This is a genomic window from Providencia sp. PROV197 (genome assembly GCF_028479625.1).
Classification (GTDB): domain Bacteria; phylum Pseudomonadota; class Gammaproteobacteria; order Enterobacterales; family Enterobacteriaceae; genus Providencia; species Providencia vermicola.
In genome coordinates, this window is sequence record NZ_JAMPNZ010000033.1 from 1 (window position 1) to 52,882 (window position 52,882).

The following is a 52,882-nucleotide window of genomic DNA, read 5'->3' on the forward strand; positions in this document are numbered from 1 at the left end:
TCGAAACCCCGTGATGAAAATCACGGGGTTTTTGTTTTATATGTTTATTTAAAAATCCTATCTTAAATAGCTTTATATTAGTAATTCCATAATCTTTATCGAACTGTTTCACGATTAAATAAACTGGTCATAAAAATATTCGCTATTAATTTAAAGTAGTGAAAATAGTTCGTGCATTTAATTATGTTAGCGATTTATACCGATCTTTCTAGACCGCCGCAGTTATCGCTATAGTGAATGTAACGACAAGGTATAAAGTAGTGAGTAACAACTCACATCGTTATGGAAACAGTGGGATGACACCAGAGGACAAGGTGTTATAACTAAGCTATTAATTCAGTGAGTGTAATTTCAGATATAAAATACGCGAGTAGCAGCTTGGGACTTTATTTTTTTGGATGACAGTGGGAACGGCTTACTGAATACCGTTTGTTAAGTTTATCATTTAAATGAATACAGTTGAGGAGTACAAAGTAGTGAGCAACGCATAGAATTATGGAAGTATACCCACATCGCATAAGACTGCGAATAATCACTCACCACTTGGTGTATTAGAACAATATAGCGAAACGTAAAAGTTATATACGTCTCTAGTGATGAAGTTTATACGATATCAATGCCAAAAATGCGTTTTAGAGCTTTTTTGCCACTTGTCGTAAACGTAACCTCACGGTAGCCTGCTGTTTTTACTATCCATTCGTTTTGCTCAAAAGCGTGTAATAATGCAGCACCTGCGCTTCCACCTAAGTGCATACGTCTTTCACTCCAATCTAGGCAAGCACACGCCATTTTGCGTTTAGTGTGCATTGGAATATTGATATTGAGGTTGTGAAATTGCTCAATACCAATCATTGATAATTTATTTTCTTTAGATGTAAACCAGCCATTTTTATCCATAAAATCATAAATCTGAACTGCTATTTCCCCCGCTAAGTGGTCATAGCAAGTACGCGCTTTTCTTAAATGAATAGGGGTCGAGATTGGAGCCTGATATTCTAGCTTCATCGAAACCCCCATTAATATTTCCAGCAATTCAGCAATGTCCGATCCTGCAAGCCGGTAATAACGGTGTCTGCCTTGAGACAAACAACTAATTAAGTGGTTATTCAAAAGTTTCGTTAGGTGAGCACTGGTTGTTGAAGGTGCAATGTTTGCTGCAGCGCTTAACTCTGTCGCTGTCCAAGCTCTACCATCCATTAAAGCGCAGAGAATGCTGACCCTTGACGGGTCAGCAATAGCGGAGGCAACTTTTGAAATGGATTTTTCTAAATGCTCATTTTCATCAATGGGTTGGTTAATTTTGTTTTTTATCATTAGGGATATCCCATTTTTTAGTTACTTCTGAGGCTAATTCATTGTTGTCAGTTATAAGTATTAGCCTGTTATGATGATCACTATATTGAATTAGGATATTAATTTGGTGGTTTGCTAGGCACTGTGCTATGTCACCAAGCTCCCCTGGCCGTTCTTGCTTTAGCTTACGAATTACAGGCTGTGAAATGCTTTCTACTTGTATGCCAGCTTTAGCTAGTGCCTTTTTAGCTTCTTCAGGCTGTGTGATTAAAAAATGCGCATGGCTTTTTCCTTCGACAGAAAATACCCCGCCACCTTCTAAACCAACACCATGTTGGCCTAAAGTTGTCGCGAGTAATGCTAATGTACCCACTTGGTTTTCAATAATGACATGAATATCATACATTGTAGTTATCCTCTTTATCGAAGGAATAATCCCTTATGGTCTGTGAAACTCGAATGCGATAATGAGAAAAAACGGATTTTTTCCCTTCATTTTGCGCACTTTGGTGCATAAAATGACGTTTCCATTCCATCACAGCGGCTTCATTTTCCCACCAAGACAGCGATAAAATTTTTCCTTCAGTGGTGATACTTTGAAAACGCTCAACCGAAATAAAACCTTCAATGTTTACTAGTTCAGATTTTAATTCAGCAGCAAGTTCAAAATAACGCGTTTTTTGCTCAGGGATTGGAATAGCTTCAAAGATCACCGCAATCATAGAATTCTCCTTAATGTAGAAAGCGTAAATATAAACTTTTCATTAATTAATACTTCGATGATGGACGAAGTATTAATAGCAATAGAGGGGATGATATTGAGAATAAGGATTACTTAAGAGATTGGTATAAAGTATAACCAGCGACGGATCCTGCTACATCATAGGCAAAGTCGTGCCAGCTCCAACCCGTTCCTTCGGGGCGGCTATCATAGAGTTCTTTCGCAGCACCAAGTGAAATAGAAAATAACAGACCAAATTGAGCGGCATGACGATGTGACATATTTTGTCTGTCTGCATAAGCATTACCTGCCGCAGCCATCGCCGCGGAGAATGCAAAATGCTGCGCTTTGTCTTTACCTTTCCAGTTATCATTAGACCAATGGAAACCACTGCATGCTGTTGTTGATAACATTAGCGAGCAAATGATTAATGTTCTTATGATACTAGGGATCATTACCAGTCACCTAAATTGAAAAGCGCCACTTTAAAGTGACGCTTTGTTGAAAATTTATAAAATACGACTGATGAGCCGATCTACACGTATGCGTCGTAGCCTACGAATTAGCTTCTTCACTTTAACAGGGTAGGTTTGAATGCTATCTAATTCCCTATAGTGATTAACGACTTTTGTATGAGTGCGGATACATTCTAATTCATGATGGCGTTGATCTTGAAGTTGTTGCTTAGGATCGTGAATTAAGACTGCATTTTCCAGATCTAAGCCCCATGCTCGCGGATTTAAGTTATTACCCGTAATCAATTGCCATTGATTATCGACCCACATACCTTTTAAATGATAAGTATTGTCACCGTCTTTCCAAAGCCTTACTGTCAGCTGTTTGCTATCAATAAAGCGCTGTAAGCGACTAACAAAGCGGCGTAAGTTGATTTCATATAGATAAGGAAGTGCCCCAATAATTTTGAAAGGCTCTTCAGGTGGAATATAGAAATCGTTAGCCGTTTTATCGCCAATAATAATTTCTACATGTTTACCATCACGTAGTAATCGGCTGATGATCCGTACTAATACAGCAGGAAGGTTAAAATACGGCGTACAAATAGTTAGCTTATCGCTGGTTGAGCCCATTAGGTGGGTGATCACTCGGTTGAGATCGTTTTTCTTACCTAAGCCAACAAAAGGTGTTACGGATAATTCATCATTTGATGCATTACCGACAAATTGGTAAGAAGACCCGCGCAGCCCTAAGCGGAATTGTTTTATTAGGTGCTTAAATTCAGCGGTTTTAGGGCGCGTTTCTGTATTTAGACGATGAATGGCATCAGCGGGTAATAAAGAGTCATCAATAAATTTTCGCATTGATGCGGTTAGCTGACTGTTTTTAATAAGGTGATATCGGTCATAACGATATTTTTCATGTCGTTGTAAATACACATCATTGATACTTGCACCGCTATACAATAGGGTATCATCAAAAAGAAAGCCTTTTAGATGTAAGACACCTAAAGCTTCCCGAGTATTGACTGGAATACCATAGATAGGGATGTCGACATTTGGATAATGTTGTGAGACATCGTAATACCAATCTGCATTGGTGGAATTTGCGGTTGCACCAATGCGCCCTCGTTGAGCCCGATGCCAATCGACGAGAATCTTGATATCTAATGATGTATTAGCTTGTTTTGCCGCATACAGCGCATGAAGAATGTCTTTACCTGCGTCATCTTTCTCTAAATACAAAGCCGTAATGTAGATAGTATTTTCAGCGAGAGAAATTTGTTTAAGCAGTTCATCACGAAAATCTTCTGTCTTATATAGCGTTTTGACATCATCAACATCTTGAGAGAGTTTAGGTAAACTTACCAAATATTGTTGATGCTTTGCTTGTTTTAATTTTGACAACATCACAGTGTGAATTTTCTCTTATTAGTCCAATAGCAAATCGCTTTGCGCACATTTTTAAGCGAATGATCTAGGGATGATAGCATATTTAGTCAAACCATTTAGAATAAATTGCATATCTGTTTAATTTCCATACAGGTTATGCGACACATCCCTGCGTTGTTAAAGATGAAGAGTGAGGTTTACAACACCATCTTCAAATAGTACTTCAACCTCAAACCCCAATTTTTTGGCCAAGCTGATCATATTACGATTCTCAGGCATGGTGATTGCGGTTAATTTTTTGATGCCATGACCGCGGGTATAGTTAAGCAGTTTTTGCATCAACTGATAGCCCAGTGTTTGCCCTTTCATATCGGAGCGTACTAATACTGCGAATTCAGCCTCTTGATTATCAGGATCTGCCATTGCACGAACAACACCAATAATTTCAGGGGTGGAACTTTGGCTTTTTACTGCGACAAAGGCCATTTCACGGTCGTAGTCTATTTGGGTCATATTGGCGAGATCGTCATGGGTAAACTCGCTGATTTCACTAAAATACCGATAATAGAGATCTTCTTTTGTGACCTGCTCGATAAAAGACTTCAATAGTGGTTCATCTTCGGGAAGTATTGGGCGTAATAAGCAGCTTAAATCATCTTTTAAATGAATGGTTTCTTCTAATTCACTTGGGTAAGGGCGAATAGCAAGCCTAGAGGTTGTTGCGCTATCACTTGGGCTGAGTGTCATGGAGACATCCAGCAGGGTAAATTCATCGCCAGAGGCGAGTAATGGGTGAATGTCTAAACGTGTAATATTAGGGCAATCGATGATTAAATTTGAGACTCTGACTAATAAGCTTGAGAGCCCTGGGATATTTAACGGTTCTAATGCACTGCGCGATTTAATTTTATAACCTTTGATTGCGTTAATAACAAGATAACGCGCGAGTGCCATATTTAGTGGGGGTAACGCGACAGCAGCTTGGCTTTCTTGTTGCCACTCAATTCCCCCTTCGCCTAGCATTATCAATGGCCCAAATACGGGGTCTAATTCTACAGCAATACGTAATTCTTGGGCGCCAGCACGGTTTGCCATGCTTTGTACTAATAAACCTTCGATGCGAGCGTTTGGAAAATTGGTGGAGACACGTTCAATAATCGCTTTTGCGGCATCTTCAACCTCTTTCGAGTTTCTCAGATATAGCATAACACCTTGAACTTCTGATTTATGCACAATATCGGGAGAACGCAGTTTTAAAGCAACGGGGTAACCAATTTTCTCAGCAATTTCAATCGCTTCATCACTTGAGTGGGCAATCCAAGTGGGTAAGCTATGTAGCCCATAAGCTTTTAAAATAGGTTGAACTTCATGCGTATCTAAATGTAAGTTGTTATTTTTTAATGCTTGTTGAATATATTCATGCGCTTGCTGTGTATTGGCAGTGATGCCCACAGGCAGTGCTGGTGTTTCTTTTAATTGTTTTTGGTTGCGTCGGTATTCCACCATATGCATGTAAGCAGTTATGGCACCTTCAGGAGTGCGGTAAGTTGGGATCCCTGCTTCACTAAACAAACGCCGGGATTCTTGGGATGAATATTCACCACACCAATTGGTTAATATCGTCAGCCATTTTCCTCGAGGGTGCTGCTTGATGGTTTTAATGATTTTTTCTGCCATGGACTTGCTTTCAGTGATCGCGCTGGGGGTATGGATCAATAAAAGAGCATCATGATCATGGCTATCGAGCATTTTGTTTAATACGTTAATGTAGCGATCTACTGTGGAATCATCACCCAAGTCAATCGGATTTTGTGTAGAGAGGTCAAGTGGAAGTAGGGCACTGAGTTCATTTTCGGTTTCAATACTGAGTTTGGCCAGCTTACCATTACGCTGTAAAAGTTCATCCAGTGCCATGGCTGCAGGCGCGGCACCATTGCTCATGATTGATAAACGTTCACCCCGTAGTGGGGTCATATAGCTTAGTGTTTCAACTGCAGAAAACATTTCATGGGTATCTTGCACCCGTAATAGCCCCGCGCGTTGGATAGCGGCATCATAGGCGGCATCCAAGCTGGGTTTTTCCCCTAAAAGCTCTTGGGCTTTGCGTGTTCGACCACTTTTTATGACGAGAATAGGCTTGTTACGTGATGCACTGCGTGATGACGATAAAAAGCGTCGTGCATCACTGATGTTTTCAAGGTAAAGCAAAATTGCACTGGTTTTGCTATCGCGGGCTAAGTAATCCAGTAAGTCATCAATATCAATATCGATACTATCACCCAGAGCGATAAAATAGGAAAAACCGATATCACGATGCCTTGCCCAATCAAGTACAGTATTAGAAACTGCCGCAGATTGGGAAATAAAAGCTAGTTTGCCTTTGAGTATTGGAATAGGAGAAAAACTGGCATTTAAACCTTGCCATGGCGCTAAAAAGCCTAAGCTATTAGGGCCTAAAAGCCGAATTTGGTATTGCTGAGCCACCTTTTTTAATTCATTAAATTGAATGGAAGGGGATGATAAGATAATGACAACTTTGCAGCCAGCTTCACCAAGTTGCTGTAAACAAGTAATATTTCTCGAATGATGTGTACAAATTACCGCAAGGTCAGGTTTGAGTGGAAGCTTGTCAATAGAGGGATAGGCCAGTACCCCCAAGACGGAGCTACGATTTGGATTAACTGGGAGAATCGGCCCTTTAAAGCCGCTGGTGAGAAGGTTTTTCATCATCACCGAACCTGCACGGCTCGGGTTTTCAGAGGCGCCAATGACCACAATTGATTTTGGCCTGAATAAAGATTCTAACTGACTCACTAAACCCATAAAGATAACCCTTCGCTTGGTGAACGGTATAATCGTTCAAGAGATAAAAAGAGGCTGAGTAATACTTATGAATACTATGCCCTATCTTTTATATTGCGCTAGTTTATCTGGTGAATTTAATTAATTTATACAAGCACCTTCACGTTTTATGATGACGTTTATCCGAAAGTTGCTATTTCTTGGAACTGCTTACGAAAAAAATCGTGAAAACAGTCCCTAAAAATAGTTAGGGAACCGCTGCGTTTAACACCATTTGTGCCACAGGGTGATGGGGTTTCCCTTCAAGGTATTTTTGGCGAAACAGGCTAAAATGACTAAATAACTGCTGTGAGGCTTGGATATCACCAGCAAGCTCTAATATGGTTGCGGCAACTTCTGCAGTGCAATGCTGTTCTTCACGGGATGGTGTGCGTAGCAGGTAGTCTGTCCGAGCTTTTGTATTGATGGATAGCATTGGAATGTTATTGAGGTACGGGCTCTTGCGGAACATTTTGCGCGCTTCAGGCCAGGTTCCATCTAATAGAATAAATAAAGCTGGCTTATCAGAGATGTTCGGTTCATTCACGACAACACGGTTTTCTTGTGCATAGCTTTCAGGGAATATGAGATAAGGCTGGCGGGTATCATCCTGTAAGGCTGCTAAAAGTAGTGCATCTGGAGCTGTTCTTGACCACTGAAAAGCAAGGGTGTCAGGCAGAACATCCGCGATCAGTTTTCCCGTGTTGCTAGGTTTAAATACTTCACCATCAAACATGATTAAGCAAAATTGGCTTTTCGCTTGAGCGGACGCCGTTTTTTGACACAGGCATTGCGGAATGGGTAGCAAGCAATATTGGCAGCGTTTTACGCGACAGCCCCTTGCTTTAAAAGGTTTTGTCGATAAGGCGAGGCGTTGCTGGCGGAGGTGATAAACGGCATTAGGTGTCATGTTCGATTACTGTTTTACAGGCCATAAAATAAGCCGCATATTGTACGCAAAACGATTTCTATGCGATAGAGGTATATTCAATAACTTTTCGGTGAGATAATAGCGCGAATCGGTAGCGTAGCCTTGCAACATCATGTAATCTTCGCGCCATAGCTTAGTAGGGGATAGTGATGAACGACTCGAATGATTTTAGTGGTAAAAACGGCAAAGTAAAAGTGATGTATGTCCGCAGCGAAGAGCAGGACAACAAAGGTAACGATAAACGCCGTGGCGGTCGTGACGGTGGTCGCGATGATAGACGTGGTGGTAGCGATAAACGCGGTGGTGATCGACGTGATGGTGGCCGTCAAGAAAGAGGGGGGCGTTCAAATCGCCCTGAAGGTGGCCGCCAAGAACGCCGTTCAGATAACCGCGAGAGTACACCGCGTGAGCGTTCTCCGTGGCGCACTGTTTCTAAACCAGATAGCGAAGAATTTGAAAATGACCATGGTGGGATTGTTGGCAAAAGCCAAATCGACCCTGAGCAACTGCGCAAGCAACGCCAAGAAGAGACCCGAATTTACGGCGAAAATGCGTGCCAAGCGATGTTTAAAAATCGACCAGATGCCATTGTTCGCGCATGGTTCTTGCAATCTGTCACCCCACGTTTTCGTGATGCCCTGAAATGGATGGCAGCAAACCGTAAAGCTTACCATGTTGTTGATGATGAAGAGTTATCGAAAGCCTCTGGAACAGAACACCATGGCGGCGTGTGCTTTATTATCAAAAAACGAGGCGGCATGAGCGCAGATGCATATTTAGCACAAGCCGCAGAAAAAGATTGTGTATTAGCGCTGGAAGATGTTGGTAACCCACATAATTTAGGCGGGATCATGCGTAGTTGCGCCCACTTTGGTGTGCAAGGTGTGATTTTACAAGATGCGGGCATGTTGGAATCTGGTGCGGCAATTCGTACCGCAGAGGGCGGTGCTGAGCACATTAAAGCTATTGATGCTGACGGTTTAACGTCCACATTAGAGAAATTCCGCAAAGCGGGTTACACCATTGTGACCACGTCAAGCCATAAAGGCAGCCAAGATTTAGCAAAAGCAAAATTGCCAGCCAAAATGGTGCTTGTTTTAGGCCAAGAAAGTGATGGTTTGAGCGATAGTACGTGGGATCAAGGGGATATGAGCCTGTTTATCGGCGGAACGGGCAAAGTTGAAAGCCTGAATGTCTCTGTTGCTACAGGGGTGATGTTGGCACAATGGTGGCAGCAAAACCAAGTTAAATAATTGTCTTATCGATATGATTCCTAAGGCCATACGTTTTCACGTATGGCTTTTTTCTATCTACTATTTGGTTAGTGAGTAAATAAATCTGCAAACTCAGCAAGTTTCGGCACGAGAAATTCATTTTCTGGATAATTACATGAATAAGCTTCTAATAAGTGATTAGTGAACTGAATGAGATCTAAACGCGTTAATGGTGTGGATTTAGTTACTATCATATATGCCGCAGATATTTCGTTTAAACTGATGCAGTATTCGTAATAACCTTCTGTAAGAGCCTGCTTAATTTCATCGGGGACTGTATTAAAATTCAAGTCATCAGCCTCTAACTTTAACTGCATATAGGCTTGAACATCGTCCAAAATATCGAATGGATAAACCTCTTGGTATTGGTTGACATAGCAAATAAGTTTTCTGCGGAATTGCTCCGCCTGAATATCACTTATTGTATTAATCAATGCTAATACCTGACTGTTTTCAATCCATGATTTCATGAGCGTTTACCTAAGCAGATTAATGGTTGAACTAGTGTATTTGATGGGAAAAAATGAAGCAAAATTAACCCTACACGGAAATGTAGGGTTAATTTGAAGTTAGTGAGCGCCACCACCGTCTTTCGACCCAGCGCCAAATGGTGGTTTAGCGAACCAGACGATCACCATCAGTAAAATAAAGATCCCTGCGGATAACCAGAAAATTTCATTAGCTGATAAGATTAAGCCTTGATCTGTAATGGTTTTCGCTAAGTAAGCTGCACTTTGCTGCTCATTCATGCCAATCTGAGCCAATTCACTGTACATATGCTGCGCATTTGGATTGTATGGATTGACAAATTCTGCAAGATTTTCATGGTGCATGGATTCTCTTTGTGTCCACATTGTCGTGGTAATCGAGGTACCAATTGCCCCCGCTAGCGTTCGGGTAAAGTTAGATAAGCTAGATGCCGATGCCATTTTTTCAGGGGGTAACCCCGATAAGGTAATGGTGGTTAATGGCATAAAGAAGCAGGCAATCGCGAGGCCTTGAACAAATTGCGGCCAGGCAGCTGCTGCAAAGCCCATACCTGGTTCAAAGGTATAAGCACGCCAGTAGTAACAGACAGCATAGATAATAAAGCTGAATGTCACTAAATAACGCATATCAATGCGGTTACCAAATTTACCGATAATTGGCGTGATCAGTAGCGGCAATAACCCAACGGGTGCAGAGGCTAAGCCCGCCCATGTTGCAGTATAACCATAGACCTCTTGCAACAACTGCGGGAGCAAGACGATGGTACCAAAGTACAGCATATAGGCGAGGCTGAGTGATAAGCAGCCGATGGTAAAATTACGTTCCTTAAATAGAGAGAGGTCAATGACAGGGTGGTCGTCAGTTAACTCCCAGACAATTAAGAAGGCTATCGCCACAACGGCGATCACCGTCAAGACAATGATTTCGGTTGAGTTAAACCAATCCAGCTCTTTCCCTTGGTCGAGCATGATTTGCAGTGCACCAATCCCGACAACCAGTAAGACTAAACCAATAGTATCAATGCGTTGGATGGAAACTTTTGTTTCACGGCCTTTTAAAGTGCGCATGATGGCAAAGATAATCGCCACACTGAATGGGACGTTGATAAAGAATATCCATCCCCAATGGTAGTTGTCACTAATATAGCCCCCAAGAATGGGCCCGCAAATTGGAGCCACAACAATGGTCATTGACCAAAGTGCCAGTGCCATGCTGCGCTTGGCAGGGGGGTAGTTGTTCAGAAGTAGGCTTTGGGATAGAGGGATCAGTGGCCCTGCGACTAAACCTTGAAGTACACGGAATAAAATTAGCATTTCTAAGCTGCCAGAAATGCCGCATAACCAAGATGTTAAGGCAAAGAGACCCGTTGACCATAGAAATAGTCGAACTTCACCAATACGCCGTGCTAGCCAGCCAGTAACGGGAATAGAGATTGCATTTGCTACACCAAACGAGGTAATCACCCACGTTCCTTGGGAGTTAGATGCTCCTAAATTACCCGCAATCGTTGGGATAGCAACGTTAGCAATGGTTGAGTCAAGTACTTGCATAAAGGTCGCCAAGGAAAGGGCGATAGTCATCCAAGCCAGTTTTGAACCAGTGAGCGGTGCTGTCATGTCAGTTGCGCCCCCAATTATTTGTTCCCAGCGTTATTATTAATTATCTCAGTAACTATTTTGTCCGCAGGAGACATATCCACCGCTAATGCAGATGTATGGTAAGCTGGCGCATCGCGCATGCCTTTTGACAGTACTTTGCCATCTTTATTGAGAGTATCAATCGTCACTTCAGTGGATAAACCGATACGCAATGGGCGTTCTTCAAGTTGCGCAGGGTCTAACGCGATACGTACGGGCAGGCGCTGTACTACTTTTATCCAGTTTCCACTGGCGTTTTGTGCAGGTAATAATGAAAATGCACTTCCCGTTCCCATGTCTAAACCGACCACGGTACCGTTAAAGACCACGTCCTTGCCGTAGAAGTCGGCTGTTACTTTCGCTGGTTGGCCGATACGCATATCTGCAAGTTGCGTTTCTTTAAAGTTTGCATCAATCCACATGCCACTCGATGGAACGATAGCCATTAATGGTGTTGATGGGGTGATTTGTGAGCCAATTTGCACACTACGGCGAGAGACATAACCGTCTACTGGGCTAACAATTTTGGTGCGTTGTAAGGCTAGCCATGCATTACGAACTTGAGTCGCAGCCTGTTCTACTGCGGGTTGTTTTTCAATGGGCGAGTTAAGCACGATCGCTTGGTTAGCATTATATTGTTCAACTGCCATGTCCAATGCGGCTTTTGCGCTGACGACTGATTCACGGGCGTGTTGTAGCTCTTCTTTACCAATTAAATTACTACTACCTAGCACTTCACGGCGTTTTAGGTCGTTTTGTAAACGTCCTAATTCAGAACGTTTAACATCAATATTAGCTTGCAGCTGGCGGCTATTAATAATGTGCTGGCGGGTTTGGCGTACACTATTTGCCAGTTCGGTTTTGGCTTTATCCAGTGCAAGTTCAGCATCTCGAGGGTCAAGTTCAACTAGCACAGTGCCGCTTTGTACGAAGTCAGTATTATCAACGTTAACGGTCATGACGCTCCCTGATACTTGGGATTGAATTTGCACTTGGTTACCAGCAACGTAAGCGTTATCCGTTGACTCATAATGGCGAAGGACTAAATACCAGTAAACGCCCCAACCCACGCCAATAGCGATAAAAATAAACGTTAAAAACATTAAGGCATTTTTGCGCTGTCTTTTTTTATTTCGTTGGGGAGCTTGCGTTTGTTGCATTTCCTCAGGGGAACTCATACTGGTATTACTCCATTTTTGATGGATAAGGATCACGGTTGTTTCCAGTAGCTAGTAATAACCACTGGAAACTGAGACTACAAATGATTTTGTTGCTTGATGGGAATATCGTAAAGCACAAGGTTGAAAGGATAATGAAATATTGTAGGCTGAAAAGTTTTTTTTTGCTTTTAAGCCTTCGAATGCCTCAAATACATTAACCTTACAAAAATAATGGTTAATCTTTTATAGTATCCAGTTTTGTCAGTAATTTACGCATTAGTTTATCAAGCTGTTGTTTTTCATCAGCTTCTAAAACTGACCAGATATCGATTAACGCTCGATGTTGTGGCGGTAACAAACCACTTAAAAACTCTGAGCCTTTTTCGGTGAGGTGCAAATGTAGACAACGTCTATCATTGTGACTTTCTTTACGTTCAATCCAACCATTCTTTTCGAGTTCATCAGCGATGCGTGTCGCATTGGTGCGAGATGAACCAAGCGCTGCACTGAGCTCAGAAGGTTGGATACTGCGTGAATCTTTTGTATCTAAGATCATTAAGGCCATGAAAAGTGTTTCATTAATTCCTTGAGCTCGTAGCATATTATTACGAGATTCAAGTAATTTTCCATGAACATGCATACATAAGCGTGTTAAGAGTATCTCTTGATACGGGATCGGTTTTTCGTGTGTATCTTGTTGCGCGACACGAGCATTTAAAAGCTCTTCTGTCGGTGTAAATGAACTTTCCATTATTTGGATACCTTATTAGTTTCAGTTGGTAAGATTACAACTGTCATCAACCATCTAAATGGTATATTAAAAGATAGAATTAGCAATTATACTTAATTAATATCGATGATTTTATTTTGATAATGATACATGATTCATAAATATTATGAATGTAATTTATGGATTTCAGTATAGCGCAAAGTGCATTTCTAGCCTATTTAAGTTTATTTGGCTATAATTTAACCAAAATAAATGCAATTTATACGTCAAACAAAACCATATAAAACAATATATAATCACATCGTATTAACTCAATACCATTTTTTTTATTACCCAATAATTACAAGTTAGATAGATATTGTGATCATCTAAGTGTAAGTACCTATTTTTTAATTTTGTATAATTATTATTACCAGTAATTACTTATTGAATTAACAATAATTATACCTTACTGAAGAGCTATAGTATTTGTTTAACAGTGTCATTTGTTAACTTTTGCCATGGTAATAATAACAACATATAACTATTATCTTGAATTATTGATGGTAATTTATTGATTATGCATAAATATGAGTAAGAAAAGTGATGATTCCACTCTGAATATATTATGTATTTTTAAGTATTAACGTGCGGCTGATAACATTTAAAACAAAATGTTAACAGCCGCAGAAAAGGAAAACGCATTATTCATCTGAAGCCGCGATAGTTGGATCAAATCGGATACCAATGACCCAAATAATTAAGCTTAAGGCCGTTAAACTAACGCCTGCAATTGCGACTCCTTCCCAGCCTGCGCGCTCATAGGCATAACCTGATAATAACGAGCCGAGTGCGCCACCAATAAAATAACTGGTCATATACCCTGCAGTGAGGCGGTTACGCGCTTCAGGCATAATTCGATATAAGGTGCTTTGGCTGGTAACGTGGACAGCTTGAACGGCAAGGTCAAGAACTAAAATGCCAATAATAAAGGCGATCAAGGAGTGTTTTGCTAAGCCAATGGGTAACCAGGAGAGCAGTAATAAAACGAGTCCAATTGTGGTGATTATCTTGCCTTTACCTTTATCCACAAGGTGCCCTGCTTGAGATGCCATCAATGCGCCCGCTGCACCAACAAGGCCAAACAAACCGATAGTTCCTTCAGAGTAGTTAAATGGGGGGCTCGCTAATAAAAATGCCATTGCTGTCCACAGTAAACCAAAATTGGCAAAAGAAAGTGCACCCAGTGAGGCTCGGACAGCTAAAACAGGTGTACTAAAAAATAAGCGACCAATAGAGCAAAGTAATTGAAAGTAGTTAAGATTGGCTTTTTGATGATAGCGAGGTAATTTAATCGCTAATACAATTAATAAGATAATTAATAAAACAAATGCGACCCAATAAATCGCTCGCCAGCCTCCTACCATTGCCACTGCGCCAGATACCGTTCTCGCCAGTAAAATCCCCAGCAGTAAGCCACTCATAATAATCCCAACGGCTTTCCCCCGTTTATTGGGGTGTGCAATGGAGGCTGCCATTGGAATAAGTACTTGAGCAACAACAGAAAATAGTCCTGTGAGTGCCGTTCCTAATAGGATTTGCCAAATATTGGTTGAAAGAGCAGTAATGAGTAAGCCTGAAGCGGAAAGAAACGTCATAAATAATATTAGGCGTTTTCGTTCAAATAAGTCCCCTAGAGGAACTAAAAACAGTAAACCGACTGCGTAGCCAAGCTGTGCGGCTGTGACAATAAACCCTGCCATATTAGTTGTCAGGTTAAATTGAGCAGCAATGGTATCTAACAGTGGTTGGGCATAATAGTTGCTGGCAACGACAAGGCCTGTCGCAATGGCCATCAAAATTGTGAGGCCCGTTGTTAGCTCAGCAGTTTGGGTCTGTTTCATGTGGGTTACCTAATATTAGCTAGGCGACTACTATAAACAAAATTCATTACCTTGGTTTATTTCTTTTTGCCATTGATACAAAAAACCACCCAGATTAGCGGGTGGCTTTAGGCATTTTATTATGTGATTTATGCTTACTTAGCGGCTTCCTTCGCTGTTTTCACCCAGCCATCAAATGTCGATTGGTGAGCTTTTATCCAAGCATTTGTGTGACGTTGAATATCCGCTTGTGAGGCTTCCCCGTTATGCATTCTTAAATTCTGCGCATTGATATCCGCAATAGGCAGCTTCATCACTTCAAATAATTTTGCTGCTGAAGGGTTATCCGCAGCCCATTTTTTGTTAGCCACGATATGCATGGTATTCGGTGGGAAACCATAGTTTTTTCCATTAGGTAACGTCGTGTCTGTTTTTTCACCGTTTGGCATTGAAGAGAAAGGCACTTCTAGCCAGACCACATCACGACCAGGCTTGAGCACATCACTGATCCAGTAAGGTGTCCATGTATAGTATAAAATAGGCTTACCTTCTTTATATCGGGTAATGGTATCTGCCATCATTGCCGCGTAGTTACCTTGGTTGTGATCAACTGTTTTTTCGAGATCATAGGCTTTTAAATGATTATTAATGGCGGCTTCACAACCCCAGCCTGGGTTACAGCCTGTTAAATCGGCTTTACCATTGCCATTTGAATCAAAGAGTTTGGCAATTTTAGGATCTTTGAGTTGTTCCACATTGGTAATATTGTATTTTTCAGCCGTTTTTTTGTCGATGAGGTAGCCTTGAGCCGCATTGACGACATAATTCCCTTGACGATAGAACACGTTATCACCGCCAGCAGAATCATACTGGGCATTATGCAAAGGAACCCAGCTGGTGGCTAAGTAAGTTGCATCACCATTCGCAATGGATGCATAAGCTACGTTATAGTCGACCTCTTTGATAGGCTGAACATCATAGCCGAGTTCCTCAAGGGCTTTTGCAACGATCAGTGTTTGGAATGTTTCTTCACTGATTGTACTTTGTACAGGATTAATTTTTATTCCTTTACCAGGTAGGTCGTTAGCGGTTGCCAATGGAACGGTAAATATGGCTGTCAGTGCAGATGCAAGAATGATTTTATGTTTCATTATATTGTTCCCTCTGTTTTATTTCGCAGCTAGCTTGGCTGTAATGGGAAGAGCCAAGTTAAGTGCCAAGTGAATGGCACTCAGGTGAATGGAGGATGTTTTAATTAATTGTTTTTTTGCAAAATGGGCGTACGACCAGTCCTATAGGGCCTTTCTGATACCAACGAGTCGGTGTTTTACCACGAGTATCTTGCCCTAAAGATTGGGTAAGGCGGTCTAAAATGATGGCGAGGATCACAATACCGACACCCCCGACGGATGCGAGGCCCATATCAAGGCGGCCTATCCCCCTTAAGACCATTTGGCCTAAGCCCCCGACTGCAATCATTGATGCGATAACCACCATTGACAGCGCTAACATTAAGGTTTGGTTAACCCCAGCCATAATGGTTGGCATAGCGAGTGGTAATTGCACTTTAAACAACATTTGACGAGGGCTTGCGCCGAATGATTCCGCGGCTTCAATTAAATCGGCAGGGACTTGCTTGATCCCTAAAATGGTCAAACGAATGATCGGCGGTAATGCAAATATAATGGTGACGACGACGCCTGGCACATTACCGATACCAAATAACATGACGATCGGCACTAAATAGACGAATGCAGGGGTGGTTTGCATTGCATCAAGTAATGGGCGAATGATTCTGGAGGCTCTATCACTGCGCGCTAGCCAAATCCCCAACGGTAGCCCTATCACAATACAAAACATCAATGAGGTGAGTACCAGCGATAACGTCACCATCGCTTCCGACCATGCACCAATTGCTCCAATGGCTATCATCGAAACAAAGGTGGCAACTCCCATTGCTCGTCCTGCAAATTGCCAAGCAAGTAATGCAAAAATGATAATGGCTACGGGAGACGGTAGCGAGGTGAGAAATTGTTCAAACCCACTGAGAATAAAATCGATGGGCGCTCGTATTCCTTGAAATACAGGACGGAAGTTGAGAACAACCCAATCGATGGCATGGGCAACCCATGAATCAAGGGGGATAAGCGTATGCTGGAAAGGATCCATAATATTAAACTGATCGGGTACGATGCTATCTGTTGGAGCTGCATCAAGCCAATCACTGGATCCTGAATCTGTTGTGGGTGAGCCACCCCATGGATCATCTGAAGCACTTTGGTCTGGCGTGGAGCTTGTTGCCCATGGATCGTCTGATGAGGTTGTTTCAGGCGTTTGTTCTGGCGTTTGCTCAACTTGAGTATCGGCCCATGGATCCTGTTGGTCGATGGTATTTTCTTGATTTTGCTTACTCATTTGGCGTCTCCTTATCCAGTGCTTGTAGTAGCATGCCTTTCGAAATCACCCCTAAATAACGATTTTTTTCGTTGACGACAGGGACCGCACAAGGTGCTTGTGCAATCGTCGAGATGACTTCATTTAAGGAGGTATCACCTTGAATCGGCTCGATATCTGGCAAAATGGCAGCTTCAATTCCGGCTTTGTCATGCAGCGCTTTTTCTAAGGATTCAATGGATACAACACCGGCAAAAGTATGGCCGCGTGAGAGCAAATAGCCATGGTAGCGGTCTTCATCATTAAGCACTTTTAAGGCTGAACGAGGCCCAAAGCCAGGCGCGATATGCAACAATGCATTAGGGCGTCTTCGCGCTATATCTTTGGCACTGAATACTTGGCTAATATCAACTCCACGGAAGAAAGTTCTGACGTAGTCATTGGCAGGGTTATTCAGTATTTCATCGGGTGTTCCGACTTGAACGACCACGCCACCTTGCATAATGGCAATGCGGTCACCAATTCGCATAGCTTCATCGAGGTCATGGGAGATAAAAACGATAGTGCGTTGTTTATCACCTTGTAAAGAAAGCAATTCATCTTGCATTTCTGTTCGAATGAGTGGGTCAAGAGCAGAAAAGGCTTCATCCATTAAAAGAATATCAGGGTCATTAGCGAGTGCTCGAGCTAAGCCAATGCGTTGGCGCATTCCGCCAGAAAGCTCATCAGGGAATGAGTTAGCCCATTTATCGAGGTTAACTTGATTCAGTGCATCCATTGCTTTTTTATAGCGTTCTTCTTTTGAAATGCCAGAAAGTTCCATGCCAAAAGCTGTATTATCAATCACATTCATGTGTGGCATTAACGCAAAGGATTGGAATACCATACTGATTTTAGTTCGACGTACTTCACGCAGCGCTTTGTCGGAAATATTAGAGATATCTTGCCCATCAATCAGCACCTGGCCGCTGGTAGGTTCAATCAGGCGATTGAGGAGGCGCACCAAAGTGGACTTCCCTGAACCCGAAAGCCCCATGACTACGAAGATTTCGCCTTCTTCAATCGCCAGATTCACATCTTGAACACCGACCGTGAGGCCCGTTTTTTCAAAGATAGCATCTTTGTCCATTCCTGATTCTAAAAGCTTAAATGCGGAGTCAGGATTTTCCCCAAATATTTTATATAAATTTTTAACTTCTAATTTTATTGCCATATATTATTTACCCAATTTTCAATCAACAAAAGAGTTGGAGCCCAAATGAATAATGTTGATTCAATGATGATAGTCGAGCCTATTGAGACCTAAACGTAGGCTATCGCTTGAAAATTATTAGGGCAGAAATTCCTATTTTAATTTAATGGGTTTATTCATTATGGTTTAAATTCAAATGCTCCTGATTAGATTATTAGTAAAAATTGCAAGCAATAAACCCTAGCATAATAAAAACTCCTGACAACCCTTGGTTAAGCAGAATTAATCAAAAAAATGAGTGTCAAAAATGCTGAATATCATTCAAATAATCAAAAGAAAGTAGCGAGTATGAGCAATAATATGAAAATTAATAGAGATAGTTAACTTGCTGGTGAGACTGTATTTATTTTGACAGAATTAAAAATAATCAAACGAGATTTAGTGAATTAATGATGATAATTTTTAGACAACAATAATGTAATAATTAGCGAATGAAAATAAATAAGATAAAACACCAGAATCATTAATTTTATTAACTTATTTTCGGGTTTTAAAATAGAGAAATGAAAAAAATGCCTGATTAATTCATTAAAAATGAGCAATCAAACAGATATCCCTATAAAAAACGAACTGATTTGAGTATTTTTTAGTCTAAAAAATACCCTAAAAAATAAAGTTATTATTATTCATCAGGGTATGTTTGGCATTGATGCTTTAAGTTAAATGTAAAATAAATTAATCAATTGATTAAAAGTTCCAGTCATCATCCTCTGTGCTGACAGCTTTGCCAATAATATAAGAAGAACCTGAACCTGAGAAGAAATCATGATTTTCATTCGCGTCAGGGGATAATGCAGATAATATTGCCGCACTCACATCTGTGACTGTATCAGGGAATAAGGCTTCATAACCTAAATTCATTAAAGCCTTGTTGGCATTATAGTGTAAGAACTTTTTAACATCTTCTGTCCAGCCTACGGGGTCATATAACTCTTGGGTATATTTTACTTCATTTTCATATAAATCGAATAATAATGAGAAAGTAAAATTCTTTATTTCTGATTGTGTTTTTTCATCATAATTCAATAATGATTTTTGGAATTTATAGCCAATATAATAACCATGAATCGCCTCATCTCGAATGATTAATCGAATTAAGTCAGCAGTATTTGTGAGTTTGCCACGGCTTGACCAATACATAGGTAAATAAAACCCAGAATAGAATAAGAAAGATTCCAAAAAGACACTCGCCACTTTTTTCTTTAATGGATGTGAATCACAATAATAAGAAAGAATGATTTTAGCTTTATTCTGTAATGCATTATTCTCCTCACTCCAACGAAAAGCTTCATCGACATCGCTGGTGGAACATAAGGTGGAGAAAATAGAACTGTAAGAGCGCGCATGTACCGCTTCCATAAAGCTAATATTGGATAAAACGGCTTCTTCGTGGGGCGTTTGTGAGTCAGGCATCAAACAAGGCGCACCAACCGTATTTTGAATGGTGTCAAGCAGTGTTAGACCGGTAAAGACACGTATAGTCAGCTTTTTTTCTGCTTCAGTGAGGGTATTCCACGATGGGATATCGTTGGATAGCGGGACTTTTTCGGGTAACCAGAAGTTAGAGGTGAGGCGGTTCCAAACCTCAAGGTCTTTATCATCTTGAATGCGGTTCCAGTTGATTGCCTTCACAGGGGCTGCGGATGTATTGGTGGTCATATTCTGATTCCTATTACAGAGTGCAAGATACGCAGCCGTCAACTTCAGTACCTTCCAAAGCGGTTTGACGTAATCGTATGTAATACAAAGTTTTTATGCCTTTTTTCCATGCGTAGATTTGTGCTCGGTTAATATCTCGCGTTGTGGCATCATCTTTGAAAAAGAGCGTTAACGATAAGCCCTGGTCAACGTGTTGGGTGGCCATCGCATAGGTATCAATAATTTTTTCAGGGCCGATTTGATAGGCATCTTGGTAATACTCGAGATTCTCGTTATCCATAAATGGGGCCGGATAATAGACTCGACCAATCTTCCCTTCCTTACGGATCTCTATACGAGAAACAATTGGATGAATGCTAGATGTGGAATTATTGATATAGGAAATAGACCCTGTGGGGGGGATGGCTTGCAAGTTTTGGTTGTAAATACCATAGGTGATCACTGATTGTCTTAAGGCTTGCCAGTCTTCTCGTGTGGGAATTTCGATACCCGAACGTCGGAATAATTCCTGCACGGTTTGTGTCTTTGGTAACCAAATATCGTTGATATATTTATTAAAATAGTCACCTGAGCCATAAGTGGAGTGCTCAAAGCCAACAAAGGCGGTTTTGCGCTCAATTGCTAATTGGTTTGATGTTTTTAGGGCGTAATAAGTCACTGTATAAAAATAGATATTGGTAAAATCAAGTGCTTCTTCACTACCATAATGAATATGTTCACGGGCTAAATAGCCATGTAAGTTCATTTGCCCAAGGCCAATAGCGTGGGATTGACGGTTTCCTTGTGCAATAGACGGTACAGAACGAATATCGCTCATATCGGACACGGCACTAAGTGCTCTGACAGCAGCTTCGATGGATCGTGCAAAGTTCGGTGAATCCATGGTTTTGGCAATATTCATAGACCCTAAATTGCAGCTGATATCTTTACCAATTTCTTGGTAACTTAAATCCTCTTCATACAGGCTAGGGCGATTAACTTGCAGAATTTCTGAGCACAAGTTGCTCATATTAATTCGCCCTGCAATAGGATTGGCTCTATTGGCGGTATCTTCAAATAAAATATACGGGTAGCCCGATTCAAATTGAATTTCAGCTAACGTTTGGAAAAATTCCCGGGCATTAATTTTGTATTTTTTTATAGCTTTGTTATCCACCATTTCAGCGTATTTTTCAGAGACGCTGATTTCAGACATGGGAACGCCATAAATACGTTGTACATCGTAAGGTGAGAATAAGTACATATCTTCGTTATTTTTGGCTAACTGAAAAGTAATGTCTGGGATCACCACGCCAAGGGATAAAGTTTTTATGCGTATTTTTTCATCTGCATTTTCCCGTTTTGTGTCGAGAAAACGCATAATGTCAGGGTGATGCGCATGTAAATACACGGCTCCTGCACCTTGACGAGCGCCCAATTGATTCGCGTAGGAAAAGGCGTCTTCCAACATTTTCATCACAGGAACCACACCAGAAGATTGGTTTTCAATCAATTTTATTGGGGCGCCTTGTTCGCGTAAGTTGGTCATCATAAAGGCAACTCCGCCACCCCGTTTGGATAGTTGGAGTGCGGAATTGACAGAACGCCCGATAGACTCCATATTGTCTTCTATACGCAATAGAAAACAGGATATTAATTCGCCTCGCTGTTTTTTCCCGCAATTGAGAAATGTTGGCGTAGCGGGTTGGAAACGGCCCGTAATAATTTCATCGACATACAATTTAGCCAGTGATTCTGAGCCTTGTGCTAAAGTTAATGCCACCATGCAAACACGGTCTTCATAGCGTTCTAAATAGCGCTTTCCATCAAAAGTTTTCAGCGTATAGCTGGTGTAGTATTTGAATGCGCCAAGAAAGGTTTGGAAACGAAATTTATGCGCATAGGCTTGCTGAAACAGTGACTTAATAAAGTCAAAACGGTATTGCTGCAATATATCGTTTTCGTAGTAATTTTCTTGAACAAGAAAATCTAGTTTTTCTTTTAAATCATGGAAAAATACAGTGTTTTGATTAACATGCTGGCGGAAATAATGGTGTGCAGCTTCTTTATCTTTATCAAACTGAATATGACCTTCGCTGTTATATAAATTCAGCATGGCATTCAGGGCATGGTAATCAACTTCAGTATTATTTTGTATTGTATCCATTATGAAAAGCTCTCGTTGTGGGCATGTTGCCAGAACGTTTGTAGGCCATCTTTAACCGACTGAACATCTTTTGCAGTACCTAAGAGTTCAAAGCGATAGAGGTAAGGCACACGGCATTTTTGTGCGACGATATCCCCCGCAATTGCGTAAGCATCGCCAAAGTTAGTATTCCCCGCAGCAATCACACCACGAAGGAATAAACGGTTTTCCTCGATATTTAAAAACTGAATCACTTCTTTTGGCACCGCGCCTTTTGTGCCACCGCCACCGTAGGTTGGAAGCAGTAGAACATAAGGTTTTGTGGCAATAGGGCTCATTTCTTGTGGCCCGATTGGGAGGCGCGTTGCAGGCAAGCCCAATTTTTCAACAAACCGATGGCAATTGCCTGAGCGGCTTGAAAAATAGATGAGTGATTCCGTTTTCATGGGATTTCCTATGCGGCAAGAAGGCTTATCATATCGGGACGAAAACCAGCCCAATGTTTGTCACCCGCAACAACAACTGGTACCTGTTGGTAACCTAACTTTCTAACTAATTCAAGCGCTTGGGTATCTTTTGTTAAGTCAATTATCTGATAAGCGATTTGCTTGCGGTCTAAGGCTTGATAGGTGGCATTACATTGAACGCAGTTGGGCTTACTATAAATGGTAATCTTATTCATCATATTCACCTTTTAAATTTCTAAGAGCATCTTGGCATGTGATACTCAAAGACTATATATAGATTGAAAATTTATCAACCACACAATATATAGTGAATAGTGAATATTGAATGATAATTATTCTAATTATCTGCTAGGTTGTTATTTATATTGAAAATAAAAAAAATGGGGTATTTGATGATTCCGTTTGCCACACTAAGAAAAAATAGCATTGCAATGTAGAAATAATTTACTCTATAACTGTATATACAATCAGGTAAATGAATCCTTTTAAGGAGATACTATGTACCATCAATATTTAGCGACACCAGATAAATTTCCTAAGCCGTGGGTCCATATTACGGCGGATGACGAAGGGATCACGAGCCTCTATTTTGTTGATGAAAAAACAGAAAAAGAGAGTAAAAACGAGCACTCCAAACTGTGTGCTAAAGAATTAAAAGAATATTTTAACCACAAAAGAAAAACGTTTACGGTGGCGTTAAACCCCCATGGCACAGAGTTCCAAAAGAAAGTATGGAAGCATCTATGTGGGATCCCTTATGGGGAGCGTTGGAGTTATAAGGATTTAGCGTTGAAGTTAGGCTCTGCCAATTATTGCCGTGCGGTGGGAATGGCAAATTCACGTAATCCCATTTCATTAATCGTGCCCTGTCACCGTGTGTTAGGCCATGATGGTAAGTTAGTGGGATACACGGGGGGATTAGATATTAAAGATTGGCTGCTATTACATGAGAAGTAAAATCTAAATAATTCGCTATAGGTGATACTATTAGTTGGATTAATTGCTATTGATAAGAATAATTGGCGAAAGCAGAGCGGAAATAACCAATAAATAATATATTTTTATCATTTTAGTTGGTTTTCGTGATCTAGGTTGTAGACAAGTAACTCAGAGATCTGATGTACTGAGCTTGATACAGATGGTGTGTCTATTTTATTTTAAAGGTAATAATTTGATGTCTAAAGTTAAAGGTAACGTTAAGTGGTTCAACGAATCTAAAGGTTTTGGTTTTATCACTCCAGAAGATGGCAGCAAAGATGTTTTTGTTCACTTTTCTGCGATTGCTAGCGACGGTTTCAAAACCCTAGCGGAAGGCCAGAAAGTTGAATTTGAAATCACTGAAGGTGCTAAAGGCCCATCTGCTGTTAACGTTGTCTCTCTGTAATTTAAACAATTAACAATCAGAAACGAACAGCTGTAAACTCGCTCTAGTTAACTGGAGCGAGTTTTTTTATGGAAAAAACTGAGGAATGATTGGCAATAAAAAACCTGACTCGGTTTCCCAAATCAGGTCTCTAGGTGACTAAATGAATAAATTGAGTACTTATTTCACTTCTTCGCCTTTAGCTTGCAAGTCAGCATGGTAAGATGAGCGTACAAAAGGCCCACAAGCTGCATGGGTAAAGCCCATTGCCATCGCTTCTTCTTTCATCTCATCGAACTCAGCAGGGCTTACGTAGCGTTTTACAGGTAAATGGTGACGGCTCGGCTGCAAGTATTGCCCAAGGGTCAGCATGGTTACGCCATGGCGACGTAAATCCCGCATAACCTCAATGATTTCAGCATTAGTCTCACCAAGGCCAACCATCAAACCTGATTTGGTTGGGATATCAGGATGAGCTTCTTTGAATTTTTCGAGTAATTTCAGTGACCATTCATAATTTGCACCCGGGCGAACTTGGCGATAAACACGTGGCACGTTTTCAAGGTTGTGGTTAAACACATCAGGTGGTGTTGCCGTTAAGATTTCTAATGCGCGATCCATACGGCCACGGAAATCGGGGACTAGGGTTTCGATTTTAATCGATGGGCTTTTCTCGCGAATAGCACTGATACAATCCGCAAAATGTTGTGCGCCACCATCACGCAGATCGTCGCGGTCAACAGAGGTGATCACCACATAACGTAATGCCATGTCTTTGATCGTTTGCGCTAATTTTTCAGGCTCATTTGCATCGGGTGCGTTAGGACGGCCGTGGGCAACATCACAGAATGGACAGCGTCTGGTACAAATAGCCCCTAAGATCATAAAGGTAGCTGTACCATGATTAAAGCATTCAGATAGATTTGGGCAGGAGGCTTCTTCACATACGGAGTGAAGGCCATTTTTGCGCATCGCTGCTTTGATACCTTGTATACGTGTTGAGTCAGCGGGAAGCCGAATTTTCATCCAGTCAGGTTTGCGTAGAATTTCTTCGCGTTCAGTCACCACATTTTTGACAGGGATCAGCGCCATTTTGTCGGCGTCACGATATTTAATTCCGCGTTCTATCTGAATTGGTTTACTCATAATATGACGGTTCCAGTTATCTTTTATGCTGATGGATAAGTTCTAATTCTAAACAAAATACAGGGAGCGCCGTAACTCACCCATTAAAAAATTTTTTAAAAATGTTAAAAAATTATAGCATTATTATTGAACAATATGAAATCCCAGTGTGTCACAGAATTGGCTAATTAGCACAGGCTGAACATCAGATAATGACACTTTGGGGGCGAGGTCACAGACTTGAGTCATTTTCAACTCACTGTAACCACACGGGTTTATACGGTTAAACGGCTCAAGATCCATATCAATATTTAATGCTAACCCGTGGAATGAGCAACCTTGGCGAATGCGTAACCCAAGAGAGCAAATTTTTTCCCCATTAACATAAACACCAGGGGCATCAGGGCGAGGGTAAGCTTCAATATTAAAATGGGCTAGAGTGTTTACCACCGTGTTTTCCAGCGCAGTGACTAGTTCACGTACGCCAATTTTATTGCGCTTTAAATCAAGCATAACATACATGACTTGCTGACCAGGGCCATGATAGGTGACTTGGCCGCCTCTATCGCTTTGAATGACAGGGATATCTCCAGGAGCTAAAACATGTTCAGCTTTCCCTGCTTGCCCCTGAGTGAAAACACGCGGGTGCTCAACAAGCCAAATTTCATCAAGGGTTTTTGCGGTGCGACACTCAGTAAATTGGTGCATGGCATCAGAAACCGTTTGATAAGGTGCATGGCCAAGTTGGCGAATGATGATGCTTCTGTCTGACAAAATTTTGTGTCCAACGGTTCAAATGAAGGCAGTATAACTCCGCAAAAAGCATATCTCCAGTTTGCTTTGTTATTAATTTGTTATTTATCTAACCCATAAAACAAAAAAGCCGAACAGCAGTGATGCTATTCGGCTTGTCAGTTAAGTGTTCATTAAAGAACAACTTTCACTAATTCTAATGCACCTAATTCACTATACAAGGTTTCAACTTGTTCAATATGGGTGGCATTAATGGTAATCGACACTGAGTGATAATTACCTTTGCTGCTTGGTTTGACATCAGGGGCATAATCACCTGGTGCGTGGCGTTGAACCACTTCAATCACTTGATCAACCAGTTCAGGCTGTGCCAAGCCCATTACTTTGTAAGTTAATGGACATGGGAACTCAAGCAGTTCACCTAATTTCGTTTTCATGGGCACTCCTAATTTTTTTTAAATTGTGTCGCTGGTTGAAAAAGATTGGCTGGTATCAAACCAGCCAATGAGTTGTCTTCATCCAACAAACATATTGATACTTACTATATGGGGATGACTTATTTTCGTTTCAAGGGCTAGCCGAACCAGCGATGGAATAACAGTTTAATATAGTCGATTAGGCGACTGAAAAAACCACCTTCTTCAACATCTTTCAGCACCGCTAATGGGTGCTGCTCGATAGTTTTGCCATCTAGTTGGAAGCTAATTGTCCCCACCTGCTGGCCCTTTGTTAATGGGGCCTGCAGCTCTGTAGTGGATAGTTCATAGCTGGCTTTCAAGTCTTTTAAACGACCACGCGGTATAGTCAGGTAGAGATCTTCGACAACACCGAGTTTGACCTCGTTTTCATCACCAAACCAGACGGGTGCACTGGCAAAATCGACCCCTGCTTGCAGTGGTTTTACTGTTTCATAGAAACGGAAGCCATAAGTTAATAATTTTTTACTTTCTGCATCACGGCCTTTGCTACTTTTGCCGCCCATAACGACAGAAATTAAACGCATGTCACCTTCAGTTGCAGAGGCAACTAGGTTGTACCCTGCGGCATTAGTGTGACCCGTTTTGATCCCATCAACTGCGAGGCTCTTATCCCATAACAGGCCATTACGGTTTGTTTGGCGGATATTGTTAAAGGTAAACTCTTTTTCTTTGTAGATAGCATATTCTTCAGGGACATCACGTACGAGTGCTTGGCCAATCAGTGCCATGTCTCGTGCTGAACTATACTGCCCATCGGCATCCAAACCATGAACCGTTTGGAAATGGGTATTTTTCAAGCCCAGTTTATTCACATAGCCATTCATTAGCTGAACGAAATTGGTTTGATCACCCGCGATATGATCCGCCATCGCGACACAGGCATCGTTACCTGATTGCAGGTTAATACCGCGCGTTAACTGAGAAACACTGACGCGATCGCCTGGTTTTAAAAACATCAATGAGGAGCCTTTAAACACAGGATTTCCTGTTGCCCATGCATCTTCACCTACCGTGACCATGTCATTCGCACCAATTTTACCTGATTTAATCGCTTGACCAATCACGTAGCTCGTCATCATTTTGGTTAAACTAGCAGGATCACGGCGCTGATCTGCATTACTTTCAGCGAGGACTTTTCCTGAATTATAATCAATCAGAATATAAGCTTCTGCATCAATTGGTGGTGCCGCAGGAATTGAGGTATTTGGAAAAGTTTCATTAGCAGTTGCAATATTGGCAGTCAAAAGCAGCAGTGCAGAACCCAGCACAGTGTGACGCACAATGCGTGATGGAGCGACATTATTCATGGTTGTACCATTACATCCGAAATTCGGTTAACACAAGGAGGCGCAGTGTAGCAAAAGAGTGAGTGAACAAAAAAGCCCCTTTTACATTGCGCCAATCATTTTATTGCATTTTATCTTTTTCATATGTGAAGTGGTGTTATCTCTTTCCTCTTCACATATTTGAAGCCTTAAGGTGCGATAACCATCGAAGCTTGGTTGCGTTCGGACTGCAAACGCCCTTGAACCTCGACAGCTTGTTGTCTTGTACTAAATGGCCCTAATTGTACGCGGTAAATTCCATTGTAAGGTTGGAGACGACCAGGCACATTAAACTGGTTTTTTAACTCATTTAGCATCGATTGTGCATTGGTTTGGCTACTAATTGCCCCTGCTTGAACTAAAAAGCCGCGTTCAGGTACCGCTTCTTCACTCGCAGCTTGAGGCGCAGGTGTAGGCGTTGGTGTTTGCAAGCTCATGTCAGGCATGGTGGGTTGCATTGGTTCTTTAGGTTGTTGAACTGGCAGTGCATTTTCTGGCGTTGGTAAATTTTCCATTACAGGTGTGCCCATTGGGCCTGAACCTAATTGTGGACGTCCTGGCAGGGCATAGCTTTGTTTGACAAAGTTGGAGCCAACGGTACCTGCACCAGATAAACTGCCATCTTGTGCAACTGAAATTGCATCAATTTTGATTTTTGTTGTCGGCATTAAATTTAAGCGATCTGCCGTTGCGCGGGAAACTGCAATACTTTTACCTGGGATGTAAGGGCCACGGTCATTAACACGAACGACCATCATACGGCCATTCATCATATTGGTAATGCGAACATAGCTTGGGATTGGTAGCGTAGGATGTGCAGCTGTTAATTCAACGGGGTTTACGCGCTCACCAATTGCGGTCATATTGCCAGTCGATTCAGCACCGTAAATTGATGCATAACCGACTTGTGAAAACTGAGCTGGATCGCGAACAATTTGATATTGTTGCCCATTACGGGAATAGTCGTTATTTGCCGTCGGATGATATGGCTCATAATGAGGCTCTGCACCTAATACATCTTGTGTTGGCACATTTGTCGGCACTTGTGGTGCCTGTTTAACGTCTTCTGTCACACAGCCACTGAGTAGCGCGGCAGTGATGCCAAGCATTATCCATTGTAAACGCATACTAAGCCTCATTTTATAAACTTTTGGATAGAAATTTTCGGTGTGTATGTATCGACATGATAATACCGAACCCAGCCATTAATACAATTAAGGCAGACCCCCCATAACTCACCAAGGGGAGGGGGACGCCAACAACGGGTAATATACCACTTACCATGCCGATATTAACAAATACATAAACAAAAAGGATTAAGATCAAACCGCCAACCATCACTCGGCCAAACGTATTCTGTGCACTCGCGGCGATATACAGCCCACGAATGATTAGCAGTATATAGAGACCTAAAAGAATAAGAACACCAACCAAACCCAGTTCTTCTGCCAGTACAGCAAAAATAAAGTCGGTATGCCTTTCTGGTAAGAACTCCAGTTGAGATTGCGTACCATGTAACCAACCTTTGCCCATGAGCCCACCAGAGCCAATGGCGATTTTAGATTGAATGATATGGTAGCCAGCACCTAACGGGTCTGTTTCAGGATCGAGTAGCATCATCACGCGAGCTCTTTGATAATCATGCATCAAGAAGAACCATAATAGCGGAATAAAGGCGGCAAGTGCGATGGCTGCAACGGCGATAAGCCGCCAGCTCATCCCCGCAAGAAAGAGAACAAACAGCCCTGAAGCCGCGACTAAAATAGAGGTTCCAAGGTCAGGCTGTGCGGCAACGAGTAGTGTTGGAACAAAAATCAGTATTAAGGCAATCAGTGTATTTTTAAATGAAGGCGGGCACGAATCGCGGTTCATAAAGCGCGCTACCATCAGAGGAACGGCTATTTTAGCGATTTCAGATGGCTGAAAACGTACAAAGCCTAAATCTAACCAACGTTGAGCCCCTTTACTTATTTGCCCGAACACATCTACAAAAATCAGTAAAATCACGCAAAAAATAAATAAGTGCGGCGCCCAACTTTCATACATCCGAGGAGGAATTTGTGCCATCACAATCATGACAATAAAACCTGTGGCAATTTGCCCAAGTTTTCTTTCCATCATTTCAGGGTCTTGCCCACTAGCGCTCCACATGATAAACGCGCTGTAAGCAAGTAATGCAATAATGATCAATAACATAGGTACATCTATGTGCAGACGCGTTGATAATGAATTTTTTCTCTTATCGTCAGTCATAATCTTTATTGCTCATAAAAAAGGTTCTTAAAACACGCATTAGCGATCTTCCCCCACACCTGCTGCTGATGAGACAACTTCAGTTCGGTTATCGCCAAGCAGGACATGGTCAAATATTTGGCGAACAATATCACCAACTGCTGGACCTGCACCGCCGTTTTCTAAAATAATCGCGACAGCAATTGTTGGCTTATCATAAGGTGCATAAGCAATCATTAATTTGTGGTCACGTAAATGTTCTGCCAGCTTACTTGCATTATAGGTTTCATAGCTGAAAACCTGTGCTGTTCCTGATTTGGCAGCCACTTTATAGGGGGTGCCAATAAAGCTGCGACGACCCGTACCGTTCGGCGCATTTGCGACACCATACATACCGTGTTTAGCCAGTTCCCAATATCCCGAATGAATGTCACCAATTTGCTTGGTTTCCTTATCTTCATAAGGCACCATTGCGTTACCCAGTTTCGTGCCATACAGCAGGTGAGGGGTTTTGACTTGGCCATCATTGATTAACGTCATCAATGCTTTAGACATTTGGATTGGTGTTGCTGTCCAGTAGCCTTGTCCTATTCCAACAGGAATTGTATCCCCTTGATACCAGGGTTTTTTATAACGCTTTTGTTTCCATTCTCGGGTTGGCATGATACCTGAACGTTCTTCCGCAAGGTCAATGCCTGTGTATTCTCCGAAACCAAAACGCGTCATCCACGCAGAAAGACGGTCTATCCCCATATCATAAGCGACTTGATAGAAGAAAGTATCCGCTGATTCAACAATCGATTTAACAACATTTAATTTACCGTGCCCCCAACGTTTCCAGTCACGGTAACGTTTTTCTGAGCCAGGAAGTTGCCACCAGCCAGGGTCAAAAATGGTGGTATTCGGTGTGATCACTTTTTCGCTTAGGGCAGCAACCGAAATAAATGGTTTTACCGTTGATGCAGGAGGATAGAGCCCCTGAGTGGTGCGGTTAATAAGCGGTCTATCTGGGTTATTTAGCAACGCCTGATAATCTTTGTTCGAGATACCATTAACAAACAAGTTTGAGTCATAACTCGGGTTTGATACCAAAGCCAGTATTTCGCCATTGCGAGGGTCGGTTACGACGACAGCGGCGCGGCTGGTGGTTAACAGTTTTTCGATATAAGTTTGTAGTTCTAGGTCGATAGTGAGATAGATATCACGCCCTGCTTGAGGCGGTTGCTCATGTAACTGGCGGATCACGCGACCGCGGCTATTGACCTCGACTTCTTCATAGCCTGTTTTACCGTGCAAGATATCTTCGTAAAAGCGTTCAATGCCTAATTTTCCAATATCGTGGCTCGCAGCATAGTTTGGCAATACGCCTTCTTTATCCAAGCGTTCTACGTCTTTATCGTTAATTTTTGCGACGTAGCCAATCACGTGAGTTAATGCGGATCCATAAGGGTAAGAACGGCGCTGGTAGCTTTTGACCTCTAAACCAGGAAAGCGGTATTGATTAACTGCAAAGCGCGCTACTTGTACTTCATTAAGTTGAGTTTTCAGTGCAATAGAGGTAAAACGGCGTGAACGTTTACGCTCTTTTTCAAAGTTAGTGATATCTTCATCGGTTAAATCGACAACATTGCGTAATTTTTCAAGTGTTTCTTTTAAATCATCGACTTTTTCAGGAATGATTTCTAGTTGATAGAATGTGCTGTTAAGCGCAAGTTGTGTTCCTCGTCGGTCATAAATAATTCCGCGGCTTGGCGCAATAGGGACTAATTTGATTCGGTTATCATTTGAACGAGTTTGATAATCTTCATGACGAACAATTTGCAGATGATACAAATTGGTGACAAGAATGGCAGTCAAAATAACAATCACGCCGAAGGCAATAAGCGCTCGGCGAATAAATAAGACAGATTCAGCGGTATGGTCGCGAAAAGGGGTGCGTTGTGTTTTCATCCCATTGCCATTTTGAACATATTAAAACCTGACTATTCCCTGTGGTAAGGGTGATTAGTCGTAATACTCCATGCCCGATAAAGACTTTCGGCAACAAGGACTCGAACTAAAGGGTGTGGTAGCGTAAGTGGTGACAATGACCAACTTTGCTCCGCTGCTTCTTTGCAAGCAGGGGCAAGGCCTTCGGGACCACCAATCAACAAGCTGACATTTCGACCATCTTGTTTCCATTTATCAAGTTGGACAGCGAGTTTGGGGGTATCCCAGCGGTCACCTGGAATATCCAGTGTGACAATGCGATTACCTTTTCCTACTGCGGCAAGCATTAACTCGCCTTCTTTTTCCAAAATACGCTTGATATCGGCATTTTTTCCACGTTTTCCTGCCGGAATTTCCGTTAGTTCAAACGGCATATCTTTAGGAAATCGGTGGAGATAATCCATAAAGCCGGTCTGAACCCAGTCCGGCATTTTTGTTCCAACGGCAATGAGCTGTAATTTCAACCTCAGCTCCAGAGTTTTTCTAATTCATACATACGGCGACTTTCATCTTGCATGATGTGAACGATGGCATCGCCAAGATCAACAACAATCCAATCAGAAATTCCTTGCCCTTCAACACCTAACGGCATTAACCCGTTTTTACGGCAAGCGTCAATCAACCTGTCAGCGACGGACATCAAATGGCGGCTTGAGGTTCCTGTGCAGATGATCATCTGATCGGTAATACTTGATTTCCCTTGAACATCGATAGTGATGATATCTTCGGCTTTCGCATCATCGAGACTTTCGATAATAAATTTTTGGAGTTCAGTTCCTTGCAAAAGGTTCACCTTTTATTCAAACAAACAGAATATGATGTTAAATACTGTTTGTAGTTTATAGACAAATAGTTTGCTGCCAATAAACGAATTAGACTCATTTTCAGCAGAGTCATTTTACCCTAGATTTTAAGAAAAATCGGCTAAATTCTTTTTTATTCATTTTGAAGTGAAATTTATAGGGATATCTGCTCATTTGGGCAAGAAGTTTGTGTTAACTTTACAAAATAACAAAAGAAATTTTTACCCTAACAAATATTTTAGAATGGGATGAACAGAGTGCAAATAATTAAGCCTCAAGTGTTTATGTTTGAAGGGATTAATCACCTCCCGATAGAAATACAGGATGACATCGCTCCTATTGTGGAATCCATAACCAATCTATCGAGTGTTTCTTGTACAGCGGGGGCGTTGGGAGTGGTCTGTTCATTATCGAATCTATCCGAATTAATCGGGTTATTTCCTGCGAATATACCTATTTTAACGGGAGATAAATTGCAAGATATACCCCACTGGGATGCTTTTTTAACGCAATTATATACCTTGCAACGGCTTGAATATTTGCAACAGCGGTTAACTCATCATGAAATAATTCAATTTCATGGTCGTCATAAATATTTGATTATGGCGTACTCCCCTGTGGGGTATCAATTAACAGGTCGTCTAGTGGCGACTATTCGCAAAGGCAGTAATTTGACGTTATTTTTTAATCAATATAAAGCGAGCTTGATGGAAATATTTGCAACCGTAGCGCCTAAAAATATTCAAGTAAATGCACTTAGCCATATGCAAGGCTATTTTAAACATAAAGCAACTCAAGACGAGAAAAAACGATTGTTGTTGTTAATTAATGATTATCGAGAAGGTTATTTGCCCATTAATCGGCCATTAATGATGATGCAGCAATTGCTACAACAATATCCCGATGACTACCTGAAGGGACAATATTTCTTTGCGCCTTACCCTAACTGTAATGTATTAAGAGAAAGGCCTTATCGTTGGTAAAGACCTTGCTGGTGAATATACTGTAAAACAGCTTCAGGAATTAAATCACGGCAGCTATCACCTGCAATTAATTTTTGGCGTATCTCTGTAGCGGAAATATTAATAAGCGGTGTATCCCCTAAAAAAATATAACCGTGGGGTGTACTGCGCAATTTTTCGGGCTGGGCTGTTTTATGTTGTGAAAGCCATGCTTGCATTTTCGGGGCAGTAAATTGTGTTGCATACCCTGGACGTGAGCAAACCAGTAAATGGCAGTTATCTAATATTTTATCCCACCCGTGCCAGGTATTAATGGAAAGTAATGAGTCTTGCCCAATAATAAACGCTAAAGGTTGCGTCGAGCCCTTTTCTTGGCGTAATTCTGTCAATGTTTCAATGGTATAAGATGGCGAATTTTTTTCGAGTTCCCGTGTATCAATTGTAAATAACGGATTACCTTGAATGGCTAATTTTACCATTTCTAATCGTTGGGATGGGCTTGCTTCAGGCTGCGGGCGATGAGGCGGAACGTGGTTTGGTAGCAAAAGAACCTTTTGTAACCCAACTTGCTTTGCGAGTGCTTGAACAGGGCGCAAATGACCATAATGGATGGGGTCGAATGTTCCGCCAAATAAGGCTTGCAGACCCGTATTTTTTTTTTGAAAAGCAAGCTGATTAACCATGAATAAAATTCTCTGCAAATGATTTGCCACACAGCAACATAGACAGGGATTGAAGATCGGGCCATGCAGAATGGCTAAAGTCTTGTTTAATGTGAACCTCTGCTTGAGTTAATAACATGAGTGCAGATTGTAATTGATGCAAACTTAAACGTTGCAAAGCTTCAGTCATCACGCCACGGCGGTTCTGCCAGACCTTGTGTTGGTCAAATAAGGTTTTTAAAGGTGTAGTCGCTGATTGGCGTTTTAAGGTGATCAACAGCATTAATTCTCGTTGGATTGAGCGCAATAAAATAACAGGTTCAACATCTTCATGTTGAAGTTGCTCAAGAATATGCCATGAGCGGCGAGATTTCCCCGCTAATAGGGCATCAACCCAATGAAAAGGGGTGAAATGTGCGGAATCATTCACCGCGCTTTCAACTCGTGGGTAGGTCAATTTGCCATCGGGGTAGAGTAATGAAAGTCGCTCAAGAGCTTGAGCTAACCCCAAAAGATTCCCTTCATAACAATAGCAAAGCAATTGGTTTGCTTCAGCTTCGAGGGATAACCGCATATTGTATGCGCGCTTAGACACCCATTGAGGCAAGCGTTGGTATTCAGGCGTTAAACAGCTGACATAAATCGCATCTTGGCTAATAGCTTTAAACCAAGCACTGTTTTCTTGGGCTTTGGTTAACTTGTGCCCACGCAGCACCAACAGTAAATCGGCGTGCAATAATTGAGAAAGCTGGTTTAATTTTTCCGCCATTGCCGCATTTGGGCCATTTTCGGGGAGCAGTAAAGTGAGTGTTTGACGGCTGGCGAATAAGCTCAGTGCTTGGCACAAGCTAAAAATTTCATCCCAATCCGTGTTTTGCTCAAGGGCAAAAGTAAAATGCTCTTCGAACCCTTGCTCAATAGCGGCTTTACGAATCGCATCCTGACTTTCTTGAAGAAGAAGGGGCTCATTGCCCCAAATTAAATAGCGGCCTCTTAGAGACTCTTGTAACGAAGAGGCCAACTGTTCAGGGTAAATACGCGTCATTATGGTTGCGTGTTAGCTTCAGCGGCTTGAGCTTTCGCTTTTTCAAGTTCAGCTGAGTGAACCAACAGTAACTTGCGGACGATATTGCGTGCCGCCTGCTCTTGCATTTCTTGCTTAACAATCTCTTTTTCCGCATCTTTTGCAAGTGCTTCTAATGGGTTGTCAAAGAAAGTACGTTCTACACGGCTTTGCAGCGGGTATATTGCACCATCTGGCATTAAAACCTGCGCATTCATCGTGAACGTTAATTGTTTCTCAGCAGCTTTACCATCTTGATAAATCGATACAGTTTCAGTGTTTTCACTGGAACTTGTGATTTTCAAAATAGGGACGCTCGCGTTGCCTGTTTCGAGGATCGTCACGTTATTGAGTCGCAATTGTTCCCGAAGGGCACGTGTAAGGTAGCCGTATGGATCGTTTGAACTCAGCTGCAATGTTTTCAATTCTTCAGGAATTTGCGTTGTTCCTTGTAAACGAAAACCGCAACCTGCGGTAACGAGTACCGCAAGACTCAAAAATAAAGTTATTAGATAACGCACCTGGCCTCCTTATCAGCCAACAGCCTAATATCAACCTACAACAAGGTTAAGCAATTTGCCTGGAACATAGATTACTTTGCGAATACTCACCTCTTCAAGGTATTTTGACACGCTAGGCTCTTGTTGCGCCATTTCTAAGACAAATTCTTGTGTCGCATCGGCTGGAACGGTAATACGACCACGCACCTTGCCATTGACTTGAACGACAACCAACTTAGTGTCATCAATCATGGCTTTTTCATCAGCAACAGGCCACTGTGCGAAATCGATGTCTGTTTGATGACCCAAAGCTTTCCACATTTCAAAGCAAGCATGTGGGATAATAGGTGACAGCATCAGTGTAATGGCTTCGAGAGACTCTTGGACTAATGCACGGTCTTGCTCGGTTTCTTGTGGAGCACGGACTAATTTGTTCAAGAACTCCATGATCGCGGCAATTGCCGTGTTAAATGCATAACGGCGACTAAAATCATCAGAGACTTTAGCGATTGTTTTGTGTAGGTCACGGCGTAAGTCTTTTTGCTCTGTCGTTAATGCACTGATATCTAAAGGAGATGTTGCGCCTTTTTGAGAATGTTCATGCACTAAACGCCAAACACGGCGAACGAAGCGGTTGGCGCCTTCAACGCTAGACTCTTGCCATTCAAGGGTTAGCTCAGGCGGTGCTGCAAACATCATGAATAAACGAACCGTATCTGCGCCGTATTTTTCGACCATTAATTGTGGGTCAATACCGTTATTTTTAGACTTAGACATTTTGCTCATACCAGTATAAACCAGTTCATGGCCTTCATTGTCTACAGCTTTAGTAATACGGTTTTTGTCATCACGTTCAACAATGGCATCAGCAGGGGAAACCCAAACACGTTGTCCATCGCTTCCCGTGTAATAGAATGCATCAGCAAGTACCATGCCTTGGCACAGTAGGCGTTTTGCGGGTTCATCGGAGTTGACCAGCCCTGCATCACGCATCAATTTGTGGAAGAAACGGAAATACATTAAGTGCATGATAGCGTGTTCAATACCGCCAATATATTGGTCTACAGGTAACCAGTAGTTAGCTGCGGCTGGGTCTAACATACCGTCATCATATTGAGGGCAAGTATAACGTGCGTAGTACCAAGAAGATTCCATAAAGGTATCGAAGGTATCTGTTTCACGTAGTGCAGGTTGACCATTAATGGTCATTTTCGCCCACTCAGGATCTGCTTTAATCGGGCTGGTAATGCCGTTCATCACAACATCTTCAGGCAAAATCACAGGCAGTTGATCTTCTGGAACAGGAACGACAGTGCCGTCTTCCAATGTTGCCATTGGGATTGGCGCGCCCCAGTAACGTTGACGTGAAACACCCCAGTCACGTAAGCGATAGTTGACTTTACGTTGGCCTGCACCCAGTGCAACAAGTTTGTCTGAAATCGCATTGAAACCAGCTTGATGGTCTAACCCGCTGAATTCACCTGAATTAATCAGTGCGTTTTTCTCCGTCATGGCTTCTTGGGATAAATCAGGCTCGTTGCCTTCTGCATCAGCAATGACGGCTTTAATTGGCAGATTGTATTTGCGAGCAAACTCCCAGTCACGTTGGTCGTGAGCAGGGACGGCCATAACCGCGCCAGTACCGTATTCCATTAATACAAAGTTTGCGACCCAAATTGGCAGTTTTTCTTGAGTCAATGGATGTACAACGAATAAGCCTGTTGCCATCCCTTTTTTATCCATCGTTGCCATATCCGCTTCTGCGGTTTTGGTGTTACGGCATTCATCAATAAATTGCGCTAATTCAGGATTATTCGTAGCGGCTTCTTTTGCTAAAGGGTGACCTGCGGCAACGGCAACATAAGTTGCACCCATAAAGGTATCAGGGCGAGTGGTATAAACCGTTAAGGTTTCATCGCGGTCAGCAACATTAAAGGTGATCTCAGTCCCCTCGGAGCGGCCGATCCAGTTGCGTTGCATCGTTTTAACTTGCTCAGGCCAATCGTCCAATTTGTCCAGATCGTTGAGCAACTCTTCTGCGTAGTCAGTAATCTTGATGAACCATTGTGGGATTTCTTTGCGCTCAACTGGGGTATCACAACGCCAGCAGCACCCATCAATGACTTGTTCATTAGCCAGAACGGTTAAGTCATGTGGACACCAGTTGACCGCTGAGGTTTTTTTATACACTAAACCCTTTTCATACAGCTTAGTGAAGAACCATTGTTCCCAACGGTAATATTCAGGGGTACAAGTCGTGACTTCGCGATCCCAATCGTAACCGAAGCCGAGCATTTTAAGCTGGCTTTTCATGTAATCAATATTGGCATAAGTCCATGGCGCAGGAGCAGTGTTATTTTTAACCGCAGCACCTTCAGCAGGTAGACCAAACGCATCCCAACCAATTGGTTGGAGAACGTTTTTCCCCAACAAACGTTGGTAACGAGAGATAACGTCACCCATGGTGTAGTTACGTACATGGCCCATGTGTAGTCGACCAGAAGGGTAAGGTAGCATGGACAGGCAGTAGTATTTTTCTTTGCTGTTGTCTTCAGTCACTTTGAAAGTTGCTTTTTCATCCCAGTGACGCTGTACTTTAGGCTCTATATCTTCTGGACGATATTGTTCTTGCATGGCACCGATAATCCTATGGTGAATAAATGCTACATTTGTAGCGTGAATGTCTTTCTTAATTAAGATCCGCATAGCATAGCGGATCCTCACCGAAAACAACAATAGTTGATTAGCTGAACCTACGGGGGAAGCTGGATATTGCTTTTCGGGGAACGGAGTCAGAATATTTTACTCTGATAACCAAACAACTTAACTAAAAAGTCAGGCAAATGGTAGTGGTTTCTTGAACTATTTCAAATTCAGCGAGTTGTTGTGGATTTTTATTCGCGGATAATCGCAATTTGGTGTGTGAATCGGTGTGAAATTGCAATCTGAAGAGGAGGGAGCCAAGTGGCTCCCTGTAAAAAATTAATGCAAAATTTTCGCTAAGAAATCTTTGGCGCGGTCGGATTGCGGGTTAGCAAAGAACTCTTCTTTTTTACTATCCTCAACAATCTTCCCTTCATCCATAAAAATCACGCGATTAGCCACTTTTTTGGCGAAGCCCATTTCGTGCGTGACCACCATCATGGTCATGCCTTCATTGGCGAGTTCCACCATGACATCTAGCACTTCGTTGATCATTTCTGGGTCAAGTGCTGATGTGGGTTCATCGAACAGCATTGCGATTGGATCCATACAAAGTGCGCGAGCGATAGCAACGCGCTGTTGTTGGCCACCAGATAATTGCGCTGGGAACTTATTTGCATGACTTGCTAAGCCAACTCGTTCTAAGAGCTTAAGCCCTTTTGCTTCTGCTTCCTTTTTATCGCGATTTAACACTTTAACTTGCGCCAGTGTTAAGTTTTCAATAATGGATAAATGTGGAAATAATTCAAAGTGTTGGAATACCATCCCCACTTTAGAACGTAGTTTTGCAAGGTCTGTTTTTTTGCTATTGACTTGAATATCATTCACAAAAATCTCACCCTGCTGAATAGGTTCTAAGCCATTCACTGTTTTTATTAATGTGGATTTACCCGAACCAGATGGCCCACATACGACGACAACTTCACCTTTTTTAACTTCAGTTGTGCAGTCTGTGAGCACCTGAAATTGGCCATACCATTTGGATACATTTTTCAGGGTAATCATGAAACAGTCCTTTTCTTAAGATAATTCACTAACATTGAAGCGCCAAAACTGATAATAAAGTACACCAGACCTGCAAACAGTACCATCTCTACCTGTGTGCCATCTCGCTCACCAATATTTGTGGCGGTACGGAAGAAGTCGGTTAAGCTCAGGACATACACAAGGGATGAGTCCTGAAATAACACAATACCTTGTGTTAATAACAGTGGTACCATCGCTTTAAACGCTTGCGGTAACACGACGAGTCTCATGGTTTGCATTTGTGTCATGCCTAGCGCTAACGCAGCAGAGGCTTGTCCACGGGAAATGCTTTGAATACCCGCACGAATGATTTCGGAGTAATAAGCCGCTTCAAAAAGAGAGAAGGCTATCATTGCTGAAATCAAACGAATATCATTTTTTGGTGATAAGCCTAGAACATTTTGTAATAAGCTTGGAACGATTAAATAGAACCATAACAAGACCATAACGAGTGGAATGGAACGGAACGTATTCACGTAAAGCGCAGCAAACCAGCTAATTGGCTTGAAAGTTGATAAACGCATGACCGCCAAGACGGTTCCCCATAAAATCCCCACTACAATAGCGGTTAATGTGATTTTAGCCGTTACAATAAAGCCATCAATTAAGAAGGGCATGCTTGGGGCAATTGAGCTCCAATCAAAATCATAAATCATTTTATCGCCCTCCTAATGTGCCAGGTAAGCGAACTTTGCGCTCTAATAGCGCCATCAAAATCATAATGACGACGTTAATACCGACATAGGCTAATGTGATTGCGGTAAATGACTCCCATGCGTGAGCTGAGTAATCGAGCAGCTTACCTGCTTGTGCCGCCATATCGACTAAGCCGATGGTGGAGGCAATGGCAGAGTTTTTCACTAAGTTCAACATTTCTGAGGTCATTGGTGGCAAGATCACGCGATACGCATTTGGCAATAATACGTAACGATAGGTTTGTGGCAAGGTTAAGCCCATCGCTAACGCTGCGCTTTTTTGCCCTCTAGGCAGTGATTGTATTGCGGCGCGTACCTGTTCGGTCATACGTGCTGCGGTAAATAACCCCAGACATAACATTGAAGAAATAAAAAATTGATAGTTAGGATCTAACTCCATTTTAAACCAATCGCCAATTGAGCGGGGAAGCAGCTCAGGGATCACTAAATACCACGTGAAGAATTGCACGATGAGTGGCACGTTACGGAATAATTCCACATAAGCGGTACCTAAAAAGGCTAAAAAGCGGTTAGGGACTGTACGTAAAATACCGAAAAATGAACCGACTAAGAATGCGATAATCCATGCGCAAATAGAAAGTGTGACAGTAACTTCTAGGCCAGATATTAACCACCCTAAATAAGTGGTATTCCCAAACGGGGCTTCCTGAAGGAATATTCCCCAATTCCAATTAATTGACATAATTTTGACTTCCTGTGGGCAATTAGATTGTCCCGAATACTGTGAAGAGTGAGCAAGGCGGGGAACGACCGCCTTGCAACCCTTACTTCCAGTAACACCCTGTTTGTCTTTTTTATTAGTTTAGTGCTTTGTCATTTGGCGCTTTAAACAGTGCTTTCATTTCATCGGACAACGTAAACTTCAGATTCAGATTTTTTGGTGGGATAGGTTGGTTAAACCAACGATCAAAGGATTTTTCAGCTTTGCCTGAGGTTTGTGCGGTTGCGATAGTTTCGTCAACCAGTGCTTTGAATTGCGGGTCGTCTTTACGCAACATACAGCCATAGGCTTCTTCAGTTTGTGGCTTACCAACGATTTCCCAAATTTCAGGTTTTTTCGCTTTAGCACGTTCACCCGCTAGCAGTGCGTCATCCATCATAAAGGCAACGGCACGGCCAGATTCTAAAGTACGGAATGAATCACCATGGTCTTTGGCGCTGATAATGCGCATTTTCATGTTTTTTTCGTCATTTAATTGATTTAACAGGATTTCAGACGTTGTACCAGAGGTTACAACAACGTTTTTCCCTGCTAAGTCCGCAAAATCTTTGACGCCAGAATCGTTCTTAGTCAGTAAGCGTGTACCAACCACGAAAATTGTGTTGGAGAACGCCGCTTGTTTTTGTCTTTCTATATTATTGGTGGTTGAGCCACACTCGAAGTCAAAGGTGCCATTTTGTAACAATGGGATACGGTTTTGCGACGTAATTGGGATTAATTTCACTTGCAGATCTGGCATATTTAATTTTTTCTTCACTGCATCAACGATTTCGTTTGAGTAATCCTGTGAATAACCAACGACTTTCTGGTTATTGTCATAGTAGGAAAACGGTACAGAAGATTCACGGTGACCAACAACAATGACACCGTTATCTTTGATTTTTTTCAGAGTCCCGTTTAGCTCGTCTGCTTGAACTGCGCAGGTCGCACCTAAAATCATCATTGATAATACAAGCTTACTTATACGCATAATTACAGCTCCTTTAGAACATCGGTGTAAACCCGTCATATTTCAAAGGTGACCTGTCATGGAACGAGGTTACACTTGAATGACGTTAGTTTTGTTGTGTTATGTTTGCTGATGTGTCGAGGATTTCGATAACGCCACGATCATCGGCTGTATGTTTTATTATTGTTAAAAAGTAATTAAATTTGTTAACTAATGAAAATGGATTGTTTCAATTTCGGGAGCTATCTCGCATATTATTTGGTGCATTCTTGAATCAGCGCACTAATATGGTGAATAACGACTAAAAATTGTTTAAAACTGATAATCGCGCACTGTTAGGGTGCAAACTATCGCCACTTTCATTCCTGTATAAGATGTAGCAATTTCTGTGCCGAGTTTTAGAGATAGGTAAGTTTTTGTTTATCGAAAAGGGAAATGTATTTGTAAAGTTAGATGATGCTACTTGTACGGAATGTTTTGCTGTGTAAGATGTAACCTCCATTTAACTTATAGATGGCATAACGGTTTTAGTCAAAGTTAGATTTCTACCGTTATTATTGCTAAAGTTGTTTAATTGGTGTTATTTCAGGAAGATATACCGAGAAACGCATGAACAGGCATTTAAAATTAGGTAAAGGATTAGTGATATTCGCCTGTCTGATGGTATTGATTTGTATGAATCAGCGCGCCGTCGGAGAGCGTCTATTTGCCAATTTTTTTGTGCCGAACGTTTTAGTTCACGCACAAAGTCATGCTGGATCTAACCTTACCTATACCGATAAATCTCAATTAGAACAAAGTGATAGCAGTACGCATCTTTCTAGTTGTGAGCTTAGTGCTAAATCATTAATCACTTTGCTACCTGCTGTTATCGAGCCTTTCTTCTTTATGTTTCTTGCTTTAGCTGCATTAATGGTATTTTGCACTAATCTATTTATATCTAGAGCAAACAATGAAGAAAAGCATGCCCCTCCAAGAGTCAGACGACACTTACAGTTTTGTAATCTTCGGAATTAGCGCACAACGAATTTCAATTCGTTGGTGTAATTTATTCTGGAGGAAACAATGCGTTTTTTAATTAATTCATTTTTGATTTTATTTGCTCTATTTTCGAGCAGCTTACAGGCTGCGGATACGGGGTGGCTGCAACCTGCAAAAACTGGGTGGATGAGTGATAACACCCCAATGCATGCTCAAGTGCGTTTGCTGAGTTCGACTCAACAGGACGATGGCAAAATTGATATTTTGCTGGATGTGAAACTCGATGATGGTTGGAAGACCTATTGGCGCTCACCGGGAGAAGGGGGCGTCGCACCTGAAATCGTTTGGTCAACACCCGTCGATACAATAGATTGGCAATGGCCCGCACCTGGGCGTTTTGATGTGGCTGGGGTGTCAACTCAAGGCTATATGGGCGATATTATTTTCCCCATTACAGTCTCTAGCAAAGACAAACTCGATAAATTAACAGGTGTTTTAACGTTATCGACCTGTAGCAATGTCTGTATTTTAACCGATTATCCTTTTGAGCTTGATTTAACGGAGCCAGCCCCCGCTGATTTTACGTGGGCTTTTAACCAAGCCAAAGGGGCCGTGCCACCAACGAGTGGTTTGGTTGAGCAAGCAAAAGCGGGTTTTGCCAATGAAAAATTGGTTATTGAGCTGCAAAAAAATTCAGGTAGTGCATGGATTAAACCAAATATTTTCACTGATGTAGTCGATGGCGCTGTTTTAGGGGTGCCAGTGATTAAAACATCAGGGAATAGCCTTACCGCAATCATTGATGTAAGTGATGATTGGGGGGAGGAATCACCAAACTTAACAGGAAAAACCGTATCATTTGTGGTCACTGATGGTGACATTTCCCAGCAAATTAGCAGTGAAGTGACGCCATTTACTGGCACAATTAGCCCAAATGGAGCAGGAAGTACAATTTCGTTGTGGCAAGTGGTCTTGTTCGCTGTCGTTGGCGGACTAATTCTTAATTTGATGCCATGCGTTCTTCCTGTGCTTGCAATGAAACTCGGCTCCGTATTGATGGTGCCACAGGGTGAACAAAAAACCATTCGTCGTCAATTTTTACTCTCTTCCTCTGGGATCTTAGTTTCTTTCTGGTTACTCGCTCTGTTGATGACGCTGTTACGTGTTGGCCAGCAAGCAGTTGGTTGGGGAATTCAATTCCAAAACCCGTGGTTTATTGGTTTTATGGTTCTAGTTACCGCATTGTTTACAGCAAATTTATTCGGTTTATTCGAAATTAACCTTGGCAGTAAAGCGAATACACGCCTCGCGACAGCGGGGGGACAGGGGAATAGTGGGCATTTCTGGCAAGGCGTATTTGCAACGTTATTAGCCACTCCGTGTTCTGCACCATTTTTGGGCACCGCTGTAGCCTTTGCGCTCGCCGCGCCAATGAGTGAGTTATGGTTAATTTTCACTGCATTAGGTATTGGAATGAGTTTACCTTGGTTACTGATTGCCGCTTTTCCTGCTATTGCAAAATTACTTCCGAAACCTGGCACATGGATGCTGAAATTACGCGCGGTGCTTGGCTTGATGATGTTAGTGTCTAGCCTTTGGTTAATTAGCTTATTAATTCCTCATTTTGGTGCAACCTACTCCACCGCGATTGCCATGATATTCTTAGTCTTGCTGGTGGTCTTTATTGCTATCAAAAAAGGGATAAAAGCGGCTATTTTCCCCTTAGTATTATTTACATTGTTTGCGGGCACTTTTGTTTGGATGACCCAAGGACAGCAGGCAGGAAGTCGCTCATTAGTCAAAGATACAGTGAATTGGCAACCTTTAACTGAGCAGGCAATTACCGATGCCCTAGCACAAAACAAGCGCGTTTTTATTGATGTAACGGCAGAGTGGTGTGTTACCTGCAAGGCAAATAAATACAATGTACTATTAAGAGATGATATTCAGCAGCTATTAGGTGAGCCAGATGTTGTCGCATTACGTGGAGATTGGACCAAACCGTCTCCTGAAATTACTGCGTTCTTGCAAAAACGTGGGCAAGTCGCAGTTCCTTTTAATCAGATTTATGGCCCTAACTTGGCCGACGGCGAGGTGCTGTCAACAATACTTGACCGTGAATCGTTAATCTCAGTTATGAATCAGGCCAAAGGAGCCACAAAATGAAAAAAACAATTTTAGCTGTTCTATTTTCATCTCTCATGATAGGGGCAACAGCTCAAGCCGCCCCATTAACGGCAGACCAAGAAGCGCAAGTGCGTAAATTGGTACGTGATACGTTAGTTGAAAACCCAGAAATTTTGGAAGAAGCTATTGTTGCGCTGCAAGCGAAGCAAGGTGAAAAACAACAAGCGCAGATGAAAGAAACGCTAAAAGCCGAGCACAATGCCTTATTTAACGACCCAACAAGCCCGCGCATAGGTAAAAAAGATGCCAAGTTGGTGTTAGTTAACTTTACCGATTTTAACTGCCCATATTGCAAACGTTTTGACCCACAACTGATGGATATCGTGAAAAAATACCCAGATGACGTTGCAGTGGTGATCAAGTATTTACCATTTAAAGGCCAAACATCGTTAGATTCAGCACAATTAACCATGACACTCTGGCAAGAAGACCCGAAAGCATTTGAAGCATTGCATCATAAATTTATGCAAAAGCAAGGCATGCTGTCAGATGCAAATATCAAAGATGCGCTCAAAGCAACGGGTAACGACAAGCTTAAAGCGAGTGAGAAAAGCCGTGAAGGCATTCGTACAAATATGATGTTAGCAGAAAAACTTGGGGTAAACGGAACGCCTGCAACGCTGGTGGGTGATGAGATGATCCCAGGGGCTATCGATGCACAGCAGTTTGAAGAGGTGGTGAAGGAGCAGCTAGCTAAGCTCAAATAATATCCTCGTTATCCTCGTCATACTTCGCGCTGTGGCGTTGTTGGTTATCCTCGTCATACTTCGTGTTATGGCGTTGTTGGCTGCTCTCGACTACGTGGGTCACATACTTATGTATGCTCCCCACGATAGTCTCGTTTGCCGCCTAGCCTCAACACGAATTATTTAGAGGATAAATTATCTCGTCATACTTCGTGTTATGGCGTTGTTGGCTGCTCTCGACTACGTGGGTCACATACTTGTGTATGCTCCCCACGATAGTCTCGTTTGCCGCCTAGCCATAACGCGAATTATTTAGAGGATAAAAACCAATCATTTTAAATAAATAGCAAGGCATTCATTTCAATTGAATGTTTTGGTTTCTTACATTCTAGATTTGTACTATTTGATAACAAATAGGTTAATAACCTTATGAATAAACTGAAAAAGTGGTCTAAAGAAATTATTGTTTTGGCGATTATTTTATTTATTGCTTTTACCGTCATGGACTTGTGGCGCAAACCACAAGCGCTTGCACCTGTGCTATTGGAGCAACACACTTTGGTTAATGGTGAGACCGTTTCATTGGCTGAACTAAGCAAGGAAAAACCCATATTGGTTTATTTCTGGGCAACATGGTGTGGGGTATGCAATTTAACATCGCCAACGGTATCCGATTTAAGTCAATCAGGTATGCCAATTATCTCGGTTGCAATACGTTCGGGTGAAACACCGCGTTTAATAAAAGGAATGGAAAGCAAGGACTTAACGTTTCCTGTGATCAACGACATTAGCGGGCAGCTTTCCAATGCAGTGGGGGTTAGTGCAACACCAACATTTATGGTGATTGATAACGGTGAATTAGTCAGTTTTACTTCGGGCTGGACCAGTTCTTACGGCTTAAAAATGCGCATGTGGTTGGCCTCATTTTAGTATCTTCATTGTCCCCTTTGGGTTAAAAAAGGGGACTTTTCCGTCTATAAGTTTAATTTATCGTTGTGGTAAACTCATCTGGCATATAAATAATAAAATGGGTGGATGGGATGGTTGTGTTCAAAAAAGTGGTTGGGTTATTGCTAGGTGCGGTATTAATTGCGGGATGTTCCCCCGATGCCGAAGAGAAAAAGCCCGTTGAACAAACATCAGGAACGACTGCAAATTCAGAATTAAAACAGCGTTATGATGAAATAAAAGCCAATTCAACGGAAGAGAAAATTAATGCGTTTAATGCCAAAGGAGACGATGACCCGACGTTATTACGAGAGGTTTTCTTGACCGAAATGGCAAAAGCATTACCGATGTTGATTGACGACGTCACATTATTGACGGAAGTTACGGCAAACCAAAATGGTATGCTGTTTTATCAGTACACCATCAAGGGGATCCCTGATAATGTTCTGGAAGGAAAGAACTGGCAGCAAAATATGCGTGAAATCTTAGATAAAAACTATTGTGGTAAAGACGTTGGCATGAAAATGCTGCATGAAATGTTCCCTGAAGGGATCACACACAATTACCATAAATCAGATAAATTGGTTTTCACCTACATTGTGACGCCAGCTATTTGCCACTAATCTCTTTTATAGTGCCTGATAAGCATTTTTATCAGGCATATCAATAGCTAAAACTCTAAATTGCGAATAAAACGGTAATCGGCTGATTGGGGCTTTAAACGGTATAAATTAGCGGGTCGGCCGCGCTCATGGCGCTTTTTCCCTGTATCAATCAACAAATCAGCTTGCTCTAGCCGGCGCCTAAAAGACTTATTTTGCAATGGCTTACCAATCAAGACTTCATGCACATGTTGCAATTCTGCTAAGGTGAATTCATCGGGAAGGGCAAATCCTGGCACAATGGAATACAGTGATTTTTGTGTTAAGCGTGCTCTGGCTTGTTGGTAAAGTTCTAGATGATCAAAAGCGAGAGAAAGATGCTCAATCTCATCAATCGCCACCCATTTGACGGAGTCCACCGTTTCAATATGCGCGTTGCAGGCTTGGTAAGCGATCAGCGCGGTATAGCACACTGTTACAGACCAACCACGCGGATCGCGTTGGTGGTTGCCGACTGTACAAAGTTGCTCAATATAAGGGGGGATCACGCCTGTTTTTTCGTTTAGTTTGCGCAAAACCGTCTCTTCTAACGTTTGATCACTTTGCTCATCAATAAATCCCCCGGGTAAGCCCCATTTCCCTTTTTCGGGGAAACTTGCTCGTTCAACCAGTAATACCTTCAACGTGTTTTCATGGTAAGTAAACAAAACGGCATCGACAGTGAGTAAAGGTGATAAGTAATCTTTTCTGTCATAGCTAGCGAGAAACTCTTTTTCATTCATATTGTTACCACTCAACGTTAAAGATGAAGTATAGGGCTAAATCATACACGCAAAAACAATTATTGTCATTAAGACATTTAATACTTGACTTGTTTGTGTCTATAGGACAATAATTAATTAAGGTCATAAAGACATTAATGAGGGTTCCACTATGATTAACTTTAAATATTTCAAAGCAGACTCATCCACTTTTGTTATTCAATCAGTGAATGGAAAGGTACGTAAGCAAGGCAAAGGGATCAGTTTTTGGTATAACGCAGACAAAACATCGATAGCCGCTTTGCCTCTCAATGCTCAAGAGGCGCCGTTTATTTTTAATCTGCAAACGGCTGATTTTCAAAGCTTACGAGTACAGGGGCAAATTTCATTTCAAGTCAAAGAGCCTGAAAAAACGGCCGATGTATTAAATTTTAACTTAACTAAAGATGGGAAAGGCTATTCATCTGAAGATCCGTTAAAGATGAGCGACAGGGTAGTACGAGCAGCACAAACAGTGATCCAAGCAAAAATCCAAAGTACATCATTACGTGATGCACTATTAATTAGCCGTTCATTAGTCACGTTGGTTTCCCAGCAGTTAACTGAGCAGTCGGTTATCAATTCATTAGGAATAGACATTCTTGAGGTCTCTATTGCAGCGATTACACCATCGCCAGAAACCTTGAAAGCACTTGAAGCGCAGGCGAGGGAGTCTATTTTAAAAGAGGCGGATGATGCTATTTACGCAAGGCGCAAATTCTCCGTTGAACAAGAACGCACTATCAAGGAAGCTGAATTAGAAACCGATCTTTCTGTTCAAGCAAAGGAGCAGCAAATCGAAGAAGCTCGGTTAGACAATGAACGTAAATTATTACGTGAGCGGGCTGAAATTGAACAAGAGGAACTGGCCGCACAAGTGAATGCTGAAGAGAAACGCCAAGAATTGGTGGCTCTTAGTGTCGGGAACCAGCGTATTCAATCCGATGCGGATGCTTATGCCATTGAATCAAAAATGAAAGCTTATAGCCAACTACCCGTGGAGAACTTAAAAGCGTTAGCCCTTGCCAAAATGGGCCCTGAACAGTTGATGGCGATGGCGTTTGAATCACTGGCTCAAAATGCAGGGAAAATAGGTGAGCTCAATATCTCCCCTGATTTATTCGGTCAATTAATGAAAAAGGGGGCTAAATAATGAAAGTAATTGATGATGCACGTTTTGTTTTGGTTATGCGTAAGACACGCTTACAAGAACTCATTGAACGTTTTAATACATGGCCGCAAGCGAAATTCTATTTAGAACATAACCATGTTGAAGTTGATGATTATCTGCTTGAACATGATTTATACCAGCGACAATTAGTTCAAGCAGAATCAGTACTGAAATCACTAGGTCGATTTCAATTACTAGAAAGAAAATTATTGCCCAGTTATCAATTTTCCAAACAGGATATTGTGGTGGTGATTGGGCAAGATGGCTTGGTCGCGAATACGTTAAAATACTTGCAGGGGCAGCCTGTGATTGCTATCAATCCAGATCCAAAACGCTGGGATGGTAAGTTATTACCTTTTGAAATAGGCCAATTAAAGGAGGTCGTGACTCAAACATTAAAAGGGAAAATGGCGCAAAAGTCGGTCACTTTTGCTGAGGCGATAACGAATGATGGGCAGTCTTTATTGGCGGTAAATGACTTATTTATTGGCCCGAAAAGCCATACATCAGCGCGGTATCTCCTTAACTGGCAAGGTGAACAAGAGTTTCAGTCGTCCTCAGGGATCATTATTTCGACAGGACTAGGGTCAACAGGGTGGTTTCAATCTATTTTAGCGGGGGCTCAGGCTATAACAGGCACGAAAAACCATCCACTTGCGAGTGGATTTGCATGGGGAGATAGCAAGTTACAGTTTAGCGTGAGAGAGCCATTTCTCAGTAAAACAACGGGTATAAAGTGGGTATTTGGAACGATAGAACCTAATAGCCCGTTAGCATTGGAGTCTTTAATGCCTGATAACGGCGTGATTTTTTCAGATGGGATTGAAGAGGATTTTTTGCAATTTAACGCAGGATGTATTGTAACGGTGGGAATTGCTGATATACAGGGGCAACTCATTGCTTAGTTTAATATCACTAGCCTCAATAGACGTTTATTGACTATTGAGGCCAGTTAATAACTCAGTGCTTACGGCGTCGGTTCATTGCAAAACCAAGCACACCAAAGACCACGACAGCTCCCCACATTGGGTAGTTGCTCCAGCGTGCATAAGGGGTTAACCCTGTGGTTGGTGTCACTTCTGTAGCAAGCGTGGCAGTTTTGAATTGTGGAAGCATATCTTGAATAGAACCATCCGCACTGATCACTGCTGTGATACCGTTATTGGTTGAGCGTAATAGTGGGCGACCTAACTCCAAGGAACGCATCCGCGCCATTTGGAAGTGCTGCCAAGGGCCTATGGATTTTCCAAACCATGCATCATTTGAAACGGTAAGTAAGTAGTCGCTATCTGGTTTAAAGTTATCCCTGACCTGCGTACCTAAAATAATCTCATAACAAATAGCTGCGGTCAGATGAATATTGCCAACCGCTAATTGCGCTTGTTCGTAATCACCACGGCTAAAACCCGACATTGGCAAATTAAAGAAAGGGGCGATAGGGCGCAGCAAATCTTCTAAAGGTACATATTCACCAAATGGTACTAAATGGTGTTTGTTATATCGGTTTTTAGACGGGTATAAATACGGTTTTTTATCCCCTAATACAATGATTGTATTATAGAAAGTATATTCACCATCTATTGGCCTTGCATCCACAATCCCTGTAATTAACTGAGTATTTGACTCCGCTAATAATTGGTCGAGAGATTTAAGCCAGGTCTGGTTATCGAGCTCAACGGAAGGCACTGCTGATTCAGGCCAAATAATCAAAGAGGCTTTACCGATATACGGTCTAGAGAGCTCCATGTAGGTGTCTTTGGTTTTTTGTAAAAAGCTGGCTTCCCACTTCATTGATTGAGGAATATTGCCTTGAACCAGTGCCACTTCCATTTTTTTGCCATCAAGGGGGGTGAACCACTGCACATTTTTGGCAATTAATGGGGCAAAAATCAAAACAGCTGCAACTGTGAGGGCAACAAAGCTGCGGCGCAAGATAGCGAGTACTAACAGACCACTGATGCTAAATAATAGCAATGTAACCATTTCCACCCCAAATACAGGGGCGAGTGCTTTCATCGGCCCATCAATTTGGCTATAACCAAATTGCAGCCATGGGAAGCCTGTTAACACCCAACCACGCAGAAATTCGGTGACTTGCCAGAGGGCGGGAGCGGCAAAAACCAAACGCCAAATATTGGCTTTAGGCGCAAATTTAGCCAATAACCCGCCAAATAGCCCTGTATACAGCGAAAGGTAAGCGGCTAATAAAATCACAATAAAGACGTTGACTGGGCCTGGCATTCCGCCGAAATCAGCAATACTGACGTAAACCCAATTGACGCCACTGCCAAATAGGCCAAAGCCCCATGCAAAACCTATCGCAAAAGATTGTTTTGTATTACGTTCTAGGGTGAGTAGCTGGAGAAATAAAATTGAGAGTAGCGCAGCAGGCCAGATGTCAAAAGGCGAAAAAGCCAGTGTTCCACTGGCTCCGAATAATAAAGCCAGCAGTAACCGCAACCACTGGCTTTGATACATAGATGTTGAGTTCATTAAGTCTGTTCTTCTTCCAAAGTAGGAACTGGCGCATCGTCTGGAATTTTCACGTGAAGCAGAAGAATTCGACGACTGTCTGCCATAGCAACTTTAAACTGATAATTATCTATTGTGATGGTTTCACCGCGGGAAGGCAAATGACCAAAGGCCTGCATGACTAAGCCACCAACGGTATCTACTTCATCATCACTAAAATGGGTATTGAACGCCTCATTGAAATCTTCAATCTGCGTTAGTGCGCGGACAGAATAGGAATGACGACTCAATTGGCGAATATCGACATCATCTTGATCGTCGTATTCGTCTTCAATTTCACCCACAATCAACTCTAAAATATCTTCAATGGTCACAAGACCAGAAACACCACCAAATTCATCGATAACGATAGCCATATGGTAGCGTTGGGAACGGAACTCTTTGAGTAATCGGTCTACTCGTTTACTTTCAGGGACAACAACCGCTTGGCGTAAGACTTTGTCGATACTAAAAGGCTCGGCATCCGTACGCATAAATGGCAGTAAATCTTTTGCCATCAACAGCCCTTCAATGTGGTCTTTGTCTTCGCTGATAACAGGGAAGCGTGAGTGAGCAGAGTCAATAATGACATCCAAGCACTCATCAAGCGTTTGGTTACGTTTTAAGGTAACAATTTGGGAACGCGGGATCATAATGTCGCGCACGCGCTGATCCGCGATATCCATAACCCCTTCAAGCATTTCACGGGTATCAGGATCGATTAAATCGTTTTGTTCAGAGTCGCGAATTAATTCGACTAAATCATCACGATTTTTAGGTTCACCATGGAAAAGGTGATTTAACAGTGCAAAGAACCCTTTCTTAGGACCAGGGTTATCGCTACTCGAAGAGTTATCGTCGCTCATGGCGGTTAATTTTTTTTTCCTCAAAAAATACTCGTCATACTTCGAACTGCAGCGTTGTTGGCTGCACTTGGCTACCC

The 52,882-nt window shown here is 42.0% G+C and carries 50 protein-coding genes; 11 read left to right on the top strand and 39 right to left on the bottom strand.

From position 1 onward, the window contains the following. Nucleotides 1-603 precede the first annotated feature (603 nt). The 7 genes from PR808_RS18040 to PR808_RS18070 all read right to left on the bottom strand — a co-directional run bounded on the left by PR808_RS18040 (nucleotide 604) and on the right by PR808_RS18070 (nucleotide 7,612). Nucleotides 604-1,314 (bottom strand): ArsR/SmtB family transcription factor, encoded by a 711-nt coding sequence (locus PR808_RS18040; protein WP_206085234.1) that lies wholly within the window; start codon nucleotides 1,312-1,314, stop codon nucleotides 604-606. After that, nucleotides 1,295-1,699, bottom strand: coding sequence for an amino acid-binding protein (locus PR808_RS18045; RefSeq protein WP_206085235.1), 405 nt, complete (start codon nucleotides 1,697-1,699; stop codon nucleotides 1,295-1,297). Before PR808_RS18045 ends, PR808_RS18040 begins: the two co-directional genes overlap by 20 nt. Next, nucleotides 1,692-2,015 carry an antibiotic biosynthesis monooxygenase family protein gene (locus PR808_RS18050; RefSeq protein ID WP_206085236.1) on the bottom strand — a complete coding sequence of 108 codons (324 nt, stop codon included), beginning with the start codon at nucleotides 2,013-2,015 and terminating at the stop codon, nucleotides 1,692-1,694. Before PR808_RS18050 ends, PR808_RS18045 begins: the two co-directional genes overlap by 8 nt. 109 nt (nucleotides 2,016-2,124) lie before the next feature. After that, nucleotides 2,125-2,469, bottom strand: coding sequence for a YfiM family lipoprotein (locus tag PR808_RS18055; protein WP_272539834.1), 345 nt, complete (start codon nucleotides 2,467-2,469; stop codon nucleotides 2,125-2,127). Between the two features lie 54 nt (nucleotides 2,470-2,523). Next, a complete protein-coding gene (gene pssA / locus PR808_RS18060; RefSeq protein ID WP_272539835.1) occupies nucleotides 2,524-3,879 on the bottom strand; it encodes a CDP-diacylglycerol--serine O-phosphatidyltransferase in 1,356 nt (451 codons plus the stop codon). A gap of 159 nt (nucleotides 3,880-4,038) precedes the next feature. Further along, nucleotides 4,039-6,675 (bottom strand): bifunctional acetate--CoA ligase family protein/GNAT family N-acetyltransferase, encoded by a 2,637-nt coding sequence (locus tag PR808_RS18065; protein ID WP_206085471.1) that lies wholly within the window; start codon nucleotides 6,673-6,675, stop codon nucleotides 4,039-4,041. 235 nt (nucleotides 6,676-6,910) lie between these two features. Beyond that, nucleotides 6,911-7,612 carry a tRNA-uridine aminocarboxypropyltransferase gene (locus tag PR808_RS18070; protein ID WP_206085238.1) on the bottom strand — a complete coding sequence of 234 codons (702 nt, stop codon included), beginning with the start codon at nucleotides 7,610-7,612 and terminating at the stop codon, nucleotides 6,911-6,913. A gap of 170 nt (nucleotides 7,613-7,782) precedes the next feature. Between PR808_RS18070 and PR808_RS18075 the strand changes: the two genes are divergently transcribed. Continuing rightward, entirely contained in the window at nucleotides 7,783-8,886 is a 1,104-nt protein-coding gene (locus tag PR808_RS18075; RefSeq protein ID WP_206085239.1) for a tRNA/rRNA methyltransferase, read from the top strand. A 68-nt stretch (nucleotides 8,887-8,954) separates the two neighbouring features. On the opposite strand, the gene PR808_RS18080 is transcribed toward PR808_RS18075, so the two are convergent. The 12 genes from PR808_RS18080 to nrdH all read right to left on the bottom strand — a co-directional run bounded on the left by PR808_RS18080 (nucleotide 8,955) and on the right by nrdH (nucleotide 22,897). Continuing rightward, nucleotides 8,955-9,377 (bottom strand): hypothetical protein, encoded by a 423-nt coding sequence (locus tag PR808_RS18080; protein ID WP_206085240.1) that lies wholly within the window; start codon nucleotides 9,375-9,377, stop codon nucleotides 8,955-8,957. A 99-nt stretch (nucleotides 9,378-9,476) separates the two neighbouring features. Then, on the bottom strand, nucleotides 9,477-11,012 hold the full coding sequence (emrB, locus tag PR808_RS18085; RefSeq protein WP_206085241.1) for a multidrug efflux MFS transporter permease subunit EmrB: 1,536 nt from the start codon (nucleotides 11,010-11,012) through the stop codon (nucleotides 9,477-9,479). A 17-nt stretch (nucleotides 11,013-11,029) separates the two neighbouring features. Beyond that, nucleotides 11,030-12,211 carry a multidrug efflux MFS transporter periplasmic adaptor subunit EmrA gene (emrA, locus tag PR808_RS18090; protein ID WP_206085242.1) on the bottom strand — a complete coding sequence of 394 codons (1,182 nt, stop codon included), beginning with the start codon at nucleotides 12,209-12,211 and terminating at the stop codon, nucleotides 11,030-11,032. 217 nt (nucleotides 12,212-12,428) lie between these two features. Continuing rightward, nucleotides 12,429-12,944, bottom strand: a complete 516-nt coding sequence (gene mprA, locus PR808_RS18095) for a transcriptional repressor MprA (protein WP_206085243.1) — start codon at nucleotides 12,942-12,944, stop codon at nucleotides 12,429-12,431. 662 nt (nucleotides 12,945-13,606) lie between these two features. Continuing rightward, entirely contained in the window at nucleotides 13,607-14,806 is a 1,200-nt protein-coding gene (locus tag PR808_RS18100) for an MFS transporter (RefSeq protein ID WP_206085244.1), read from the bottom strand. A gap of 134 nt (nucleotides 14,807-14,940) precedes the next feature. After that, nucleotides 14,941-15,936 (bottom strand): glycine betaine/L-proline ABC transporter substrate-binding protein ProX, encoded by a 996-nt coding sequence (proX, locus tag PR808_RS18105; protein WP_272539836.1) that lies wholly within the window; start codon nucleotides 15,934-15,936, stop codon nucleotides 14,941-14,943. Nucleotides 15,937-16,036: 100 nt separating this feature from the next. After that, the gene (gene proW, locus PR808_RS18110) at nucleotides 16,037-17,200 is read right to left on the bottom strand and encodes a glycine betaine/L-proline ABC transporter permease ProW (RefSeq protein WP_272539837.1); all 1,164 of its coding nucleotides are present in this window, start codon (nucleotides 17,198-17,200) and stop codon (nucleotides 16,037-16,039) included. Then, nucleotides 17,193-18,392 carry a glycine betaine/L-proline ABC transporter ATP-binding protein ProV gene (proV, locus tag PR808_RS18115; RefSeq protein WP_206085247.1) on the bottom strand — a complete coding sequence of 400 codons (1,200 nt, stop codon included), beginning with the start codon at nucleotides 18,390-18,392 and terminating at the stop codon, nucleotides 17,193-17,195. The genes proW and proV overlap by 8 nt, the downstream gene beginning before the upstream one ends. Before the next feature lie 726 nt (nucleotides 18,393-19,118). Next, nucleotides 19,119-20,090, bottom strand: coding sequence for a class 1b ribonucleoside-diphosphate reductase subunit beta (gene nrdF / locus PR808_RS18120; protein WP_206085248.1), 972 nt, complete (start codon nucleotides 20,088-20,090; stop codon nucleotides 19,119-19,121). Between the two features lie 13 nt (nucleotides 20,091-20,103). Beyond that, nucleotides 20,104-22,236 (bottom strand): class 1b ribonucleoside-diphosphate reductase subunit alpha, encoded by a 2,133-nt coding sequence (nrdE, locus tag PR808_RS18125; protein WP_272539838.1) that lies wholly within the window; start codon nucleotides 22,234-22,236, stop codon nucleotides 20,104-20,106. Beyond that, complete coding sequence (nrdI, locus tag PR808_RS18130) at nucleotides 22,236-22,661, bottom strand: class Ib ribonucleoside-diphosphate reductase assembly flavoprotein NrdI (protein ID WP_206085250.1); 426 nt, start codon at nucleotides 22,659-22,661, stop codon at nucleotides 22,236-22,238. The genes nrdE and nrdI overlap by 1 nt, the downstream gene beginning before the upstream one ends. Nucleotides 22,662-22,669: 8 nt before the next feature. After that, on the bottom strand, nucleotides 22,670-22,897 hold the full coding sequence (gene nrdH, locus PR808_RS18135; RefSeq protein ID WP_206085251.1) for a glutaredoxin-like protein NrdH: 228 nt from the start codon (nucleotides 22,895-22,897) through the stop codon (nucleotides 22,670-22,672). 283 nt (nucleotides 22,898-23,180) lie between these two features. On the opposite strand from nrdH, the gene PR808_RS18140 reads away from it, so the two are divergent. Together PR808_RS18140 and cspE are read left to right on the top strand one after the other, a co-directional pair. Next, nucleotides 23,181-23,639, top strand: a complete 459-nt coding sequence (locus PR808_RS18140) for a methylated-DNA--[protein]-cysteine S-methyltransferase (protein WP_206085252.1) — start codon at nucleotides 23,181-23,183, stop codon at nucleotides 23,637-23,639. A gap of 217 nt (nucleotides 23,640-23,856) precedes the next feature. Continuing rightward, nucleotides 23,857-24,066: a transcription antiterminator/RNA stability regulator CspE gene (cspE, locus tag PR808_RS18145; protein WP_206085253.1), complete on the top strand. Its 210-nt coding sequence runs from the start codon at nucleotides 23,857-23,859 to the stop codon at nucleotides 24,064-24,066. A gap of 159 nt (nucleotides 24,067-24,225) precedes the next feature. On the opposite strand, the gene lipA is transcribed toward cspE, so the two are convergent. The 9 genes from lipA to rsfS form a co-directional block, all read right to left on the bottom strand. Further along, nucleotides 24,226-25,191, bottom strand: coding sequence for a lipoyl synthase (gene lipA, locus PR808_RS18150; protein WP_206085254.1), 966 nt, complete (start codon nucleotides 25,189-25,191; stop codon nucleotides 24,226-24,228). Between the two features lie 123 nt (nucleotides 25,192-25,314). Beyond that, nucleotides 25,315-25,878 (bottom strand): lipoyl(octanoyl) transferase LipB, encoded by a 564-nt coding sequence (gene lipB / locus PR808_RS18155; RefSeq protein ID WP_241016873.1) that lies wholly within the window; start codon nucleotides 25,876-25,878, stop codon nucleotides 25,315-25,317. A gap of 218 nt (nucleotides 25,879-26,096) precedes the next feature. After that, on the bottom strand, nucleotides 26,097-26,360 hold the full coding sequence (gene ybeD / locus PR808_RS18160) for a DUF493 family protein YbeD (protein ID WP_047756149.1): 264 nt from the start codon (nucleotides 26,358-26,360) through the stop codon (nucleotides 26,097-26,099). Nucleotides 26,361-26,497: 137 nt separating this feature from the next. Further along, nucleotides 26,498-27,709, bottom strand: coding sequence for a D-alanyl-D-alanine carboxypeptidase DacA (gene dacA, locus PR808_RS18165; protein WP_206085256.1), 1,212 nt, complete (start codon nucleotides 27,707-27,709; stop codon nucleotides 26,498-26,500). Between the two features lie 167 nt (nucleotides 27,710-27,876). Beyond that, nucleotides 27,877-28,854 (bottom strand): endolytic peptidoglycan transglycosylase RlpA, encoded by a 978-nt coding sequence (rlpA, locus tag PR808_RS18170; RefSeq protein ID WP_206085257.1) that lies wholly within the window; start codon nucleotides 28,852-28,854, stop codon nucleotides 27,877-27,879. 13 nt (nucleotides 28,855-28,867) lie between these two features. Next, complete coding sequence (gene mrdB, locus PR808_RS18175; protein ID WP_272539839.1) at nucleotides 28,868-29,980, bottom strand: peptidoglycan glycosyltransferase MrdB; 1,113 nt, start codon at nucleotides 29,978-29,980, stop codon at nucleotides 28,868-28,870. 39 nt (nucleotides 29,981-30,019) lie between these two features. Next, the gene (gene mrdA, locus PR808_RS18180; RefSeq protein WP_206085259.1) at nucleotides 30,020-31,909 is read right to left on the bottom strand and encodes a peptidoglycan DD-transpeptidase MrdA; all 1,890 of its coding nucleotides are present in this window, start codon (nucleotides 31,907-31,909) and stop codon (nucleotides 30,020-30,022) included. 32 nt (nucleotides 31,910-31,941) lie between these two features. Continuing rightward, nucleotides 31,942-32,412, bottom strand: a complete 471-nt coding sequence (gene rlmH / locus PR808_RS18185) for a 23S rRNA (pseudouridine(1915)-N(3))-methyltransferase RlmH (protein ID WP_206085260.1) — start codon at nucleotides 32,410-32,412, stop codon at nucleotides 31,942-31,944. A gap of 2 nt (nucleotides 32,413-32,414) precedes the next feature. Further along, nucleotides 32,415-32,741 (bottom strand): ribosome silencing factor, encoded by a 327-nt coding sequence (gene rsfS / locus PR808_RS18190; RefSeq protein WP_206085261.1) that lies wholly within the window; start codon nucleotides 32,739-32,741, stop codon nucleotides 32,415-32,417. Nucleotides 32,742-33,008: 267 nt separating this feature from the next. Between rsfS and PR808_RS18195 the strand changes: the two genes are divergently transcribed. Then, entirely contained in the window at nucleotides 33,009-33,734 is a 726-nt protein-coding gene (locus tag PR808_RS18195; RefSeq protein WP_272539840.1) for a YbgA family protein, read from the top strand. Here PR808_RS18195 and nadD read toward each other — a convergent pair. The 8 genes from nadD to PR808_RS18235 form a co-directional block, all read right to left on the bottom strand. Continuing rightward, nucleotides 33,722-34,396 carry a nicotinate-nucleotide adenylyltransferase gene (nadD, locus tag PR808_RS18200; RefSeq protein ID WP_272539841.1) on the bottom strand — a complete coding sequence of 225 codons (675 nt, stop codon included), beginning with the start codon at nucleotides 34,394-34,396 and terminating at the stop codon, nucleotides 33,722-33,724. The genes PR808_RS18195 and nadD overlap by 13 nt on opposite strands. Beyond that, entirely contained in the window at nucleotides 34,389-35,420 is a 1,032-nt protein-coding gene (gene holA / locus PR808_RS18205) for a DNA polymerase III subunit delta (RefSeq protein ID WP_206085264.1), read from the bottom strand. The genes nadD and holA overlap by 8 nt, the downstream gene beginning before the upstream one ends. Further along, on the bottom strand, nucleotides 35,420-35,959 hold the full coding sequence (lptE, locus tag PR808_RS18210) for an LPS assembly lipoprotein LptE (RefSeq protein WP_206085265.1): 540 nt from the start codon (nucleotides 35,957-35,959) through the stop codon (nucleotides 35,420-35,422). Before lptE ends, holA begins: the two co-directional genes overlap by 1 nt. A 30-nt stretch (nucleotides 35,960-35,989) precedes the next feature. Continuing rightward, complete coding sequence (gene leuS / locus PR808_RS18215) at nucleotides 35,990-38,572, bottom strand: leucine--tRNA ligase (protein ID WP_206085266.1); 2,583 nt, start codon at nucleotides 38,570-38,572, stop codon at nucleotides 35,990-35,992. A gap of 348 nt (nucleotides 38,573-38,920) precedes the next feature. Further along, on the bottom strand, nucleotides 38,921-39,646 hold the full coding sequence (locus PR808_RS18220) for an amino acid ABC transporter ATP-binding protein (RefSeq protein ID WP_206085267.1): 726 nt from the start codon (nucleotides 39,644-39,646) through the stop codon (nucleotides 38,921-38,923). Then, nucleotides 39,643-40,320 carry a glutamate/aspartate ABC transporter permease GltK gene (gene gltK, locus PR808_RS18225; protein ID WP_206085472.1) on the bottom strand — a complete coding sequence of 226 codons (678 nt, stop codon included), beginning with the start codon at nucleotides 40,318-40,320 and terminating at the stop codon, nucleotides 39,643-39,645. The genes PR808_RS18220 and gltK overlap by 4 nt, the downstream gene beginning before the upstream one ends. Before the next feature lie 4 nt (nucleotides 40,321-40,324). Next, complete coding sequence (locus PR808_RS18230; protein WP_206085268.1) at nucleotides 40,325-41,065, bottom strand: amino acid ABC transporter permease; 741 nt, start codon at nucleotides 41,063-41,065, stop codon at nucleotides 40,325-40,327. Nucleotides 41,066-41,180: 115 nt separating this feature from the next. Beyond that, on the bottom strand, nucleotides 41,181-42,074 hold the full coding sequence (locus PR808_RS18235) for an amino acid ABC transporter substrate-binding protein (protein WP_206085269.1): 894 nt from the start codon (nucleotides 42,072-42,074) through the stop codon (nucleotides 41,181-41,183). A gap of 588 nt (nucleotides 42,075-42,662) precedes the next feature. On the opposite strand from PR808_RS18235, the gene PR808_RS18240 reads away from it, so the two are divergent. From PR808_RS18240 to PR808_RS18260, 5 genes are all read left to right on the top strand, one after another. Continuing rightward, nucleotides 42,663-43,070 (top strand): metal resistance protein, encoded by a 408-nt coding sequence (locus tag PR808_RS18240; protein WP_206085270.1) that lies wholly within the window; start codon nucleotides 42,663-42,665, stop codon nucleotides 43,068-43,070. 48 nt (nucleotides 43,071-43,118) lie between these two features. Then, nucleotides 43,119-45,200 carry a protein-disulfide reductase DsbD family protein gene (locus tag PR808_RS18245; protein WP_272539842.1) on the top strand — a complete coding sequence of 694 codons (2,082 nt, stop codon included), beginning with the start codon at nucleotides 43,119-43,121 and terminating at the stop codon, nucleotides 45,198-45,200. Next, a complete protein-coding gene (locus PR808_RS18250; RefSeq protein ID WP_206085272.1) occupies nucleotides 45,197-45,928 on the top strand; it encodes a DsbA family protein in 732 nt (243 codons plus the stop codon). Before PR808_RS18245 ends, PR808_RS18250 begins: the two co-directional genes overlap by 4 nt. 408 nt (nucleotides 45,929-46,336) lie before the next feature. Continuing rightward, nucleotides 46,337-46,837 carry a protein disulfide oxidoreductase gene (locus tag PR808_RS18255; protein WP_206085273.1) on the top strand — a complete coding sequence of 167 codons (501 nt, stop codon included), beginning with the start codon at nucleotides 46,337-46,339 and terminating at the stop codon, nucleotides 46,835-46,837. 110 nt (nucleotides 46,838-46,947) lie between these two features. Then, entirely contained in the window at nucleotides 46,948-47,478 is a 531-nt protein-coding gene (locus PR808_RS18260; protein ID WP_206085274.1) for a protein K, read from the top strand. Between the two features lie 47 nt (nucleotides 47,479-47,525). Here PR808_RS18260 and PR808_RS18265 read toward each other — a convergent pair whose 3' ends face one another. Beyond that, complete coding sequence (locus tag PR808_RS18265; RefSeq protein ID WP_206085275.1) at nucleotides 47,526-48,239, bottom strand: NUDIX domain-containing protein; 714 nt, start codon at nucleotides 48,237-48,239, stop codon at nucleotides 47,526-47,528. A gap of 151 nt (nucleotides 48,240-48,390) precedes the next feature. Between PR808_RS18265 and PR808_RS18270 the strand changes: the two genes are divergently transcribed. After that, nucleotides 48,391-49,410 carry an SPFH domain-containing protein gene (locus PR808_RS18270; protein WP_272539843.1) on the top strand — a complete coding sequence of 340 codons (1,020 nt, stop codon included), beginning with the start codon at nucleotides 48,391-48,393 and terminating at the stop codon, nucleotides 49,408-49,410. After that, entirely contained in the window at nucleotides 49,410-50,333 is a 924-nt protein-coding gene (locus PR808_RS18275) for a sugar kinase (RefSeq protein WP_272539844.1), read from the top strand. The genes PR808_RS18270 and PR808_RS18275 overlap by 1 nt, the downstream gene beginning before the upstream one ends. A 55-nt stretch (nucleotides 50,334-50,388) precedes the next feature. Here the strand turns inward: PR808_RS18275 and lnt are convergent, their stop codons facing one another. Together lnt and corC are read right to left on the bottom strand one after the other, a co-directional pair. Beyond that, nucleotides 50,389-51,921: an apolipoprotein N-acyltransferase gene (gene lnt / locus PR808_RS18280; protein WP_272539845.1), complete on the bottom strand. Its 1,533-nt coding sequence runs from the start codon at nucleotides 51,919-51,921 to the stop codon at nucleotides 50,389-50,391. After that, complete coding sequence (gene corC / locus PR808_RS18285) at nucleotides 51,921-52,805, bottom strand: CNNM family magnesium/cobalt transport protein CorC (protein ID WP_206085473.1); 885 nt, start codon at nucleotides 52,803-52,805, stop codon at nucleotides 51,921-51,923. Before corC ends, lnt begins: the two co-directional genes overlap by 1 nt. Nucleotides 52,806-52,882: the final 77 nt, after the last annotated feature.

Coding starts and splice junctions, on each gene's coding strand:
- mprA (WP_206085243.1), bottom strand. CDS start 12,944: ATGGAAAGTTCATTTACACCGACAGAAGAGCTTTTAAATGCTCGTGTC.
- PR808_RS18260 (WP_206085274.1), top strand. CDS start 46,948: ATGGTTGTGTTCAAAAAAGTGGTTGGGTTATTGCTAGGTGCGGTATTA.
- proX (WP_272539836.1), bottom strand. CDS start 15,936: ATGAAACATAAAATCATTCTTGCATCTGCACTGACAGCCATATTTACC.
- leuS (WP_206085266.1), bottom strand. CDS start 38,572: ATGCAAGAACAATATCGTCCAGAAGATATAGAGCCTAAAGTACAGCGT.
- dacA (WP_206085256.1), bottom strand. CDS start 27,709: ATGAATAATGTCGCTCCATCACGCATTGTGCGTCACACTGTGCTGGGT.
- PR808_RS18235 (WP_206085269.1), bottom strand. CDS start 42,074: ATGCGTATAAGTAAGCTTGTATTATCAATGATGATTTTAGGTGCGACC.
- rlpA (WP_206085257.1), bottom strand. CDS start 28,854: ATGCGTTTACAATGGATAATGCTTGGCATCACTGCCGCGCTACTCAGT.
- PR808_RS18255 (WP_206085273.1), top strand. CDS start 46,337: ATGAATAAACTGAAAAAGTGGTCTAAAGAAATTATTGTTTTGGCGATT.
- PR808_RS18140 (WP_206085252.1), top strand. CDS start 23,181: ATGTACCATCAATATTTAGCGACACCAGATAAATTTCCTAAGCCGTGG.
- PR808_RS18100 (WP_206085244.1), bottom strand. CDS start 14,806: ATGAAACAGACCCAAACTGCTGAGCTAACAACGGGCCTCACAATTTTG.
- PR808_RS18250 (WP_206085272.1), top strand. CDS start 45,197: ATGAAAAAAACAATTTTAGCTGTTCTATTTTCATCTCTCATGATAGGG.
- PR808_RS18270 (WP_272539843.1), top strand. CDS start 48,391: ATGATTAACTTTAAATATTTCAAAGCAGACTCATCCACTTTTGTTATT.
- PR808_RS18075 (WP_206085239.1), top strand. CDS start 7,783: ATGAACGACTCGAATGATTTTAGTGGTAAAAACGGCAAAGTAAAAGTG.
- PR808_RS18220 (WP_206085267.1), bottom strand. CDS start 39,646: ATGATTACCCTGAAAAATGTATCCAAATGGTATGGCCAATTTCAGGTG.
- PR808_RS18080 (WP_206085240.1), bottom strand. CDS start 9,377: ATGAAATCATGGATTGAAAACAGTCAGGTATTAGCATTGATTAATACA.
- PR808_RS18240 (WP_206085270.1), top strand. CDS start 42,663: ATGAACAGGCATTTAAAATTAGGTAAAGGATTAGTGATATTCGCCTGT.
- PR808_RS18230 (WP_206085268.1), bottom strand. CDS start 41,065: ATGTCAATTAATTGGAATTGGGGAATATTCCTTCAGGAAGCCCCGTTT.
- nrdI (WP_206085250.1), bottom strand. CDS start 22,661: ATGAAAACGGAATCACTCATCTATTTTTCAAGCCGCTCAGGCAATTGC.
- PR808_RS18045 (WP_206085235.1), bottom strand. CDS start 1,699: ATGTATGATATTCATGTCATTATTGAAAACCAAGTGGGTACATTAGCA.
- proV (WP_206085247.1), bottom strand. CDS start 18,392: ATGGCAATAAAATTAGAAGTTAAAAATTTATATAAAATATTTGGGGAA.
- PR808_RS18055 (WP_272539834.1), bottom strand. CDS start 2,469: ATGATCCCTAGTATCATAAGAACATTAATCATTTGCTCGCTAATGTTA.
- proW (WP_272539837.1), bottom strand. CDS start 17,200: ATGAGTAAGCAAAATCAAGAAAATACCATCGACCAACAGGATCCATGG.
- PR808_RS18050 (WP_206085236.1), bottom strand. CDS start 2,015: ATGATTGCGGTGATCTTTGAAGCTATTCCAATCCCTGAGCAAAAAACG.
- holA (WP_206085264.1), bottom strand. CDS start 35,420: ATGACGCGTATTTACCCTGAACAGTTGGCCTCTTCGTTACAAGAGTCT.
- nadD (WP_272539841.1), bottom strand. CDS start 34,396: ATGGTTAATCAGCTTGCTTTTCAAAAAAAAAATACGGGTCTGCAAGCC.
- corC (WP_206085473.1), bottom strand. CDS start 52,805: ATGAGCGACGATAACTCTTCGAGTAGCGATAACCCTGGTCCTAAGAAA.
- PR808_RS18040 (WP_206085234.1), bottom strand. CDS start 1,314: ATGATAAAAAACAAAATTAACCAACCCATTGATGAAAATGAGCATTTA.
- lipA (WP_206085254.1), bottom strand. CDS start 25,191: ATGAGTAAACCAATTCAGATAGAACGCGGAATTAAATATCGTGACGCC.
- PR808_RS18245 (WP_272539842.1), top strand. CDS start 43,119: ATGCGTTTTTTAATTAATTCATTTTTGATTTTATTTGCTCTATTTTCG.
- emrA (WP_206085242.1), bottom strand. CDS start 12,211: ATGAGTTCCCCTGAGGAAATGCAACAAACGCAAGCTCCCCAACGAAAT.
- pssA (WP_272539835.1), bottom strand. CDS start 3,879: ATGTTGTCAAAATTAAAACAAGCAAAGCATCAACAATATTTGGTAAGT.
- ybeD (WP_047756149.1), bottom strand. CDS start 26,360: ATGAAAACGAAATTAGGTGAACTGCTTGAGTTCCCATGTCCATTAACT.
- cspE (WP_206085253.1), top strand. CDS start 23,857: ATGTCTAAAGTTAAAGGTAACGTTAAGTGGTTCAACGAATCTAAAGGT.
- PR808_RS18275 (WP_272539844.1), top strand. CDS start 49,410: ATGAAAGTAATTGATGATGCACGTTTTGTTTTGGTTATGCGTAAGACA.
- mrdA (WP_206085259.1), bottom strand. CDS start 31,909: ATGAAAACACAACGCACCCCTTTTCGCGACCATACCGCTGAATCTGTC.
- lipB (WP_241016873.1), bottom strand. CDS start 25,878: ATGCACCAATTTACTGAGTGTCGCACCGCAAAAACCCTTGATGAAATT.
- PR808_RS18070 (WP_206085238.1), bottom strand. CDS start 7,612: ATGACACCTAATGCCGTTTATCACCTCCGCCAGCAACGCCTCGCCTTA.
- mrdB (WP_272539839.1), bottom strand. CDS start 29,980: ATGACTGACGATAAGAGAAAAAATTCATTATCAACGCGTCTGCACATA.
- nrdE (WP_272539838.1), bottom strand. CDS start 22,236: ATGGATACAATACAAAATAATACTGAAGTTGATTACCATGCCCTGAAT.
- PR808_RS18265 (WP_206085275.1), bottom strand. CDS start 48,239: ATGAATGAAAAAGAGTTTCTCGCTAGCTATGACAGAAAAGATTACTTA.
- lnt (WP_272539845.1), bottom strand. CDS start 51,921: ATGAACTCAACATCTATGTATCAAAGCCAGTGGTTGCGGTTACTGCTG.
- emrB (WP_206085241.1), bottom strand. CDS start 11,012: ATGACAGCACCGCTCACTGGTTCAAAACTGGCTTGGATGACTATCGCC.
- nrdH (WP_206085251.1), bottom strand. CDS start 22,897: ATGAATAAGATTACCATTTATAGTAAGCCCAACTGCGTTCAATGTAAT.
- nrdF (WP_206085248.1), bottom strand. CDS start 20,090: ATGACCACCAATACATCCGCAGCCCCTGTGAAGGCAATCAACTGGAAC.